The sequence below is a fragment of the Collinsella sp. LCP19S3_A7 genome, assembly GCF_052121995.1.
Lineage (GTDB): Bacteria > Actinomycetota > Coriobacteriia > Coriobacteriales > Coriobacteriaceae > Collinsella.
Map to the genome: position 1 here is coordinate 1 of NZ_JBQKDE010000014.1, position 52,012 is coordinate 52,012.

44 protein-coding genes and 2 tRNA genes are annotated in these 52,012 nt (G+C 59.9%); 7 read left to right on the top strand and 39 right to left on the bottom strand.

The window, feature by feature from the left end; translation table 11 throughout:
- Positions 1–215 precede the first annotated feature (215 nt).
- From ACTQV3_RS07050 to gltX, 5 genes are all read right to left on the bottom strand, one after another.
- Entirely contained in the window at positions 216–1,616 is a 1,401-nt protein-coding gene (locus ACTQV3_RS07050; protein WP_441068905.1) for an RsmB/NOP family class I SAM-dependent RNA methyltransferase, read from the bottom strand.
- The gene (gene fmt / locus ACTQV3_RS07055; protein ID WP_441068907.1) at positions 1,613–2,533 is read right to left on the bottom strand and encodes a methionyl-tRNA formyltransferase; all 921 of its coding nucleotides are present in this window, start codon (positions 2,531–2,533) and stop codon (positions 1,613–1,615) included. The genes ACTQV3_RS07050 and fmt overlap by 4 nt, the downstream gene beginning before the upstream one ends.
- A gap of 362 nt (positions 2,534–2,895) precedes the next feature.
- Positions 2,896–3,432 (bottom strand): peptide deformylase, encoded by a 537-nt coding sequence (def, locus tag ACTQV3_RS07060; protein WP_118449363.1) that lies wholly within the window; start codon positions 3,430–3,432, stop codon positions 2,896–2,898.
- Positions 3,433–3,450: 18 nt separating this feature from the next.
- Positions 3,451–5,922 (bottom strand): replication restart helicase PriA, encoded by a 2,472-nt coding sequence (priA, locus tag ACTQV3_RS07065; protein WP_441535934.1) that lies wholly within the window; start codon positions 5,920–5,922, stop codon positions 3,451–3,453.
- Positions 5,923–5,992: 70 nt separating this feature from the next.
- Positions 5,993–7,468 carry a glutamate--tRNA ligase gene (gltX, locus tag ACTQV3_RS07070; protein ID WP_441535933.1) on the bottom strand — a complete coding sequence of 492 codons (1,476 nt, stop codon included), beginning with the start codon at positions 7,466–7,468 and terminating at the stop codon, positions 5,993–5,995.
- 326 nt (positions 7,469–7,794) lie between these two features.
- Here gltX and metK point away from each other — a divergent pair, with 326 nt between their 5' ends.
- From metK to ACTQV3_RS07100, 6 genes are all read left to right on the top strand, one after another.
- Positions 7,795–9,075 carry a methionine adenosyltransferase gene (gene metK, locus ACTQV3_RS07075; protein WP_427728191.1) on the top strand — a complete coding sequence of 427 codons (1,281 nt, stop codon included), beginning with the start codon at positions 7,795–7,797 and terminating at the stop codon, positions 9,073–9,075.
- Positions 9,076–9,419: 344 nt separating this feature from the next.
- Positions 9,420–11,027 carry an L-serine ammonia-lyase, iron-sulfur-dependent, subunit alpha gene (gene sdaAA, locus ACTQV3_RS07080; protein ID WP_441068911.1) on the top strand — a complete coding sequence of 536 codons (1,608 nt, stop codon included), beginning with the start codon at positions 9,420–9,422 and terminating at the stop codon, positions 11,025–11,027.
- Positions 11,028–11,443: 416 nt separating this feature from the next.
- Complete coding sequence (locus ACTQV3_RS07085; protein WP_441068913.1) at positions 11,444–12,901, top strand: L,D-transpeptidase; 1,458 nt, start codon at positions 11,444–11,446, stop codon at positions 12,899–12,901.
- A gap of 129 nt (positions 12,902–13,030) precedes the next feature.
- Entirely contained in the window at positions 13,031–14,476 is a 1,446-nt protein-coding gene (locus ACTQV3_RS07090) for an efflux RND transporter periplasmic adaptor subunit (RefSeq protein ID WP_441068915.1), read from the top strand.
- On the top strand, positions 14,476–15,249 hold the full coding sequence (locus ACTQV3_RS07095; protein ID WP_441068917.1) for an ABC transporter ATP-binding protein: 774 nt from the start codon (positions 14,476–14,478) through the stop codon (positions 15,247–15,249). The genes ACTQV3_RS07090 and ACTQV3_RS07095 overlap by 1 nt, the downstream gene beginning before the upstream one ends.
- On the top strand, positions 15,246–16,460 hold the full coding sequence (locus ACTQV3_RS07100) for an ABC transporter permease (protein WP_441068919.1): 1,215 nt from the start codon (positions 15,246–15,248) through the stop codon (positions 16,458–16,460). The genes ACTQV3_RS07095 and ACTQV3_RS07100 overlap by 4 nt, the downstream gene beginning before the upstream one ends.
- A gap of 103 nt (positions 16,461–16,563) precedes the next feature.
- On the opposite strand, the gene ACTQV3_RS07105 is transcribed toward ACTQV3_RS07100, so the two are convergent.
- From ACTQV3_RS07105 to ACTQV3_RS07150, 10 genes are all read right to left on the bottom strand, one after another.
- The gene (locus ACTQV3_RS07105; protein WP_441068921.1) at positions 16,564–17,175 is read right to left on the bottom strand and encodes a TetR/AcrR family transcriptional regulator; all 612 of its coding nucleotides are present in this window, start codon (positions 17,173–17,175) and stop codon (positions 16,564–16,566) included.
- A gap of 136 nt (positions 17,176–17,311) precedes the next feature.
- A complete protein-coding gene (locus tag ACTQV3_RS07110; RefSeq protein WP_427793548.1) occupies positions 17,312–18,604 on the bottom strand; it encodes a lysylphosphatidylglycerol synthase transmembrane domain-containing protein in 1,293 nt (430 codons plus the stop codon).
- Positions 18,605–18,755: 151 nt separating this feature from the next.
- Positions 18,756–18,832: transfer RNA gene (locus ACTQV3_RS07115), tRNA-Glu, on the bottom strand.
- Positions 18,833–18,854: 22 nt separating this feature from the next.
- A tRNA-Glu gene (locus ACTQV3_RS07120) sits at positions 18,855–18,931 on the bottom strand.
- 227 nt (positions 18,932–19,158) lie between these two features.
- Positions 19,159–20,553, bottom strand: a complete 1,395-nt coding sequence (locus ACTQV3_RS07125; protein ID WP_441535932.1) for a CCA tRNA nucleotidyltransferase — start codon at positions 20,551–20,553, stop codon at positions 19,159–19,161.
- A gap of 192 nt (positions 20,554–20,745) precedes the next feature.
- Positions 20,746–21,678: a 1-phosphofructokinase family hexose kinase gene (locus tag ACTQV3_RS07130; protein WP_427717343.1), complete on the bottom strand. Its 933-nt coding sequence runs from the start codon at positions 21,676–21,678 to the stop codon at positions 20,746–20,748.
- 228 nt (positions 21,679–21,906) lie between these two features.
- The gene (locus tag ACTQV3_RS07135) at positions 21,907–22,839 is read right to left on the bottom strand and encodes a 1-phosphofructokinase family hexose kinase (protein ID WP_349125764.1); all 933 of its coding nucleotides are present in this window, start codon (positions 22,837–22,839) and stop codon (positions 21,907–21,909) included.
- A gap of 74 nt (positions 22,840–22,913) precedes the next feature.
- A complete protein-coding gene (gene ptsP, locus ACTQV3_RS07140; RefSeq protein WP_441535931.1) occupies positions 22,914–24,617 on the bottom strand; it encodes a phosphoenolpyruvate--protein phosphotransferase in 1,704 nt (567 codons plus the stop codon).
- A gap of 133 nt (positions 24,618–24,750) precedes the next feature.
- Positions 24,751–25,014, bottom strand: a complete 264-nt coding sequence (locus ACTQV3_RS07145; protein ID WP_022094575.1) for an HPr family phosphocarrier protein — start codon at positions 25,012–25,014, stop codon at positions 24,751–24,753.
- 506 nt (positions 25,015–25,520) lie between these two features.
- Positions 25,521–27,530 carry a fructose-specific PTS transporter subunit EIIC gene (locus ACTQV3_RS07150; RefSeq protein ID WP_441048795.1) on the bottom strand — a complete coding sequence of 670 codons (2,010 nt, stop codon included), beginning with the start codon at positions 27,528–27,530 and terminating at the stop codon, positions 25,521–25,523.
- 271 nt (positions 27,531–27,801) lie between these two features.
- Here ACTQV3_RS07150 and ACTQV3_RS07155 point away from each other — a divergent pair, with 271 nt between their 5' ends.
- Entirely contained in the window at positions 27,802–28,659 is an 858-nt protein-coding gene (locus ACTQV3_RS07155; RefSeq protein ID WP_154515542.1) for a MurR/RpiR family transcriptional regulator, read from the top strand.
- A gap of 220 nt (positions 28,660–28,879) precedes the next feature.
- Here the strand turns inward: ACTQV3_RS07155 and ACTQV3_RS07160 are convergent, their stop codons facing one another.
- The 24 genes from ACTQV3_RS07160 to lspA form a co-directional block, all read right to left on the bottom strand.
- A complete protein-coding gene (locus ACTQV3_RS07160; protein ID WP_441535930.1) occupies positions 28,880–30,508 on the bottom strand; it encodes a DNA repair protein RecN in 1,629 nt (542 codons plus the stop codon).
- Entirely contained in the window at positions 30,498–31,358 is an 861-nt protein-coding gene (locus ACTQV3_RS07165; protein ID WP_427794664.1) for an NAD(+)/NADH kinase, read from the bottom strand. The genes ACTQV3_RS07160 and ACTQV3_RS07165 overlap by 11 nt, the downstream gene beginning before the upstream one ends.
- Positions 31,355–32,158 carry a TlyA family RNA methyltransferase gene (locus tag ACTQV3_RS07170; protein WP_441535942.1) on the bottom strand — a complete coding sequence of 268 codons (804 nt, stop codon included), beginning with the start codon at positions 32,156–32,158 and terminating at the stop codon, positions 31,355–31,357. The genes ACTQV3_RS07165 and ACTQV3_RS07170 overlap by 4 nt, the downstream gene beginning before the upstream one ends.
- A gap of 8 nt (positions 32,159–32,166) precedes the next feature.
- A complete protein-coding gene (locus tag ACTQV3_RS07175) occupies positions 32,167–32,433 on the bottom strand; it encodes an exodeoxyribonuclease VII small subunit (RefSeq protein ID WP_427728167.1) in 267 nt (88 codons plus the stop codon).
- Between the two features lie 2 nt (positions 32,434–32,435).
- Positions 32,436–33,020 carry a transcription antitermination factor NusB gene (nusB, locus tag ACTQV3_RS07180; protein WP_441535929.1) on the bottom strand — a complete coding sequence of 195 codons (585 nt, stop codon included), beginning with the start codon at positions 33,018–33,020 and terminating at the stop codon, positions 32,436–32,438.
- A gap of 3 nt (positions 33,021–33,023) precedes the next feature.
- On the bottom strand, positions 33,024–33,386 hold the full coding sequence (locus ACTQV3_RS07185; protein ID WP_427717319.1) for an Asp23/Gls24 family envelope stress response protein: 363 nt from the start codon (positions 33,384–33,386) through the stop codon (positions 33,024–33,026).
- A 24-nt stretch (positions 33,387–33,410) separates the two neighbouring features.
- On the bottom strand, positions 33,411–33,974 hold the full coding sequence (gene efp, locus ACTQV3_RS07190) for an elongation factor P (RefSeq protein ID WP_154515524.1): 564 nt from the start codon (positions 33,972–33,974) through the stop codon (positions 33,411–33,413).
- 159 nt (positions 33,975–34,133) lie between these two features.
- Positions 34,134–35,264 (bottom strand): M24 family metallopeptidase, encoded by a 1,131-nt coding sequence (locus ACTQV3_RS07195; RefSeq protein WP_441535928.1) that lies wholly within the window; start codon positions 35,262–35,264, stop codon positions 34,134–34,136.
- A 132-nt stretch (positions 35,265–35,396) separates the two neighbouring features.
- A complete protein-coding gene (locus ACTQV3_RS07200; RefSeq protein WP_441535927.1) occupies positions 35,397–36,506 on the bottom strand; it encodes a hypothetical protein in 1,110 nt (369 codons plus the stop codon).
- Positions 36,503–37,036 (bottom strand): shikimate kinase, encoded by a 534-nt coding sequence (locus ACTQV3_RS07205; RefSeq protein ID WP_154515515.1) that lies wholly within the window; start codon positions 37,034–37,036, stop codon positions 36,503–36,505. The genes ACTQV3_RS07200 and ACTQV3_RS07205 overlap by 4 nt, the downstream gene beginning before the upstream one ends.
- Positions 37,037–37,044: 8 nt before the next feature.
- Complete coding sequence (locus ACTQV3_RS07210) at positions 37,045–37,542, bottom strand: YqeG family HAD IIIA-type phosphatase (RefSeq protein ID WP_441535926.1); 498 nt, start codon at positions 37,540–37,542, stop codon at positions 37,045–37,047.
- A 2-nt stretch (positions 37,543–37,544) separates the two neighbouring features.
- Positions 37,545–38,978: an endolytic transglycosylase MltG gene (gene mltG, locus ACTQV3_RS07215; protein WP_441535925.1), complete on the bottom strand. Its 1,434-nt coding sequence runs from the start codon at positions 38,976–38,978 to the stop codon at positions 37,545–37,547.
- A complete protein-coding gene (gene ruvX / locus ACTQV3_RS07220; RefSeq protein WP_035138185.1) occupies positions 38,971–39,399 on the bottom strand; it encodes a Holliday junction resolvase RuvX in 429 nt (142 codons plus the stop codon). The genes mltG and ruvX overlap by 8 nt, the downstream gene beginning before the upstream one ends.
- A 17-nt stretch (positions 39,400–39,416) precedes the next feature.
- The gene (gene alaS, locus ACTQV3_RS07225) at positions 39,417–42,074 is read right to left on the bottom strand and encodes an alanine--tRNA ligase (RefSeq protein ID WP_441535924.1); all 2,658 of its coding nucleotides are present in this window, start codon (positions 42,072–42,074) and stop codon (positions 39,417–39,419) included.
- 148 nt (positions 42,075–42,222) lie between these two features.
- On the bottom strand, positions 42,223–43,632 hold the full coding sequence (locus tag ACTQV3_RS07230) for an AI-2E family transporter (RefSeq protein WP_427747351.1): 1,410 nt from the start codon (positions 43,630–43,632) through the stop codon (positions 42,223–42,225).
- On the bottom strand, positions 43,629–44,420 hold the full coding sequence (locus ACTQV3_RS07235; protein WP_427717298.1) for an RNA polymerase sigma factor SigF: 792 nt from the start codon (positions 44,418–44,420) through the stop codon (positions 43,629–43,631). The genes ACTQV3_RS07230 and ACTQV3_RS07235 overlap by 4 nt, the downstream gene beginning before the upstream one ends.
- Position 44,421: 1 nt before the next feature.
- Positions 44,422–44,799 carry an ATP-binding protein gene (locus ACTQV3_RS07240; RefSeq protein ID WP_154515503.1) on the bottom strand — a complete coding sequence of 126 codons (378 nt, stop codon included), beginning with the start codon at positions 44,797–44,799 and terminating at the stop codon, positions 44,422–44,424.
- Positions 44,792–45,382 carry a hypothetical protein gene (locus tag ACTQV3_RS07245; RefSeq protein WP_441016303.1) on the bottom strand — a complete coding sequence of 197 codons (591 nt, stop codon included), beginning with the start codon at positions 45,380–45,382 and terminating at the stop codon, positions 44,792–44,794. The genes ACTQV3_RS07240 and ACTQV3_RS07245 overlap by 8 nt, the downstream gene beginning before the upstream one ends.
- A gap of 100 nt (positions 45,383–45,482) precedes the next feature.
- The gene (locus ACTQV3_RS07250) at positions 45,483–46,832 is read right to left on the bottom strand and encodes a replication-associated recombination protein A (RefSeq protein ID WP_441535923.1); all 1,350 of its coding nucleotides are present in this window, start codon (positions 46,830–46,832) and stop codon (positions 45,483–45,485) included.
- A gap of 60 nt (positions 46,833–46,892) precedes the next feature.
- Entirely contained in the window at positions 46,893–48,140 is a 1,248-nt protein-coding gene (locus ACTQV3_RS07255) for a deoxyguanosinetriphosphate triphosphohydrolase family protein (protein WP_441535922.1), read from the bottom strand.
- Between the two features lie 31 nt (positions 48,141–48,171).
- On the bottom strand, positions 48,172–48,594 hold the full coding sequence (locus tag ACTQV3_RS07260; protein WP_441535921.1) for a prepilin peptidase: 423 nt from the start codon (positions 48,592–48,594) through the stop codon (positions 48,172–48,174).
- 79 nt (positions 48,595–48,673) lie between these two features.
- The gene (locus ACTQV3_RS07265) at positions 48,674–49,969 is read right to left on the bottom strand and encodes a glycosyltransferase family 2 protein (RefSeq protein WP_154515488.1); all 1,296 of its coding nucleotides are present in this window, start codon (positions 49,967–49,969) and stop codon (positions 48,674–48,676) included.
- Between the two features lie 82 nt (positions 49,970–50,051).
- Positions 50,052–51,065: an RluA family pseudouridine synthase gene (locus ACTQV3_RS07270; protein WP_441016312.1), complete on the bottom strand. Its 1,014-nt coding sequence runs from the start codon at positions 51,063–51,065 to the stop codon at positions 50,052–50,054.
- On the bottom strand, positions 51,065–51,646 hold the full coding sequence (gene lspA / locus ACTQV3_RS07275; protein WP_441549819.1) for a signal peptidase II: 582 nt from the start codon (positions 51,644–51,646) through the stop codon (positions 51,065–51,067). Before lspA ends, ACTQV3_RS07270 begins: the two co-directional genes overlap by 1 nt.
- Positions 51,647–52,012: the final 366 nt, after the last annotated feature.

Consider the following 52,012-nt stretch of genomic DNA (forward strand, 5'->3'; position numbering starts at 1 on the left):
CGGTATACGTAGAGCCATTGTCTCACGGTGTCGCGCGGGACCGACAGCGCCTTCGCCGCCGACTCGGAGCCGTGGCCTCGCTCGAAGAGCCCGATCGCCGCCTTCCTGGCCTCGATGTCGTGCTTCACCCTCAAGTCGACACGCATAAAAAGCCTCCCATTTCTCATGTCCAAGAAATGGGAGGCAGTTCAAATTAGCTACCCTTGGAATCCGTTTTACTTGCGGACCAGTCTGGCGCAGAAGTGGCCGTCGTAGGAGTCGGCGTTTACCGGCACGCTTTGGAAGAGGCCTCGTGCGTTTTGGCGCAGGGTGACGAGGCTCTTGGCGTGGTCGTACTCGGGCAGCTGCAGAATCTGTGCCTCGGAGAGCGGTGCCACGGTAAAGCCGGCGCCCTCGGGAGAGGCTAGGAAGGCATCAACGACCTGCGTGTTCTCCTCGTCGAAGACCGAGCAGGTGGCATAGATAAGCTCACCGCCGGCAGCCACGCGCGCGGCTGCTTCCTTGAGCATCGTCAGCTGCAGGCGGGGCAACTCAGTCGTAACGTCGCCCTCGGCAAGGCGCCACGGTATCTCGGGATGACGGCGCATGGTGCCGGTGCCCGAGCACGGAGCATCGATAAACACCGTGTCGAACAGGACAGGCTCGCCAAGCATCGCGTCAAAGGACGTGAGCACCTCATTGAGCTCGCAGGCATCGCCCGACACCGTACGAACACCCGTAATACCCGCCTTATGCAGACGTGCGAGATTCTGGTCGCACTTGCGGTCGTGCAAATCGAGTGCGGTGTGCTGACGGTCGTAACCGGCACGTTTGGCCTGGCACATCATCACATAGGTCTTGGTGCCACGACCGGCGCCAATCTCTAGACAACGCCCGGGACGGGTCGCCGCGGTAGCGATCAGCTGGGCATTAAGGTCCGAGGCCACGGCAGCTGCGCGCTCAAACACACCCGACGCAACCGTGGCCTGCGCGTCGACCGGCGCATGGCAACCCGGGAACACGGGTGCCACAAGCTGCGAAATGTACGGATCGGGTTTGGTGGCAAAGGCATTCTCGTGCAAAGCCAGCGGCGCGGGCGCCAGATTGCCGGCAAAGCCGAGCGCGCCCTCGGGTGTATCGAACGACGCCATAATGCGAGCGCACAGCCAGCGCGGCATGCCCATCAGGCGAGATAGGCGAACCAGACGGCGCTCCGACTCATCGGCATCCGCCGCAGTGGCAAAGTCCTCGACGTTGTCCGCAACCTTATGCAGCACGGCGTTCGCCAGACCGGCGGCAGACTTAGCACCGCTGCGCACGAGCTCAACGCCCTGACTCACCGCAACGCGACCCGGGGTATGCAGGTAGAGCATCTCGAAGGCCGAGATACGAAGTGCCATGCGCACACGAGGCGCGACCTTGTTGGGCTTATCGAGAAACTGGTCGAGCAGCTCATCCAAAATGCCCTGGGTGGCTGCAACGCCCAGCGCCAAACGAGCGGCAAAAGCAGAATCGCGCTGATCGATGGCCTTGGCCGAAGCACGGGACGAGAGCACGTCACGCGCGTACATGCCGCGGCGATCGGCCTCCATGAGCACATCGAGCGCAAGCTTGCGCGCGGGGGAAAGCTTACTCATGACAAAACACCCCACGAAAGATCCGCACCCTGCAGACCGGCAGCCCAGGCAGAAGCAGCCATAGCACGCTTACCATCGGGCTTAACCTCGAGCAGTTCGACCGCGCCATCGGACAGGCCCAGGTAGACGCGCTTGGCCCGAACGGCGACGAGCCCCTCGCCAAGCGATACATCTGCCGGAGCGGCATCGAGCACGCGCACGGTCTTGCCGGCAATCACGCAGCGAGCGGGAGCGGTCTCGGAAGAAGCAAGCACATGACGCACGCAATCAAGTGCCCCCATCTGCGGATCCAGACGCATCTCCTGCTTGGAAATCTTGGCAGCATGCGTGACAAGGAACTCATCCTGCTCAGTCCAAACAGCCGAGCCATCGGCAAGCGAGGGAAGCGTATCGGCAAGCAACTTACCGCCCAGCTCACCAAGCTCCATCGTGAGCGCCTCGGCATGTTTACCGGCAACCGAGGTCGACACCTGCGCGCAATAAGCGCCCGTATCCACGCCATGCCCAATGCGCATAATGGAAACGCCAGCAACCTCGTCACCAGCAAGAATGGCACGCTGAATGGGAGCAGCGCCACGCCAACGAGGCAGCAGCGAAGCATGAACATTCACAATACCGAGCGGCGCCATATGCAGCACCTCATCGGGCAAAATGCAGCCATAGGCAGCCACGCAGAAAATATCGGCATCAGCAGCCTTAAGCCGATCAATAACATCCGGCGTCATACGATTTGCCTCAACAACGGGCAGACCAAGCTCAAGCGCCTTGGCCTTAACAGGAGACGGCTCCAGCTTTTTACCACGCCCGCGAACAGCATCGGGACGCGTAATTACCAGCGTAATCTCATTCCCAGCCTCAACAAGCGAAGTCAGCGACGGCACCGCGAAATCGGGCGTACCCATAAACACAATACGCATAAAGAACGTCTCCCCTCAAACAAAACCGAGACGGCTACAAATAACAGCGGAAAGCCAAGTCGCCAGCCCATCCGCAATAACATTTCAACAAGAACAAATATACCCAAAACCAAAGAAAGAGCCGCAATAAAAGCAGCTCTTCCGACAAAGCAATTATCAGCGAAGACGCCCATCCCTGGCCCGACGGCACCCGGGCGAAGAGGAGCACGAAAACGCAGTCCCCTTCCGCCGCAGGGCTTAGGTTATTGCTCCACGCGCAGTTCCGCACGAGCCGAAGAGCACTTAATGTGCTCTTCGTGCGAGCAGGACTGTTTGAGCATGGAGCAAAACCTAAGCCCTGCGGCGGAAGGGGACGGTGGGACCTACTCCGTCTCGCCCGGTCGAGCGCCGCGGGCCAAGGCGTCCTGGTACTCCTTGACGGCCTTGATGCGCTGCATCGGCTTGAGTCGCTCGAACATGGTGTTGCCGTGTAGGTGATCGATCTCGTGCTGCAGGCACACGCAGAACAGGTCGCCTGAGGCCTCATAGCGAATCAGGTTGGCGTCCAGATCGTATGCCTCGACAACGACATGGTCGGGACGCTCGATCTCGCAGCTAATGCCGGGGATGGACAAGCAGCCCTCGCTAAACGGCACCAGATGGTCGCTCTGTTCCACGATCACGGGGTTGATGAGCACGTACGGGTCATAGTCGTTCTTGTCGGTGTAGTCGCAGTCGATGGTGACGAGCTGGATGAGCTCGCCGATCTGCGGGGCAGCCAGACCGCAACCGCCGTTGTCGAACATCATCTTCTTCATCTTCTCGGCAAGCGCCTCGATCGCCGGGGTGATCTCCTCGATGACGGCGCACTCCTGGCGCAAACGAGGGTCGGGCGAAAGTACGATTCCGTTGGCTTCCATGGCCATCCTTTCGGGTTGTTACATCAAATCATAGGCGTCGACGTCAACGCTCACGCTCACGCCGCGCACGGAACCCACCTCTTTGAGGCAGGCGTCGATATCATCAGAGACATGGTACCCTACCGGCGACTTTACAAGCAGATGGAAGCGATAACGGTCTTTGGCTCTCTCGATTACACACGAAGCGGGGCCCAGCACCTGCGGCACGACACTTCCAGCCCGCAAAAAGTCGGGCGCGGCGGCATGCCAGCGGCGCTTGAGGAGCTTTGCGATGCGCCCAATGTAGTCCTGCGCATTATCACGATTCGCCGACCACACCAAAATGTTGACAAGACGCACGAACGGCGGGTACAGGGCGTCGCGGCGCAGGTCCAGGTCGTAGTCGGTAAAGATCGAACGATCGTGCTCTGCAACGGCGCGAATAACCGGGTCCTCGGGCAGATACGTCTGGATGATAACCTCGCCGGGACGATCGCCGCGACCGGCGCGGCCGGCGACCTGTTCCAGCAAATCGTAGGCGCGCTCCCCCGCCCTAAAATCGGGCAGCTTTAACGCAAAGTCGGCATTGACCACGCCCACGAGCGTGACCTCGGGAAAGTCGAGGCCCTTGGCAATCATCTGGGTGCCCAGCAGCACCGCACAATCGGCGGCATCGAACTGCTCGAGTAGTTTTTTGTGCGCATCCTTGCCGCGTGTGGAATCGGCGTCCATGCGTATGATGGCGACATCCTCGGGCATCATCTGGTGTAGGGCGTCCTCGATCTGCTGCGTGCCCAGGCCCATTTTTGCCAGGTAGCGGCTGCCGCACTTGGGACAACGACTCGTGGGCGCCGGATAGGGCTGCACGCGCCAGGACGATCCGCAGGTGTGGCACTGCAGTGTGTGCGTGCGCTCGTGGTACGTGAGCGCGGTAGAACAGTGGTTGCAGGTGGGGACGCAGCCGCACTCACGGCACATCAAAAACGGCGCAAAACCGCGGCGGTTGTGCAGCAGTACGGCCTTCTCGCGGCGCTCGACCACGCGTTCCAAGCCCTCCATCAGCGGTTTTGAGAACATGGAGCGGCTGCCGTGCGCGAACTCGCGGCGCAGATCGGCAATGCGGACCGTGGGCAGCACGGCGTGTCCCGGGCGCTCGGGCATCTCGACACGCGTCCAGGTGGCACCGTTGTACATACCGCGGCGACAGCGGTCGAGGGCCTCGGCCGAGGGCGTGGCGGAGCCCAACACGAGCGGGCACCGATAGCGGCGCGCCATCTCGGCAGCCACCTCGCGCGCATGGTAGCGCGGGCTGGAGCCCTGCTTGTAGCTGGTCTCGTGCTCCTCGTCGATGATGATGAGGCCAAGATCGCTGAGCGGGCAAAAGAGCGCCGAGCGGGCGCCCACGACCACGCGCGCGGCACCGCTGGCAACCATATCCCACTGGTCCAGACGCTCGCCGGCCGAAAGACGCGAGTGGAAGACCGCGACCGTCTCGCCAAAGCGCGAGCGGAAGCGGCCGACGGTCTGGGCCGTCAGCGAGATCTCGGGCACGAGCACGCAGGCCGAACGGCCGGCCGCCAGCACGCGCTCAATAGCCGAAAGGTAAACCTCGGTTTTACCGGAACCGGTGACGCCATCGACAAGGACCACGTCGCCATGGGCATCAAGGCGGGCGCGTTCAATCTGGGCGAGCGCCTGCTGCTGGCCGTTGGTAAGAGAGACCGGCGCCTTGCCGCTTGCCGAGGACAACGTGGTCTGCTCGCTACACCCACGCCAGGCGCGGCGCTCCTCCACCACCACGACGCCGCGTTTTTCGAGCGCTTTAATGGTTGCCGACATGCTGTTGTAGAGCAGGTTGAGGTCGCGCGTCGTGACCGGGCCGCATTGGAGCGCGTCGATGAGCTGACGCTGACGGACCGCTGTCTTGGGCGGCGTGTAGTCGAATCCCTCGGGCGTGAGCATGACCCAACGATTTTGGATGGGTTTTACGGCGGGGCGCTCAACGGTCCACACGCCGTCATCGCCCTTCACGACACGCGGGCTGCCGCCCGGAGGCAAGAACAGACGCAGGCACTCGGAAAGCGTCGCGACGTACTCGTGGCTCATCCAGCGCGCAATGCGTGCAGCCTCGGCGGTAAAGAGCGGCTTGCTGAGGATGGCCTCGATGGGCTTGATGCGCAAGGGGTCGAGGGCGTCGTTGCCTTGCAGGTCGCCCAGATCGGGCGCGATATCGACGATATAGCCCGCGGCCGCACGGTTGCCAAAGTGGACCAGGACCGTGGACCCGATCTGGGCATCGTTGGCAAGGGACTGCGGGATGCCGTAGTCGAAGGGCTCGGAGAGCGCACGGGTCGGGATGTCGAGGACCACGCTCGCGTAGGCGGAGACGGGTTCGGGTGCGGGCTCGGGCTGCGCCGGGGCGGCGGCAGGGGCCGCGGACTTCGAAGCTTCCTTAGGTTCCGGCGAACCAAACAGCGACAGTTGCTCGGCCATGGTCTCTGTACCTCCCATCCCATACGTCTTTAGAAACAAGAGCCCCGCTCGGGTGAACGGGGCTCGGATACATGCGTTTACGCAGCTGCTACAGCGCCATCGTGCGGGCGCGGTCGATACGCGCCAGGCAGTCGTCGCGGCCGACGAGCGCCATGGTCTCGCCCAGCGGGGGGCTCACCATGTTACCGCAGACGGCGACGCGCACAGCTTGGAACACCACGCGCTTCTTGAGGTCCATCTGCTCGGGCAGCGGCTCAAGCGCGGCGTCGATGTTGGCAGCCGTCCACTCATCCACGCCCTCGAGCGCGACCTTGGCGGCATCCAGAATGGCGCCCATGCCTTCCTTGGCCAGACCCTTGTTGACAGACTTCTCGTCATACTCGAGCGTCTCGGCCGTGGCAAAGATGGGAGCGGCGACGGTCACGGCGTCGGCCGGCATCTTGGTGCGCGGCTTGACGATGGCGGCAAGCGCATCGATCCAGTCCTCGCCGTACTCGATGTTACCCTCGATCATGCCGGCCTCGTGCAGCTCAGGGACCATGATCTCGTCGGCAAACTGGGCGTCGGACATGTTGTTGATGTACTCGGCATTGACCCAGTCGAGCTTTTTGGGGTCGAAGGTCGCCGGGTTCTTGGAAATGCGGTCGAGCGAGAACTTACTGGCCAGAACATCACGCGGGATGATCGTGGTCTCGCCGTCGAGCGACCAGCCGAGCAGCGCCAGGTAGTTAACGAACGCGTCGGACAGGTAGCCGGCGTCGCGGTACTCCTCCACCGAGGTGGCGCCGTGGCGTTTAGAGAGCTTCTTGCCGTCGGCACCCAAGATCATGGAGATGTGGGCGAACGTGGGAACGGGGGCGCCGAGGGCCTCGTAAACCATGACCTGGCGCGGGGTGTTGGACAGATGGTCGTCGCCGCGGATGACATGGGTGATCTTCATCATGGCGTCGTCGACGACGGTCGCGAAGTTATACGTGGGCGTGCCATCGGAGCGGAAGATGACGAAGTCGTCGAGCTCCTTGGCGTCGAAGGTCACCTCGCCGTGGACGGCGTCGTGGATGACGACATCGCCGCGGTCCTCGGGCACCTTGATGCGAAGGACGTAGGGCTCGCCGGCCTCAATGCGGCGGCGTGCCTCCTCGGGATCGAGATCGCGACAGCGGCGCTGATAGCCCTGGAAGGGGTCTTTACGCTCCTGGGCGGCCTTACGGTCGGCCTCGAGCTGCTCCTTGGTGCAGAAGCAGGGATAGGCCTTGCCCTCGTCCCAAAGCTTCTGGGCGGCCTGCTTGTACAGGTCCAGGCGCTCGGTCTGGGCATAGGGGCCAAAGTCGCCGCCAACCTCGGGGCCCTCGTCCCAGTCCAGGCCCAGCCAACGCATAGCGCGCAGAATGATCTGCGTGTTCTCGTCGGTAGAGCGGGTGGGATCGGTGTCGTCGATGCGCAGGATGAACGTGCCGCCGTTTGCGCGGGCAAAAGCCCAGTTATAGATAGCGGTGCGGGCGCCGCCGATATGCAGCTTGCCCGTCGGTGAGGGTGCAAAGCGGACGCGAACGTCTGATGCCATGGAAATCTCCTCGATTGCAGGATGGATGTCTAACCGCACCAGTATAAAGCAACAACGCCCACCTCCGCACAAAGGGCACCGACCCAGTCATCGAAGCCGGGTAGCTAATTTGGGACGGGGCTTTTTTAGCTGCCCCGGCAGGCTATCGGCTTAACCAGCAAACAATCAGCCGGGGTAGCTAAAAAAGCCCCGTCCCAAATTAGCTACCTCATGAGTAGGTGCGGAAAGGGTGTGAATGTTGGATTTACGCGCTATGATGTGCCCCTGCATACAGAGCCCGGCGGAATGGTAACGGTCGCTGGGACACGTTATTCGAAAGGACAATCATGTCAGAAGAGCTTCGTTCCATCCCGCCCCAGCAGGGGTCTTTTGTGTTTACGTCGGAGTCGGTGACCGAAGGCCATCCCGATAAGATCGCCGACCAGATCAGCGATGCCGTCCTCGACGCAATCCTCGCCAAAGAAATAGAGCTGCAGGAGCAGGGCTATATTGCGCCCAACGGCGTGCCCGCCAACGTGGAAAACGTCCGCTGCGCCTGCGAGACCCTCGTGACCACCGGCACCGTCATCGTCGCCGGAGAGATTCGCACCCAGGCATACGTCGACGTGCAGGAAATCGCCCGTGGCGTCATCCGCCGCATCGGCTACAACCGCGCCAAGTTTGGCTTTGACTGCGATACCTGCGGCGTCATGAGCCTCATCCACGAGCAGTCGCCCGATATCGCCCAGGGCGTCGACGAGTCATTTGAGACCCAGACCGGCGCCACCACCGACCCGATCGACCTGATCGGTGCCGGCGACCAGGGCATGATGTTTGGCTACGCCTCCAACGAGACCAAGACCCTCATGCCCATGCCGCACTACCTGGCAAGCCGCCTGGCGGAACGCCTGTCCGCCGTGCGCCACGACGGAACCCTGCCCTATCTGCGCCCCGACGGCAAGACCCAGGTCACCGTGCGCTACGAGGACGGAAAGCCCGTGGAGGTCACAACCATCGTCATCTCCACGCAGCACGCTGCCGAAGTTGAGGACATGGGCAAGATCAAGGCCGACCTCATCGAGCATGTCATCGCACCCGTCATGGATGCCGAGAACATGCCGTGGGATGGCGCCGATATCTATGTGAACCCCACCGGACGCTTTGTCGTGGGCGGCCCCATGGGCGACACGGGCCTGACCGGCCGCAAGATCATCGTCGACACCTACGGCGGCTACGGCCGTCACGGCGGCGGCGCCTTTAGCGGCAAGGACTGCACCAAGGTCGACCGCTCTGCCGCGTACGCCGCTCGCTGGGTCGCCAAGAACGTAGTCGCCGCCGGTCTGGCCGATCGCTGCGAGGTCGAGCTGGCCTACGCCATCGGCGTGTCCAAGCCGCTGTCGATCATGGTCGACACCTTTGGCACCGCGCATATTGCCGAGGACAAGATCGTCGAGGCCGTGGAGAAGACCTTTGACCTGCGCCCGGGCGCAATCATCCGCGACCTGGACCTGCGTCGCCCCATCTATGAAAAGACGGCAGCCTACGGTCACTTTGGCCGCGAAGACGCCGACTTTACCTGGGAGAAAACGGACCGCATCGACGAACTCAAAGCAGCCTGCGGCCTGTAAGCTAACGAGAAAAGCCACAGCCAAATAAAAACGCACCAAAAAGAGGTACCGGAACAACCGGTACCTCTTTTTAATTTAAAGGTGGTGAAGATGAGCCGAACTGGGACATGGAATAGGTCACAGGCCGATAAATTTTGCAGCAGAGCGACTCCAACCATGTATCCTAAGTTCCGAGGACTTTAGTATTTGGTCGATCGCGAGTTCCGCACGAGCCGGAGAGCACTTAATGTGCTCTCCGTGCGAGTCAGGACTGTCCCAGCAGGCGACCAAATACTAAAGCCCTCGGAACGGCGGGACAGCGTGTGCCCCGCCCCTCGGGACGACGAGATAGAAAAGGAGCAGCCATGGCAGGCAAGCCGCAAACACTAGCTACGACCTCGGCATTCGAGATCTTGGGCCCCATCATGGTCGGCCCCAGCTCATCGCACACCGCCGGCGCCCTGCGTTGCGCCCAGGTTGCCGCCAGCCTGCTGGAAGGCCGCATCACCAAAGTCACCTTTGGCCTGTGGAACTCCTTTGCCCACACCTACCGCGGCCATGGCACCGACCGCGCACTCGTCGCGGGCATCTTGGGCCTCGACACCGACGACGAAAACATCAAGCAGGCCTTTGACCTCGCGCGTGAGCGGGGCCTCAGCTATCACTTTGACATTAAGGGCGACGACACCTCCATCCACCCCAACACCGTCGACATCGACATGGTCGATGACACGGGCGCCACGGCGCAGGTCCGCGGCGAGAGCCTTGGCGGCGGCAAGATGCGCATCAGCCGCATCAACGGCGTCGGCGTCGATATCTCGGGCATGTATTCCACCCTGTTTGTGGCGCACCAGGACGTCCCCGGCGTTCTCGCCGCGCTCACGAACCAGCTCGCCTACGCACACGTAAACATTGCCTTCTGCCGCACCTACCGCACCGAGGTAGGCGGCCAAGCTTATTCCGTATTTGAGACCGACGGCACCCCCGATGACATCGTCGTTCCTATGCTACGCATGCTCGACCATGTCGATTACGCCACCTTCATTGAGCTTCCCGGCTCGGCCTCATCGCTCTCCCCCGGAGTTTCCGCCAAGGAAATCTTCGACGATGGCGAACAGCTCCTCGACGCCTGCGCCGAACTGGGCCTCAACATTGGCGCCGTCATGGCCGTACGCGAAGCCCGCCTGACCGGCGAGCAGCACGCCGTCGCCGCCATGCGCCGCGTACTCGAGGTCATGCGCGAGGAGACAACGGCGCCCATCGCCGCACCGCAGCGCTCGCTCGGCGGGCTTATCGGCGGCGAGGCAAAACTCGTCGACGCCACACGCCGCAACGATCTGAGCACAAACCTGATGGGCGCCGTCCAAACCGAAGCCGTAGCCCGCGCCATGGCTGTGCTTGAGCGCTCTGCCACCATGGGCGTCATCGTCGCCGCCCCCACGGCCGGCTCTGCGGGCGTCGTGCCCGGCTGCGTGTTGGCGCTCGCCGACCATCTACAGCTCGATGACGAACAGGTCATGGACGCACTCTACTGCTCTGCCGCGATTGGTCTCAACCTCACCACAAGTGCCTGCGTCGCCGGTGCCGAAGGCGGATGTCAGGCTGAGGTGGGCAGCGCCGCCGCCATGGCCGCTGCCGCGCTAGTCCAGATGCTGGGCGGCACGCCCGAGCAGGCACTCGACGCTAGCTCTATCGCACTGAGCAATCTGCTTGGTCTTGTATGCGATCCCGTGGGCGGCCTTGTCGAAGTGCCATGCCAAAACCGCAACGCGATCGGCGTGGCGGCCGCATTTAGCTCGGCGCAGCTCGCCCTTGCCGGCATTAAGAGCCTGGTGCCGTTTGACCAGATGGCACACGTCATGCTCTCGGTGGGCCACGCGTTGCCGGCCACGCTGCGCGAGACGGCAAAGGGTGGCATCGCGCAGGCTCCGGCCGCGCTTTCGGCCTGTGCAAAATGCGGTGTGTGCGGATAAAGACCAGTCCAAAACAAGAGGTGGGACAAATGTCCAACCTCTTGCCAATGCCACCGTTTCAATACCACAAACAACTAGGTAATCGCTATAATGCAAGCCCAGTAAAAACACGATGAGCCGCAAGGCGAAACTCGAAGGATATGCATACGATGTCGCAAAACGACCGCACCCAACTGATTCCCGATCCTAAACAGCCTTCTAGGCCTACCGACGGCGTCCAGTCGCCGCGCCCCATTACGCCAACGCGTAGCACAAAGCATGGTTCGGGAAACACCTCACAGCGACAGAACCCTCATGCGTATCAGCAGCGTCAGAGCAATATAGCGACTAAGCACGCGCCTTCACACACGCAAAACCATCACAAGGGCCCCCGTGGGTCAGAGAACCACGCCAACGGGAAAAAATCCGGGGCCAAAATGACCCTTTTCGTTGCTCTGGGCCTCATTGTTGTCGTTTACATTGTTGGCGTTGTCGCATTTTCGCAGGTAGCCTACCCCAACACCACCATTGCCGGCGTCGACGTCTCGTTCTCCAACGCTTCGTCTGCTGCCACTAAGGTCAACTCGGCATGGAAGCACTATAAGCTCACCGTGACAGGCGATGACTTTAACTGGACCTATCAGCCCGAGTCCGATGAACCCATCGTCGACGGCGAAGCTGCCGCAAAAGAAATTATCAGCCGCAACGAAGCCTTTATATGGCCGGTCCGCCTTGTAGAATCCTTAAGCGGCAAGACCAAAACAACCGCTACCTCCAACGAAGTCGATCTTGAACAAGACGTCGACCTGTCCATGCTCTCTGACACCTTTGACCAAAAGAAGTTTGAGGATGATCTGGGCGCCGCCATTGACGAGTTTAACGAGGGCCGTTCGGGTACGTTCGAGGCCAATAGCTCCTATGACGAGCAAGCCGGCAAGTTTACCGTCGAGAAGGCGCGCTCCAACGAAAAACTCAACCGCGAGCATGTCATTAAGTATGCCGAGCTCGAGCTTGCCTCGCTGGCCGAGACCGTAGATCTTTCCAAGCTCGGCAACGATGCCTATGAGCCGCTCAATGAAACGCTGACCAATGATCAGATTCAGGCCGCATGCGATGCCGCCAACAACTTCTTGGGCGTCAACGTGACCCTCAAGCTCAACGGCGAGGATGCCGGCAAGGTCGACGGCAGCTCCGTGTTGCAGTGGATCAGCTTTGCCGATCCGGCCAACCCCACACTCGATACGTCGCAGATCGGTAGCTGGGCAGCCGAGCTCGCCAACGGCTTTAATACCGTGGGCACCACCCGCTGGTGGACGCGTGCCGACGGCAAAGAATGTGCCGTCGAGGGCGGTGACTTTGGCTGGTCCGTCGATAGCGACGCGCTTGCCAAGCAGGTCGAGGACGCCATTAACAACAAGCAGACCGGCGAAATCGAGATTAAGTACTCCCAGAAGGCCGACACCTATACCGCAAAGGGAGAGCCCGACTGGAAGGCGTATATCGACGTCGACCTGTCCGAGCAGCACGCGCGCTACTATGACGAGAACGGTAATATCGTTTGGGAAGCCAACTTTATCTCGGGCAAACCGGGAGAGGATGCCACTCCCGAGGGCGTTTGGCAGATCAATAGCAATGACGGCGCAAGCAAGCTCATCGGTGCCAAAGACCCAGAGACCGGAAAACCAAAATACGAAAGCCCCGTGTCATATTGGATGCCGTTTGAAGGCAACATGGTTGGTTTCCATGATGCTACATGGCAAAACGATCAGAGCTTTGACGACCCAAATTCGTACAAATGGTGCGGCAGCCACGGTTGCATCAACTTGCGTCTGGCCGATGCCAAGGCACTCCACGACTGCATCAGCGTCGGCCTGTGCGTGGTCGTGCACTCGTAGGAAAACACGCCTTCGCACAACGGGGAACTGACGCTCCAATCTAACAGTTCCGAAAGAATCCGCCATATGCGCCCGCTTCTCGCGACGGGCGCATATACTTATCGAAGAACTTTCTATAAAGGATACGCTATGTCGAATGTCCCCACCATCACCCCGGGACCGAATGATACCGAGCGAGCGCCCGAGGGTGCCACCGAAACGCTTCCCCTCATAACAAACGTGCGCGCCACACAGCAAAACGGCAGCACAAGCGATGCAACCGAGATTTCTGACGAAGAGGCCTACGCCAAGCTCAAGGCGAAGCGTGCCGAGCGTCGGCGCAAAAAGCTCATCCGACGCGGCATTGCGGCCGGCGTCGTGGCCGCCACTGTGCTCATCGCCGTAGTCGTAACCTTCGTCATCAACGCACGGCCCGCAGGTACCAACGGGCCGGTGACCGACATGGTCACCGAGGGTACATTTACGACCACCGTCGAGGCTAAAGGCCAGCTCAAGCCTATCTCGGCTTCGGTGGTCTCCCCTTCTGTCGACGGCACGGTGGCATCGATCAACGTATCAGCCGGCCAGTCCGTTAACGAGGGCGATGTGCTCATGACCATTAAAAATGACGAGCTCGATCGCAACGTTGCCGAGGCGCAGCGCGCGGTGGCGGCGGCACAGGAAGACCTCGCCAACGCGCAGAAAGCGGTAGCTGCCGCCCAAGCCGCTCCGGCGACTGACACAGATGCGGCAGGCGCAAGTGGCGCCAGCGGCGGCGCCGACACGAGTGCCGACACGAGTGCCGACACGAGCGCCATCTCGAGCGCCCAACGTAACCTGGCCTCGGCCCAGGCGACCCTGGACCAGGCCAACGCCAAAGCCGCCGAGCGCACCGTGACCGCGCCCAGCTCGGGCAGCATCGTCGAGCTCAACGCCAAGGTCGGCGCCACGGTGACGGGCGGCATGATTATGGGCGAAGGCGATACGACCGGCGGCAAGCAGTGCATGCAGATCGCTGACCTCTCCAAGATGAAGGTCACCGTTCAGGTGGGCGAAAAGGATATCGCCAAGATCGCAGTGGGCCAGAGCGCCAACGTTACCTATCCGGCCTTTCCCGATATCGTGAGCCAGGGAACGGTCACGACAATCGCTTCGGTGGCAAACTCCGACTCCACCTACGGTGGCGGCGGTAGCGTGACCTATAACGTCGATATTTTGATCGACGCGCCCGACGCGCGCCTCAAGCCGGGCATGACCGCCGAGGTCTCGGTGGTAACCGAGCAGCTCGACGATGTGGTGATGGTGCCGACCATGGCGCTCATGACCGAGGATGGCGAGCACTATTACGTCAACGTGGCAACCGACGGTGAAGGCAAGGAGATGCGCCGCGTGAAGGTGACCATTGTGACGCAAAACGAAAACGACGCCGTGGTCGGCAAGACGCAGGTCAAGCGCGACGACCAGGGCAATGAGATCAACGCAGACGTACCGGTTACCAAGCTGCGCGACGGCGACACCCTCATCGTGGACACCGGCGCAGGCATGACGGCCGACGGCGACGACTCTGGCAGCATGTCTGCCGACGAGGGCTTGTAATGCGTCCCGTCATCAACATCCGCAACGTGCATCGCATTTTTGAGAGCGAAGCCGGCTGCGCCCATATCCTGCATAACGTGAGCCTGGCAGTGAATCCCGGCGAATTCGTGGCCATTACCGGCCCTTCTGGCTCGGGCAAGTCAACGCTCATGAACATCCTGGGCTGCCTGGACAAGCCAACGGCAGGCGATTATTACCTGCAGGGCCTCAACGTGGCGGAGCTCGACGATGACGAGCTCACCGAAGTCCGCGCCCTGAGCATCGGCTTTGTCTTTCAGAGCTTTAACCTGCTGCCGCGCCTATCGGTCATCGAAAACGTCATGCTGCCGCTGTCGTACACCAACGTGCCGCGGGCTCAGCGTGAGATGCGCGCCGTTCATGCGCTGCAAGCCGTCACGCTGCCGGTCGACCACTGGGACCACCGCATCTCCGAGCTCTCAGGCGGACAGATGCAGAGGGTTGCCATCGCGCGCGCCCTCGTCAACGACCCGCCCATCATCCTGGCGGACGAGCCGACGGGAAACCTGGACTCCGCCACCGGAGCGCTCGTGATGGAGACCTTCCACAAACTCCAGGAACGTGGCAAGACCATTGTGCTCATCACGCATGATCCCGGTATCGCCGCCGAGGCCGACCGTGCCGTAACCATTCGCGACGGCCGAATCCACGACGGCGCGTACATCGCGCACACACCGCAGACCCTGCACGGCGCCATTGATAACCTGCCCATGATTTCCGCACACGCCAATCCGACGAAAGGAGTGAAGGCATGAGCACGCGCGACCTTATCCAAGAAGCCCTTCACTCCCTCGAGGCCAACAAGGGACGCAGCCTACTCACCATCCTGGGCATTGTTATTGGCATCGCCTCCGTCATTGCCATGACCTCGCTTATCGGCGGTATCCAAAACAGCCTGGTCAACAGCCTGGGCCTCAACGCCGCGCGTATGGTGCAGATTTATTCGTCGCAAGAGCTCACCGAGTCGGACGTTGAGAAGCTTCGCAAGATGGTGCCGCAGATCGAGCAGATCGGTATCGTGGACAGTGCCTATACCGAGTACAAGGCCGGTGACAAAAGCTATAACGTCATGGCGCAGGGCGTCGATAGCGACATGCTCGACGCAGTGGGCGCCAGCAAGCTCGTCGCGGGGTGCACCTATACCCAGGCTGAGTCCCAATCTGGCGCACGCGTGGCGCTCATCAGCCGCGGCGGCGCGGACCAGCTGTACGGCAACGAACAGGACGCGCTCGGCAAGACCATCAAGGTGTCGAACGGCGAGGTGCAGATTATCGGCGTTATCGACGGCGGCAGCGACTCCATGGGCTCACTCACGCTCTACATGCCGCGCGAGACCATCTCGGGCCTCTTTGGCGACGAGAACCCGTCTTTTCCCAGCGTAACGGCGCTCGCCGCCGAGGGTACGGACATGGATGAGCTGTGCAAGATGATTGAATCCAAGGTGCGCAGCATGAAGGACATCGCGGATGACGACGAATATGACAGCGCGTCGGCGACCTCAATGAAAAGCGCCATCGACGCCCTCAACTCCTTTATGGGCGCGTTTTCGCTCATCATGGGCGCCGTTGCCAGCATTTCGCTGCTCGTGGGCGGTATCGGCATCATGAACATGATGCTCACCAATGTGACCGAACGCATCCGCGAGATCGGTATTCGTCGAGCCTTGGGTGCCAGCCGTCGCGATATCACCGCACAGTTTTTGGCCGAGTCTTCGGCGCTGTGCATCACCGGCGGTCTGCTAGGTGTCCTGATTGGCTACCTGCTTGCCTGGGGCCTAGCGATGTTCGCCGCGGGTTCCGGCGTGCTTGGCGAACTCGGTGCCAGCGGTACCATAACGCCGAGTTTTTCGATCGCCACGGTGCTGCTGGCCTTTGCGGTCTCCGTCGGCATCGGCGTCATCTTCGGCTTCTATCCCGCCCGCCGGGCAGCAAAACTCGACCCCGTAGAGTGCCTGCGCTACCAGTAATGCAATCCCCTGAGTTGCAGTGAAATAGGGAGTGTTTAAGCTGTTAATAGGCCTATTCAGTCCCTATTTCACCGCAACTCAGGGGAGGGATAAGGCACTAGTGCTATTCGAAACGAGATTCCAGACTCGATAGCCCGTTCAGCGTCAAATTGTTAGCGACCGCCGAGACGCGCTCGATGGGAACCGAGCCGTCGGACAATGCCCACGTGCGATAGATACCGATAATACCGGACAGCAAAAACGCCAGGTAGTAATCGAACATCTCGTCCTTGAGACCTTGGGGCAGCAGGTCGCGCTCGGCAATCTCGTGCTCGAGCGGCACACGCAAGCGCGTCATAAAGTCGTCGAGCGGAATGTTTTCAATCAGCTGGCGATTGAGCACCAAATTGTTGCACAGCGCCTCGTTAACGGTTTTGAAGAAGGTCGCCGCCGCTCCGAGTGCGCGCTCGTTGGTGTTACCGCCCATAGAGGAAAGCGTCTTCTCGACTGAGTCGACAATCATCTCGACCACATCCACGGCAATGGCATCGAGCAAGCCGTCCACCGTGCCAAAGTGCACGTAGAAGGTCTTACGGTCGACATTTGCCTCGCGCGCGATGGCGCTCACCGTAATATCGGCGAGGGGCTTTTCCATCAACAGTCGCTCGAATGCCGAAAGAATCGCATTGCGACTGCGAACGATGCGGCGGTCAAGGCGCGGTTTAGTGGTGGCCATAGACGTGTCCCCTTCATGTCAACTGCCCACCTATAGCTCCTGTACAAGTGGGAGATAATCAACGTAAGAGGATTATCCTACATCTAGCATCGCAATGACGAGCATCATTAAGAACGCACGACTCACCAACTGGGCTCTAGGGCCGCTTCTTTTTATTGAGCGCCGCAGGGGAAACGCGGATACCGTCGCCAGTCTGACGAACATAGGTCTTCCGTGCCGGTTTAGAGGCCACGGCAGTCTTTTGAGCATGCTGATTGGGGTCCACGGTAACCTGAGAGGCTGGATGTGCCTTAACGGACGCAGAAGGCTTCTGAGGAGTGCGCCCGAGCTTGCACATCATACGGTCCCAGCGCGCATGGATACTCTCGTTATGAGCGCTCTTAAGGCCCAAAAGAGGGGCGGCCAAAATGGTCGGCGCGATAAAGGTGATCAGACGCCAAAGCAGATAGCCGGCAGTCGCTGCCGTGCCAAAAAAGTGACCCAGGAACAGCGCGAAGCCGCCCTCGGCACCACCGGTGCCGCCAGGCAGCGGGACGGCGGAACTCAACAGCTGTACAAAAGCACTCGCCGCCATGACCGAGAAAAAGTCAACGTCGTACTGACCAAAGGCAAGCATCAAAAAATACGGAACCAGGTAGAAAAACGCCAGCTGCAACATGGTGATGACGACCGTGAGCAGCATGGACGAAAAATGGCCGGCAGAGAGTTTGAATTTCTCGGAGAACGAGTAGATCTCGCCATCGACAAAGGTACGCCAACCCTCGATCTTAGTAGCGGAAACGCCCATGCGCTCGAGCCAATTGATAATACAATGTGCGACGCGCGTGACGGTCTTGGGCATCAACGCCACGGCAAAGATGCCGAGAAGAATGCAGCAGTGGCCGCCAAAACTAAAGACGCAAAGCAGCGTCATGTCGCCATAGCGCTCGGCGAAAAACGGCATGCGGGCGAGCAGCAGAATGGCGCCCCATGCCACCAAACCAAACTGGTACACGATAAAGCGGGTGAACTGCGTGGCACCCGCTTCGCCCACATTTTGGCCAGCTTTGGTCAGGCGATAAATCTGGGCAGGCGTGGAGCCCATCATCATGGGCGTCAGGTTGCCAAAGAAGATGCCGCTCGCCTCGACCGAAATGAGGTCGCGGATGCCGACAGGCGAATTGGGATCGAGCCATACGGCAATCGCGTACGCCACGATGCCAAAAAACAAGTATAGGAACATGCAGAAGCACGCGGCAGCGAGCCACGGCGCCTGAACGCTAGCCATGGCGGCCCAGAACTGACCCATCTGACCGGTCACGACCAAATAGACGATATAGCCCACCAGCACAATGCCAATAAAGATGGCACCACGACGTGCGCTCTTGTTGTCATCGCCGCCCGAAACATCGACTTGAGGCTTTGGGGTATGCTGAGAGGACTCCGTCATGAGGCTCCTTCTGACCGTCAATGTATCTGGCCTATTGTACCCGTATGGGAGATAAGCAAAACGTAAAGCTATGGGGCAAATGGGATTAACAGACAAGCCCGCATGTAATAAAAAACCCGACCTTCGAAAAGAAGGTCGGGTATCCAAAACTTGGTAGCCCGTACCAGATTCGAACTGGTGATCTCCGCCTTGAGAGGGCGGCGTCCTAAACCGCTAGACGAACGGGCCATAAGCCTCAGCAGAAAAGAAGTGGTAGCCCGTACCAGATTCGAACTGGTGATCTCCGCCTTGAGAGGGCGGCGTCCTAAACCGCTAGACGAACGGGCCACATGACATCTGCACTGCCGTGCTGCGAGGACATATATTACGGGACAAAAAACGCGAGCGCAAGAAGAAATTCCAAATTGGCCCAAATTTTGTCGTGAGGTTATGGAACACACAGGTCAACCTGGTAGCTAATTTGGGACGGGGCTTTTTTAGCTACCCCTGCCAGAATCACGATTGTTCGTCCTATTGACAGCGGGGGTAGCTAAAAAAGCCCCGTCCCAAATTAGCTACCCCAGGTTGAGGTGGGACAGAAGGGCCTCGCGGGTGTTGGGAATGTTCTTCTCGATCACGGCGTCGAGGGCGACGTTGAGAAGCTGTCCCAGCTCAGGCCCCGGTTTGACGCCGGCGCGAATCAGGTCCCCTCCGTTGATGCCAAGCATCTTAAGCGTATAGGGCTCCCCCGCTTCCAACAGTTCGTGTGCGAGCGAACGCATCTCCTCGATCGTCTCGACGTAATAGAAGCACGACGGTGCCTTACCCAGCGTATCGGCACGCTTAAGGTCCATAAGCTCGTCAATCAAACGCGGCGTGTCGACGCCCTCACCCGAAAGCGAGCGCATCATATTGAGCAAACAGGAGCGCTCGGGGCGCAACGGCTTATCGTGATACCTGATAAGCAGACACACGTCGCGAACCAAATCGTGCGAAAGCGCCAAGCGATCCATAATAGCGCGCGCTTTCTTGGCACCAAGCTCAGGATGACCGTAAAAGTGGCCGCTGCCCGCATGATCGACCGTAAAGCAATCGGGCTTGGAGACATCGTGCAAAAACGCTGCCCACATTAAGCTCGACGAAGGCGCCACACCGTCACACAGCGCCAGCTCCCCCGCTACCGTCAAAACGCGAGCGATATGCTCGTAGACATTAAAGGCGTGGTAGACGCTGCGCTGGTCAAACCCACGAGCCGGCGCAAGCTCGGGCACGGCGGCGCAAACAAGCTCGGGATAGCGTAGCATCGCGTCTCCCCCATGTCCGGTCGATAGAATCTCCTCGAGCTCGATGCCCACGCGTTCGCGTGCCACGGCATCGAGCAGCGGCGAGCACTCGGCAAGCGCCTGTTTGGTCTTAGGCTCGATCATAAAATCCAGACGGCAGGCAAAACGCACGGCGCGCAGCATGCGAAGCGCATCCTCGTTAAAGCGACGCTTGGGATCTCCAACGGCACGAATCAGCTTACGCTCCAGGTCGCCCTGGCCATCATAACGGTCGACAAGACCGCGCTGGGGATGCCAGGCCATGGCGTTAACGGTAAAGTCACGACGTGCCAGATCGTCCTCAAGCGACGCCGCACGCTCCACACTCTGGGGATGGCGACCATCGGTGTAAAAACCGTCCAGGCGATACGTCGTGACCTCAATACGCTCATCGTCACAAAGGGCGGTAATGCCGCCAAATTTTATGCCCGACTCAACTACCGCAATGCCGGCTGCCTCGAGCGCCGCCTTGGACTCTTGCCACAGGCCGCTACAGCACATGTCAACATCGTGGCTGGGACGTCCCATCAGGGCGTCACGCACCCAACCGCCTACGAACCAGGCCTCGAGACCGGCGTCCTCAAGCGCACGTAGCACACGCAGGGAGGCATCTGTGGGCTGCGTACCGTTGAGCGAAACATTACACATACCTATGGCCTCCTACGCTTGAGAGCGTTAAACGATGGTTCTCAAGCAGTCTAGCAAGAAACAAGCGTGAGCGCACATGAAATCACATCGTCGGTTCGCGCGAACGAGACAGCAGAGCCCATGCGGCCAACAGATAAAAACACCCGCCTCGGAGATCCAAAGCGGGTGTTCGGCAACGATGTGTCTAAAAGGTTAGCAGACCTGGCGAACGTCGATGTGCTTCTTATATTCGTCCACCTTGGCAAAATCGCCCAAACCAGGGCACTCGACCACGTTGGCACCGGTTGCCATCGAGAGGCGCAGGGCGTCCTCGACGCACTCGGGGGCATCGTGCCACACGGACAGGAAGGCGGCAAGCGAGGAATCGCCGGCGCAGACCGTCGAGAGCAGCTTGACCTCAAAGGTGCGTTTGGCAAACCAAATGTGCTCACCGTTGGAGAAGTACGCGCCGTCGCCACCAAGGGTCAGCAGCACATTCTTAGCGCCCTTGGCGTGCAGCTCAGCCATAGCGCACTTAACGGACTCGTCGTCGCCACCGCTCACCTTAATGCCAAAGATGTCGAGCAGCTCGTCGTCGTTGGGCTTAATGAGCAACGGCTCCATGGCAATGAGATCGGCCAGCTGATGGCTCGAAATATCGAGCACGAACTCGGCACCCTTTGCCTTAACACGGCGAAGAACCTCGGCCAGGAAACCCTCGGAGGTGTTGGGGGGCAGCGAGCCGCTAATGACCAGGCAGGTCATGTCGTCGAGCGAGTCGATGAGCTCAAACATCTCCTGCTCGTTGGCAGCATTGATGGCAGCGCCTGCATTGACCATGTTGTACTCGGTATCGGGACCGGCGTTGAGGAAAACGTTGACGCGCGTGATGCCGTCAGTCCACACGGGCTTGACGGGCACACCCAGGGCCTCGGCGCCCTTGACGATATACTCGCCTGAGAAGCCGGCAAAAAAGCCCAGGATCGTAGTGTCGACACCGTAGTGATCGAGGGTGAACGAGACGTTGAGACCCTTGCCATTGGGCGTATAGACCGCGTTGCGCGTGCGGGTGACGGTGTTGGCGGAAAGTCCGTCGCAGGAAATGTTGTAATCAATGGCGGGATTTGCAGTGAGCGTGTAAATCATGAATGTTCCTTTCACAAAGCAACGTGATAATGAAAGTATATTCCACACCTTGTGAAAAGACCATAGCAACTCGGCGAACGGTGTAGAACGCGTGCAGGTCGTCAGAAAAGCAGCAAGGCGGGGCAAAAAAAATCAGGAGTGCTTGCCCTGAAGCTCATTTGCAATTTACAAATAAGCGCCCCGGCTTAAACCGGGGCGCCATATAGCCACGAATATGTAGCGATTCGCTTACTTGCGATCGAGCTTGCGGACAGCAACGCGCTTACTGTACTCATCGACGTGACCGAAGTCGCCGATGCCCACGGACTCGGCAACGTTGGCGCCGGTGGCCATAGCGAGCTTCATGGCCTCCTCGACGTTGTCGCGATCCCTGTACCACTTGTGCAGGAACGCAGCGAGCGTGCAGTCGCCAGCGCAGACGGAAGAGACCAGCTTGATGTTGAACTCACGCTTAGCGTACCAGATGTCCTCGCCGTTGGAGAAGTAAGCGTCGCCGCGGCTACCACGGGTGAGCAGCACGTTCTGGACGCCGGCATCGTGAGCCATCTTCATAGCAACGCGGACCTCGTCGTCGGTGTCGACCGGCACGCCAAAGATGGCCTTCATCTCGTGATGGTTCGGCTTGATGAGCAGAGGCTTCTTGTGAGCGAGCTCCTTGAGCTTGTCGGAAGACAGGTCAAGGACGACGTCGGCGCCACGAGCCTGAGCGTGCTCCATGACCTGAGCCAGGAAGTCGGGCGTAGCTTTGGGAGGCACGGAGCCGGAGACGATCAGGCACTCAAGATCGCCCGCGGTGTCCAGGATGTTGTAGAGCTCCTTCTGGTGCTCCGGCGTAATCGGGGCGCCGGGGTTAAGGATGCCGTACTCGTGCTGGCCATCGTTGACATAGGTGTTGATACGCGTGATGCCGTCGGTCCAGACCGGGCGGCACAGGCAACCCAGGTTCATGACCTCCTCGACGATGAACTTGCCCGTGAAGCCGGCGAAGAAGCCGAGCGCGACGGTGTCGACGCCCATCTTCTTAAAGGCGAAGGACACGTCGAGGCCCTTGCCGTTAGCCGTGTAGCTGGCCGAGCCGGTGCGGACGTTCTCGTCGGGCTCGAGCGGAGAGCTCGAAACCGTCATGTCGACAGCCGGGTTAGCGGTTAGCGTGTAGAACATTTACAGTACCCCCTGTATATTTGAGGGCCGCGCGGCCAGCCCATTCCAACCACGCGGTTACCTCTGATACCAAATTAGCGAGCGGCAGCCTCAAGCAGCGCCTTGACCTCTTCGGCAGTGTTGCAGGCGAGCGCCTTCTCGGCGAGATCGTCGCACTCGGCCTTGGTCCACTGGCTGATGGTCTTGCGGGCGCGCAGGATAGACGGAGCGCTCATCGAGAACTCCTCGAGGCCCCAGCTGATCAGCAGCGGCTCAAGCAGCGGATCGGCAGCGGCCTCGCCGCACATACCGACCATGATGCCAGCCTTGACGCCGCTCTCGATGATGTTCTTGAGCGAGCGAAGCACGGCGGGATAGTACACCTGGTACAGGTTAGAAATGGTGTCGTTACCACGGTCGGCACACATGGTGTAGCCGATCAGGTCGTTGGTGCCGATCGAGAAGAAGTCGGCGACCTCGGCCAGGCGGTCAGCGATCAGCGATGCGGCAGGCGTCTCGACCATAATGCCGACCTCGATGTTCTCGTTGAACTTGCGGCCCTCTTCGGTCAGCTCGGACTTGCACTCCTCGACGAGCTCCTTAACGGCCAAGACCTCCTCGACGCAAGTGACGAGCGGGATCATGATCTTGACATCACCGAAGGCGCTGGCGCGCAGCAGAGCGCGGAGCTGCACCTTGTACTGGTCGGGGTTGGCCAGGCAGTAGCGCACGGCACGGAAGCCCATGAAGGGGTTCTCTTCCTTGACCATGTGCAGGTACGGGATCTCTTTGTCGCCACCCACGTCGAGCGTGCGGATGATGACCGGAGCGCCATTGAGCGCGCTGGCAACCTTACGATAGGCATTGAACTGCTCCTCCTCGGAAGGAAGCTCGGCGGAGTCCATGAACAGGAACTCGGAGCGGAACAGGCCAATGGCCTCGGCGTCGTAATCGAGCGCGTTGGGCACGTCATCGGGGTTACCGATGTTGCAGGCAATGATCTTCTTGATGCCATCGGCAGTCACGGACGGCTTGCCACGGAAAGCCTCGAGGGCTGCCTTCTCGGCAGCGAAAGCCTCGGCCTTGGCGGTGTAGGCGGCGAGCGTCTCCTCGTCGGGATCGGCCTCGACGATACCCTTGCCACCGTCGACGACAACGGTCATGCCGTTGCGCAGCGCGGTGCAGCTGTTGGCAACCGAAAGGACAGCCGGAATCTCGAGGGCGCGGGCGATGATCGCGGAGTGCGACGTGCGGCCACCGGTCTCGGTGACGATACCGGCAACGTGAGCCTTATCGATCGTGGCGGTCATGGACGGCGTAAGGTCGTGCACGACAACGACAGTGTTTTCGGGCAGGACGGAGAGATCGACGACCTCCTTGCCCAAAAGCTCGGCCAGAATACCGGTGCGGATGTCGGCGATGTCTGCCGCGCGCAGGCGGAACATCTCATCGTCCATGGACAGGAACATGTTCTCAAACATGGTCGAGGTGTCCATGAGCGCCTGCTCGGCGCAGGTGCCGCCGTCAATGGCGGCGTTGATGGCGTCGGTCATGCCCGGGTCCTGAGCCAGGACAATGTGTCCGCTCATGATTTCGGCCTCGGCCTCGCCCACCGTCTCCTTCATGTGGTCGGCCTGAGCCTGGGTCTTCTCGCAGAAGACCGAAAGGGCGGTCTGATAGCGCTCCTTCTCTGCTGCCGAATCAGCAACCTCGTGCGGCTCAAACGTCAAGTCGGGTTCGACGGCAACCATGACGGTGCCGATACCGATGCCCTCGGAAGCGTTGACTCCCTGATACATTCCTATTCCTCTCTCCGTGTCATGTGATAAAGCGTTTTGCCATATCCATGACAAAAGAGCGCAGTTCCCTTTAAACAGGTCACTGCGCCCCCAAATATGAACTTAGTTGTTCAACATGCGACCCGTTTGAGTTCTACTCGCCAAGACCGCTCTTGATGAGCTCGATGGCAGCAGCCAGAGCCTCGGCCTCGTCAGCGCCGTCGCACTTGACCTCGACCTCGGTACCGCAGGGGATGCCGGCAGCCATGAGGGCCATCGGGGACTTGCCGTTGACCTCCTTCTCGGGGGTGACGACCGTCACGTCGCAGGCGTACTTGCCCATGGTGGAGGCGAAGAGGCCAGCCGGACGCATGTGAAGACCCTGAGGATTAACGAGGGTAGCCTTCTCAGAAACCATAATTGACTCCTTTTTTGTGTTTAACCCCTATCAGCAATGCGACAGGAGCCATATTCACGACGTTGATTATATTAACTCACATCAAACGGTTTTTCATTATGTTTCGCACGAATTGTTGGACAGATGTCGTTCCTGCACGCTCGCCTGCCGGACGGGGCGGTTAAGTTTGCTGCTCTACAGTCCTGCGCAAGACGGAAAGCACATTAAGTGCTTTCCTTTGCGTGCGGAACTCGCGACAAACTTAACCGCCCCGTCCGGCAGGCGAGCTGCGGAAACTCGGTCGGTCCAGAGCAATATCGTGCGCACGAAATTTTGGCTGATAATTTGTTCGCCTGGTTGATCTGGTTGATGGGGCTATCTATGCCCTCTTGTGAACTGAGGAATATGCCGAACTGTCGGCAGGAAGGAAACGTCCCTCAGTACCGGGTAACTTGAAAAAAGGCGGGGACCCCTGATGGAGTCTCCGCCTTATATACAGGGGGCGATGTTATTCGCAAGCTGCGGGATTAGACCAGACGGGCGTTGATCGTCTTAGCGATCTCGGCAGCGTCGGTAGAACCCTTAACGGTGGCACGGAAGCCCTCGTCCATGAGCGCCTCGGCGACCTTGGACAGGATCTTGAGGTGCGTGGTGCCGGCCTGGGCACCGGGGATGAGCAGCGCAATAGCCACGTTGACGGGAGCGCCGTCCATGGTGTCCCAACCGGTCACGCCAGAGTCGTCCTTGACGACGATGACGGCGGCCTCGGTAATGGCATCAGACTTGGCATGCGGAATAGCGAAGCCCTCCATCATGCCCGTGGTGCCCTCGGCCTCGCGGGCCAGGAAGGCGTTCATTACGGCGTCGGCGTCGTCAGCGATACCGGCCTTGACAGCCTGGTTGGAGACAAAGCTCAGGGCCTCGTCACGAGAAGCAAAATCCTCGGCGACAAAAACGTTCTCGACCTTCACGAAGTCGGAAGCCTCAGCCTTGGGGGCCTCGACGGCAGCGGCCTTGGGAGCCTCGACCGGCTTAGCGGCAGCGGCGGGAGCGGCCTTCTGATTCTTCTCGAAGTCATACTTCTTGAAAGCAACGAACAGGATGCCACCGACCACGGCGCCGATGAGGATCGCGAGGACCCACAGCGGACCGTTCTCGACAACGGGCAGGACCAGGAAACCACCGTGAGGCGCCGGATCGTGGACGTTGAACATAATGGTCAGAATCGAGGCGATGGAGGAACCGAGCATCATGATGGGCATGACGGGCCAGATGTTCTTGGTCATGAACGGAATGGCGCCCTCGGTGATGTGGGTGCAACCAAGGATGAGGTTGACGATACCGGCGTCATGATCCTCCTGGCTGAAGTACTTCTTGCCGACGATGACGGCAAAGGTGGTGATCAGCGGCGGAACGATGCAGGCGGCGGAGACGGCAGCCATGAAGTTGGTGCCGAAGTTATAGGTGTCGGTGCCGACACCGGCAGCCAGGGCCTCGGTGAGCATAGCGGTACCGGTGACGTAAGCAGCCTTGTTGACCGGGCCGCCCATATCAAAGGCGCACATGCAGCCAATGGCAAGACCCAGGACAACAGCGCCAGAGGCAGACAGACCCTTAAGGAAGTCCATCATGGCGGTGTTAATGGCAGCCATGGGGCCGGAGATGCCGAGCATGACCAGACCGACGATGGCGGTCGAGAACAGCGGGTACAGGAAGATAGCCTTGAGGCCGTCCAGGTTCTTGGGCAGCTTGGCAAAAACCTTCTCGAGCAGCAGGATGACATAGCCAGAGAGGAAGCCGCCGACGATGCCGCCCAGGAAGCCGAAGCCCACGCCGGCACCGCCGGCATCGATCATGCCGGTCTCGGCATTAACGGGCAGGCCCTGGATGGCGATCATACCGGCGACAAAGCCGGGAACGAGCGCCGGGCGCTTGCCGATGGACTCGGCGATATAGGCGGAAAGCACGGGAACCATGAGGTTCATGGCGATGCCGCCGATGATCTTGAGCATAGCGGCAAAGCTGTTGTAGTCGGCAGCCGTCGAATCGAAGGACGTAATGCCCCACAGGAACGAAACGGCGGTCAGAACACCACCGGCAACGACGAAGACCAGCATGTGGCTGACGCCGTTCATGAGGTGCTTATAGATGATGTGACCGATGGACTCCTTCTCCTCGACCTCATCCTCGACATCGGCAGCAGCCGCAACCGTGTCATCGCCCTTGGCGGCGAGAGCACGGTCGATCAGCTTGCCGGCAGCCTCGACGGACAGGGCCTTGGAAACACCGACGGAAACCATGGGCTTACCGGCGAAACGCTCCGCCTGGACATCCTTATCGGCTGCGACGACGACAGCCTTGGCACCGGCGATCTCACCCTTCGTGAGTTCGTTCTCGACACCGACCTGGCCATGAGTCTCGACCTTAATGGTCAGACCGCGCTCGGCAGCTGCCTTCTCCAGCGCCTCCTTCGCCATGAAGGTGTGCGCGATGCCGGTCGGGCAACCGGTGGCGGCGATGATGTCAAACTTAGCCATGTGTCCCTCCTTCTTGAATACTGCGCCCGCGGGCGCTCCCCTACACGCGCTACGGTGCGCGTTTTTCCACTCCTGAAAGATACCAAGCCACCGCTTATATGAGAAGCAATCCAGCCTATTTCTCCGGTGAAAGGTTCTTTCACAACCGTAAACGGTCGATGAAAGTTTACCATCAACTTTTGAAACAGCAAGGTGTATCTTGTAATTGATTTCCCCGTATACTAGAGCGGCACACAACAAGACAGGTTTTAACGCCAACCAGGAGTCATCCATGTCCGATAGCAGCAAGAGCGCACTCTCCCTTATTAGCACGCACAAGGGATACAGCGAGTCCGAGCAGCGCATTGTCGACTATATCCTAGAGCACCAGTCCGAGGCACCGCTCCTAACAGCCGCGCAACTCTCGCGCGCCGCCGCAACCTCCGAGGCCACCGTCTCGCGCTTCTGCCGCAAGCTGGGCTTTGGAAGCTTTCGCAGCTTTCAGTTTTCGCTGGCGCGCGACCTGGAGAGCCAGCGCAACGAGGGCCTCACAGACGAGGTCTCGCTCGATAATATGGAGCAGAGCCTCAAAAACATCCTCGCCGCAAAGGTCAGTGAACTCAATGCGACCATCGATGGCATTGATCACGATACACTGGCAGCCGTCGTGCACGCGTTTAAGAACGCAGGGGCTATCGAGTTTGCAGCCGTAGGTAATACCAACGCCGTTGCGCTCGACGCGACGTTTAAGTTTTCGCAACTGGGCCTTCGCTGTATGTCAAGCACCATCAGCGAGACCTCGATTGGTTTTGCGCTCACGTTGCGCCCCGGCGACGTTATCGTGCTGATCTCGAACTCTGGCAAGTCGCGTCGACTGAATCGCATGGCAAAAGCGGCTCGAGGCTGTGGTGCCACCGTAGTCGTCATCAGCAGCGACAGCAAGTCTCCGCTTGCTCGCCTAGCCGACTACACCTTTAATACCGTGAACCACGAGGCGCTGCTCACCACGGGCGACTTTGCGTTCTCCAAGATCAGCGCCACGATGATCATCGAGGTTATCTACAACTTCCTGCTGCCCGAAATCGAGGACGCCCGAGAGCACATCAGCTACTACGAGGAGCTTATCCAGCCGGATAAGGTCGTGGAATAGAAATTTTGGCGAGCCGACAAACGCCACTCGCCACGAAACCGGCCCATCTACTACGTTTTATCAGTATGGCCCAACCACATACCGAAAATAGAAAAACCGCAGGCGTTCTACCTGCGGTTTTCTTTTTGCAATTCAAGGCGTGGTTGCCGATAGCCTATTAAACGTAGTAGATGGTCCGGTTTCGTGGCGGCCGGGTCGAACATACATGTAACGGCTCGGCCTAAGCACGCGCTTCCTCGAGCATCTGCTTAGCGTGCGCCAAGCTTGCCTCCGATTGATCGCCGCTCAGCATACGGGCGATCTCTGCGGTACGGGCGTCCCCGGCCACCTCATCCAGATGGGTTTGGGGAACGTCGCCCGGCTCTTTGCTCACCACGTAATGTTTGTCGGCCATGACGGCGACCTGCGCCAGGTGCGTTACGACAATCACCTGATGCGTTGCGGCAAGATCTGCCAGAACGCTCGCAAGGGCGCGTGCAGTAGAGCCGCCAACACCGGCATCGACCTCGTCGAACACCAACGTATCCACGCCGTCCGCGTTACCCAAAACAACCTTGCTCGCCAACATGACACGGCTCAGCTCGCCACCAGAAGCAATGCGGCGCAGGGGGCGCGGCGTCAATCCGGCACCGCTACGATACAAAAGCTCGTAGCTCGAAGGGCCCGCCGGCGTCCACTCGGCGCGCGGAAGATCGCGCGAGTCCCAAACGAGCTCGGCGCCGCCCATCTCCAGGCGCGCCATCTGACGGCCAACCTCGTGGCAAAAGCGCGGGGCTGCCGTATTGCGTGCACGCTTAAGTGCCTTGGCGGCGGCGAACAGTTCGCGCTCCGCCGCGCCAAGCGCTTCGCGCGCCTTCTTAATCCGCTCATCACCATCGTCTACCAGCGACAACAGCTCTCGCGAGCTATCGCGCATGGCAAACACGTCGTCCATGGTGGGACCCCACTGACGCAAAAGTCCCTTAAGATCGGAATACCGCTCGCGCATACGAGCCAGCTCGCGCGGATCGAAGGCGACCCCATCTCGATAGGCGCGCAGCTCGTTGGCACAATCCTCGAGCGAGATGCAAGCATCCGAAAGCGCATCGGCGATAACACCCAGCTTGCGATCGACAGTAGCCATACGCGAAAGCTCAGCCACGGCGCTGTTCACGGCATCGAGTGCTCCCCCTTCGGCAGCAAGCGACGCATGGGCATCGTTGGCCGTTGCCACCAACACCTCGGCATGCTCGGAGCGCGGCAGCAGCTCCTCGAGCTCCTCATACTCACCCGGCTTGGGGTCGACCTCGGCGATGCGCTCCAGAGCGAAGCGCGCTTCCTCGACACGACTCCCCTGCGCGCGTGAGGCCTCTTCGACGCGACGGATCTCTTTGGCAGCCGCGCGCGATGCCTTAAGGCAAGCACGATAGCGATCGAGCGCCTCGAGCGCCGGGCGCCCCGCCCATGCATCGACCATGGCAACATGATGCGCCGGGTCGAGCAGGCGCTGGTGCTCGTGCTGGCCGCAAAGATCCATCATCACGCCGACGCGCTCCGAAAGCTCACGCACGCTGGCGATGCGGCCGTCAATTTTTACGCGGCTACGGCCCTCGGCAGAAAGACTGCGCTGCACGGTGAAGCCCTCCGTGTCGTGCGGACCGTCAAACAGGCGCGCCTCGACGTTGGCAAGCGTCTCGCCCTCGCGCACCGTCGACGAATCCGCGCGCTCGCCCAGAATGAGTTTAAGCGCCGAGAGCAAAGCGGTCTTACCGGCGCCGGTTTCTCCGGTCAGAACCGTTAAGCCCGCGCTCGGAACCAACGTCGCCTCGCGAATGAGGGCAATGTTGGAAACCTGCAGCTCATCGATCATGACGCACTCCGTAGAACACGCGGCTCACCGAGTTATAGAAGCTCTCGGGGCCGTAATCCAGCAGCAGAACATCGCCGGGACCGCGACGCACGGCCACGCTCTCGACCGTGCCATCGCAGGAAATAAACTGTCCATCGATGGCGATCGCAGGCACGCTCGGGCGGTCATCGGACATAAAAATCTCGACGACATCGCTTGGCGAGGTCAAAAAGGCGCGAGCCTGAATGGTATGTGGGGCGATGGGCACGCAAACCATGCCCGTGTAATCGGGACTGACGATGGGGCCGCCGGCGGAAAGCGCGTAGCCGGTGGAACCGGTCGCTGTCGAAACGACGACGCCGTCACCGCGCAGGCGGTCGATATGATGGCCGGACACCGTGATGTCAAACTCAACCATATCGGACAGGGGCCCGCGCGTAAGCGCCATATCGTTAAGGGCAAACGTGCGCACGACATCCTTCGTGCCATCTTCGCGCACCGAAACGATATCCGCGGCGAGGGTGGCGCGGCGACTCACATGGAGCTCACCGGAAAGGGCATCGCTCACGACCTGCAAAATATCGCGATCCTCGGGGCTCGCAGCCGTCAAAAAACCCAAATGACCATAGGAAAGGCCCAGAATGGGGATCTCGCGGTAGTTGAGAATGCGGGCGGCACGCAACAGCGTGCCGTCGCCACCGAGCGTAATGACCAGGTCGGCATCGTCAACATCGGGCGCACGCTGGATCTTGGAACGCTGATCGGCAGCCCATGCGACCTCGTAGCCCTGGCGCGAAAGCCAAAGCTCGAGCATCAGGCCGCTCTCGACCGCCTCTTGCTTGTAGTAATTGGGAACCAGAAAGACCTTCATAGCGTTGCAGCTTTCTCGCTCAAAGCCGTTACCTGTGATTGCAGCTCATCGTCGGCACGCTCGCCAGAGGCAAACCTCGTGCCGTACAGGAAAAATTCGACGTTGCCCTTGGCGCCATGGATGGGCGACACGCACACGTCGAGCGGAAACAGGCCCTTGGCGGCAAAGAGCTCAATCGCCGCCACAAGCGTATCGCGGCGGACGGAGGGGTCGGTCACGATACCGCCCTCGCCCACCAACGCAGCCGGCGCCTCAAACTGCGGCTTTACGAGCGTGCAGAACGAACCCGAAGGCTTCAGGCACGCCAACACGGCGTCGATGATATTCGCGATACTCGTAAACGACACATCGCAGACAGCCAAGTCGATAGCGCCGCCGTAGCCAAGCTCGGGCAGCTGTGTCACGTTGGTGCGCTCATGGAGCCTCACGCGCTCGTCTTGGCGCAGTGACCAATCAAACTGGGCGCGACCCACATCGACCGAAACGACCGTTGCGGCGCCACGCTTGAGCAGGCAATCGGTAAAGCCGCCCGTGGAGCAGCCCACATCGAGGCAAGCAAGTCCCATGGGATCGATCCCAAACGCATCGAGCGCGCCCTCGAGCTTGAGCCCGCCGCGCCCCACGTAGGGAATACGGCCCCTCACGTGCAGGGGCAGACCGGGCGTCACCTTAAGGCCCGGCGAGGTCAAACGCTCGCCGCCACTCGAGACCAAGCCGGCCATAAGAGTGCGAAGGGCATCCGCGCGGTCGGCGCAGATGCCCTGTGAAATCAGTTCGTCATCGAGACGCACGCGTTTCATGAATGCCATCAACCATTCGTATCCGGAGACGCGGCCTGGTTATCCTGGGATTCGTTTGCCGCATCCTCATCGTATTCCTGCTCGAGCTTATCGGCCTCACGAGGCGTCAACTCAAACTTGTCGACCATATCGACCGCACGGGAGCCAAGTTCGATCGCCTCGTCAAACAAATCGAGCGAACGCTCCAAGGACGTATCCTTGGAGCGAACGGTAGCGATGATCTGGTCCAAGCGGTCCGAGATCTCGTCGAAGTTGCGGACGGAACCCTCTGGCATGGCTACTCCTCGACGGTACCGTTCTCGGCCTCGGCGACCTCGGCATCCTCGTCGAGAACGTCGGCCGCAGCCTGAGCGGCGGCAACCTTGGCGGCAGCCTCGGCGGCCTGGGCCTCCTCGCGGGCGCGGTCCTCGGCCAGCAGCTCCTGATACAGGTCCTCGCCCGGCAGCTCCTCGCTACGCGCGATCTTGCCCAGCACGCCGTTGACAAACGACGCGGACTGGTCGGTGCCATAGGCCTTGGCAAGCTCTACAGCCTCGTTGATCACGATGGCGTCCGAGACCTCCTCGTCGGTGAGGAAGCGCATCTCATAGACGGCGATACGCAGCAGATTGCGATCGGCGCCGGGCATGCGCATAAGATCCCAGTTCTTGGCGATGGAGCGCAGGGCGCAGTCGATGCGGTCGATATACTCGTAGGCACCGCGACACAGCTCCAGAGCGTAGGGGTCGAGGGGACCCTTCGAGATCAGGAAATCGCCCTCGAGGACGCGCTCGAGCGGGCTGTCCGTGGCCTCGGCCTGGAACAGCAGCTGCAGCGCCTGACTGCGGGCAAGCGTACGCCCGCGATAAACCTTAAGGCTCAAAGGTTACTCCTTGGGGAAAACGAGGCCGTCGATGCAAACGTCAACGCGCTCGACCTCGACGCCTACCTGGGCATCGATAGCTGCGACCACGGCGGAGCGAACGGCCTCGGCGAGTTTCTTGAACGGATAGCCAAAGAACACCACGACGCGCACGGTGAGTGCGAGCTTGTCGCCGATGACCTCGGCCTCTACCGCCGGATCGGAAGCCGGGGACTTGGACGAAAACATCATGGAGACAAGGTTGGTGGCAAGGTCCTTGACGCCCACGGAGGCGATGCCCTCGACATCCGTGACGGCGCGCGAGACGATGGCGGTCAGAACATCGGGCGAAATACCGATGCCGTCAATCTTGATTTCCTGGGGCATGAGTCCTCCTAGAAGAGTTGGTTGCTAGACGCGGGAGACGAACTTGCCGTCGCGGGTGTCAACCTTGATGACCTCGCCCTCGTTGAGGTACATCGGGACCTGGATGACAGCACCGGTGTCGATGGTGGCCGGCTTGGTGGAACCCTGAACGGTGTCGCCCTTAAAGCCCGGGTCGGTCTGGACGATGGTGGTCTCGATGAACATCGGCGGGGTCACGCCCATGAGCTCGTCGTCGGCGAAGAGCAGCTGGCAGGTGTCGTTCTCGCGCAGCCACTTGGAGTTCTCGCCCACCATGTCCTCGGGAACGGGAACCTGCTCGTAGGACTCGTTGTCCATGAAGATGTAGTCGGCGCCGTCGTTGTAGAGGTACTGGAACTCACGGGTGGTGAGCATGACGCTCTCGAACTTGGTACCGGCGTTGCAGGTGTTCTCGACGACACGACCGCTCTTGATATCGCGGGTCTTGTAGCGCACAAAAGCACCGCCCTTGCCCGGCTTGACGTGCTGGAACTCGACGATGGTGTAGACCTTGTCCTTAATGCGGAGACCGAGGCCGTTCTTGAAGTCGGCGGTAGAAATGGTAGGCATAGCGACCTTTCTTGTTATGGGTAGAACGCACAAGCGTCCAAATTACATACGAGCGAAATTATACACTTGCAGGCGGCGCCTGCGGCGAGCGCATAAAAAGAGAACGCGGGGCGCCCGAATCATTTCGGACGCCCCGCTTCCAAAATCGAACTGAATGGCTTAGCAGTCGATGACGTGCAAGTCGTGCGGGGTCTTGGTGAAGGGCTCATAGCCGTTCTCGGTGACAACACCGTAATCCTCCAAGCGCACGCCGCCCACGCCGGGCAGGTAGACGCCGGGCTCCATGGTGACAACCGAGCCGACCTCGATGATGTTCTTGCTGCGGTTGAAGTTGGGCAGCTCGTGGATGTCGATACCGACACCATGGCCCAGGCCATGGTTGTAGTAATCACCATAACCGGCATCGCCGATGATCTTCTTGGAAAGCCTGAAGATATCGTTACCCTCGACGCCCGGATGGATAGCGGCGACGCACTCCTCGTGGGTGCGGCGCACGAGCTCGTACAGGTCGAGCTGTTCCTGCGTGGGCTCGCCCATCACGACGGTACGCGTCATATCGGAGCGATAGTCGCAGTAGCCCGCGCCATAATCCATGAGGACGAAATCGCCCTTCTCGATGACACGGTCGCTCGGGACGGCATGCGGGTTGGCGGTATTGGGACCGCTCGCGACGATGGAGCCAAAGGCCAAGCTGTCGGCACCGTTGGCGAACATAAAGTTCTCGAGCTCGTTGCGGACCTGTTTCTCGGTCATACCGGGCTTAATAAAGCCGAGCATGTGCTGGAAGGCGGCATCGGTGATCGACTGCGCGTGTCGCATGAGCTCGATCTCCTCGGCATCCTTGATGGCGCGCATCTTACGAATGTCGTCATGCATCAGCGGCAGCATGCAGGCGACGGAGCGATCCTCAAGACCACGCTGAATACCCTGGTAAAAGTTAATCTGCATGTCATCCTCGACGGCGCAGACGCGACACTTGTTGGCCGCGATCTTGCCGGCAACCCAACCGGGGATGGTGCCCTCGTCCATGTCGTAGACCCAGGGGCTGCCGGCGGGCGTGTTCTCCTCAAAGCTGTTGAGATAGCGCGAGTCGGTATGGAACAGGCATTGATCGGCCGTAATAAATGCGGCGTGCGGAAACTCGAAGGTGTAATCGAAGACGCCCTTCACACCCGTAAGCCAACGGAGGTTGGCCTCATCGCGCACGACGATAGCATCGTAGCCGCGCTCGACCATCAGGGCACGGACACGCTCGATACGACCGGCAGGACCGGCAGCAAACTCAGACATTCAGATTCCTTTCTTATTGTCCTCAAAAAGAGCAGGACGGGCTTCAAACGAATAGCCGAACCACAAGCGATTCGCAACCGATTGAAAACCCGTCCCTCAAAATGATACGAAAGACGATGGATGTCAATAAAGTTAAAAAAGTTCCTTGCGAGAAGCCAAATACGCCTGCGCATGGCGTTCGAGAATCTCGTCCTCGACATTTGTCAGGCGAATGGCGCCGAGCGCCGCGGGCAGCGGCAGCATGCTGCGGTTTGAGCGGGCAAACTGCTGCTTGCGGAACTCCTCGATAAACGCGGTGGGCTCCAAGTCGAAGGCAAGCTCTTCGATGCCAAAGTCCTCCAAGCAATCGTCGACCTCAAACACATTATCGATATCGAAGTCGCAGGCATCATGTGCTAGGCGCGCCTCAAAGCGCATACCCTCGGAAAGGAGCTGGTATGCGGGAACGTTAGCCGCGGCCTCGCCCAGGCAGGCGCGAAGGGTGCGCTCCCCTGTCTTACCAAAATCGAGTGCATGGCGAGCACTGGGGTTCGTGGCCATGAGCACATCTTTGCGCGCGGTCTGGGACCATTGCACAGCATTGACGAGCGCGACCTCCTCGCCGGAAAGAATCTCGGGAACAGTCTCGGTAAACTGATTCCAGCGGGACTTGCTGCTCGAAAGCATGGTGCCAACAAGCACCACATAGCCGAGCTTGAGATCCTCGGGGTCCGCCTCGCGAACAAGGTCGAGGTCACACACGACCAAGCCCGATTCGGGACGGAACGCGATAGCGGGAAGCGCATTCGACGACGAGGCGACGAGCGGCTTCATGGTTGTCGCGACCGTGAGCATGGCGTCGAACGTTGTCGGCAGCAAGGCGCACTCGGTACGACCGCACCACTGGTTGGCGCACCAGCAAACAACCGAGCAGGTTGCGGCATCACCAACGGCGACAACAAGATCGTCGCAGGTAATGCCGTTGGCAGATAGGGCGCCAAAGATGGCATCGGCATCGGCCAGCGTGGCACCAGCAGACGAAACCTCGAGTGGGAGCTGCGACACGACAAAACCGGCATCAACCAGCGCATGCTCGACGACCTCGCCAAAACGCTCTGACGTGGCGTCGTTCCAAACCACCAACGCGCGCTTAGGCTTGCCCACAGCCGAGGCAAACATGCGCGACAGCTCCTCGAACGCGCCCAATCCGACGCGAACATCGACACTGCGGTTTTGGAAATTGATCAGTTGACGGCGAATCATAGCAGCCCACGCTCCAAAAGCATCTCGGCACAAAGGTAGGAAACGTCCTCGAAGGACTTGTTGCGAATATCAAGGGTAATATCGGCGGCCTGGCGATATAGCGGACGGCGATGCTCAAACAGGCGCGCGGCATGCTCGGGCGAACGGAAATCGGGACGCGTGTCGGACCGACGAATCTGGCGAATCGAATCCTCAAAGTCACCTTCGAGATACACACAGATACCCATCTGGTGCATAAGCTCAATATTCACCGGAGTCTCGACGATACCTCCGCCGCAGGAAACCAGCAGGCTGCGCTCGCTTTGGAGCGAACGGAGCGCCGAGGTCTCGAGCTCGCGAAAACGCTCCTCGCCCTCGGTCTCAAAAATCTCGGTCACCGATTTACCGCAACGACGCACGACAAGGCGGTCGGTATCGATAAAGCGACGTTTGAACATAGTGCCCACGTTGCGCGCAAGCGTCGATTTGCCCGCGCCCAAAAAGCCGATAAAGAAGATATGGTCGCAGCCGTGTTTGGTGTGCTGGGACATAGCGAGACCTATTCCTCGCAGGGAAGGTCGCGCAGGGCCCGGCGCTCAAAGATACGGAAGATCTGCGTATACCACAGGTCCTGAGTGGCCTGCGGCTTTACCAGGATGGTATCGATGCCGGCGAAATTGCCGCTCCACACGTCCGTGTAGAGCTGATCACCGATCAGCACCGCCTCGTCGGCCGTGGCGCCGAGGCGCTTAAGACCCGCCTTGAGGGCAAACGGAGCCGGCTTCATGGCGTGGCTAATGGCCTCGAGTCCCAGCTCGCGTGCCGAGCTCATGACCTGGTCGCGATGCCAGTTGTTAGACACCATGCACAGCTTAAAGCCTTTGGCGCGGGCGGCGTCGAGCCAAGCGGAAACCGCGGCGGGAACCTGCTCGGTGTCGCGCGGCACGAGGGTGTTATCGCGATCGAGCAGAATGGCGCGTTTGCCGTCGGCCCACAGGGTATCAAGGTCGATGCGGTCGACGGATGCAACATATCGTTTGGGGCTGAAAATCCTCATGTTTAATTCCAAGACTGTTGGTGCTCTTCGTAGGTTTGCGAGAAGTACTCCTCGTCCTGCGTAATGTAGAAATACAGGTCATCGGAGTCGGTCGGCTCAAGCGTGGCCTTGAGTGCCTCGAGCGACGGGGAGCAGATGGGCGTGGGTGGCAGACCCTCGTGCTTATAGGTGTTGTACGGACTATCGCTCTGCAGGTCGTCGGCGGAAACCTCGCCACCGGTGACATACATCATGGTCGCATCGCTGTTGAGATAACGCAGACCGTCGAGCTTGCCGGCAAGGCGGTTGTAGAAGACCGAGGCGACATGTGCGCGCTGCTCGGCGTTGAGACCCTCGCGCTCAACGATGGAAGCGAGATTGATGATGTCGTAATCGGACATCTCCACGCCGTAACGCTCTTTGATCTTGGCCTCGCAACCGGCAAAATCGAGAGACTTGTACTCGGTGTTGAACTGATCGAGCATGGCACGGATAACGTCATCGGCGCTCGGGTCCTTGCCCAGCGAATAGGTCTTGGGGAACAGAAAACCCTCGAGCGAATCGTTGGCGGCGCCCTTAAGGAAGCTATAGTCGTCCACGTAGTTGGAGGCCTTGGCCTGGTTGAGGAAGTCTTCCTTAGAGATGCTGTCGTAGGCCTGGGCCACACGGTCGGCGACTTGATCGACCGTTAGACCCTCGGGAATAGTAAGCGCATTGGAGCCCGCATTGGGGCCTTCCATGAGCTGCTGAACAACCTTGGTCGCATCCATGAATGTGGTGAACGAATAGGTACCAGGCTTGAGCGACATATCGGCATTGAGCTTTTTGACCGCCGCATAGTAATCCTTGGGATTTTCGACGATATGGTTCTCGGAGAGGATCGAGGCGATGGTGTCGCCCGAAGCACCGTCGGGAATGGTCACCGTAACCTGCTGACCAGCCGTAACCTTCGTATCCTCACCGGCAAAGAAGCCCTTGACGGCCGGCACGACAAAGAAAGCGATCGCAGCAAGCGCGAGCACCGCCACCACAACGCCGATGATCATGGGAACCGGAGAACTCTTCTTTTGAGCACCGCGACGAGCACGCGTGTCGTAGCTCGAGCGGGTCGCCGGAGCAACGCCATGCAAACCGCGAGCATGATGCGAATGCGATTGGGTAGCCTGCGTTCGCCGGACAGGTGCCTGCTGCTTAAAGCGGGTACCGCCTGCAGGCTGGGCCGTACGAGCAGTGGGCTGCTGAGCCGCGCGAGAAGCCGGATGCTGAACCGAACGAGCAGAAGGCTGCTGACCCGTCCGTTGAGCAGGTTGGGCCGAACGAGCGAAGGACTGCACCGGGCGCGCGCCAGGCTGAGCTGCGCGCTGCGTCGGCTGTGCCGGACGCTGGCCAGGCTGGGCAGGGCGCGACTCGGGCTGACGTGTACGATTCGGCTGGCGCGGATCGGAAGCGCTAGGCATGCGAAACCTCCTCGTTTTTACGATCGAGCCACGTCTGCAAAAACAGGCTGGCGGCAATCATGTCAATCTTGCCCCTCATCTGCTTTTCGTTGAGGCCCTGCTCGCGCAAGATACGCTTTGCCTCTTGCGAGGACAGACGCTCGTCCTCAAACTCGAGCGGAAGATCGAGCTCGTCGGCAATCTTTTGTGCCACGGCGGCAACGCGCTCGGCTTGGGGGCCAGGCTCGCCGGCCATGGTCAAGGGACGTCCGCTTACCAGGATGTCGGGCTCATAGTCCTCGACCAGGTAACGGAACGTCTTGGCCATACCGGTGACCTCGGCGGCCGGGAGCACCTTGACGGGCATTGCCATCTTGCCATCACGGCTCGAGACGGCAATGCCAATCCTGGTCTCCCCTATGTCCAGCGCGAGCGCGACCACAGCGACTACTTCGGTTCTTAGGCGCCGAGCGCGGTCTTAGCGGCCGCGAGGGCATCGGCGATACCGGCGGCGTTCTTGCCACCGGCCTGGGCCATGTTGGGACGGCCGCCACCGCGACCATCGACCAGGCCCGCGATCTGCTTGATCACGTTGCCGGCGTGGAAACCGGCCTTGACGGCGTCATCGGAGCCGGCGGCGAGCAGCGCCGGGGTGCCCTTCTCGGTCACGCTGGCGACGACGCAGGCGACAGGGCCAGCGACCTTCTGGTGCACAGTATCCCAGACGTTGCGCAGGTCGGCAGCCTCAAGGCCCTGAAGCTCAGCGACGACGAGCTTGTAGCCATCGAGCTCGACGGCGCCCTCGATAGCATTGGAGATAGCGTCGGAGGAGCCACCGGTCAGGGCCTTCTTGAGCTTATTGGACGTCTCGCGCAGCTCGGCCTGCAGGCTCTCAACGCGGGCGGGAACCTCGTCAACGCGGCACTTGAGCGCAGCGGCAGCGGCGTCGACGAGTGCCAGGCGGTCGGCCATGTAATCGAGGGCGCCCTTAGAGGTCACGGCCTCGATACGGCGGACGTTGGAGCCCGTGGAGGACTCGGAAATGATCTTGAACAGGCCGATCTCGGCAGTGTTGGCGGCATGCGTGCCACCGCAAAGCTCACGGGAGAACGGCTGGTCCTCGGCGCCCACGGAGACAACGCGGACAACGTCGCCGTACTTCTCGCCAAAGAGGGCGACAGCGCCGGCGGCCTTGGCCTCATCGATGCCCATAACGCGGGTAACGACCGGCTTGGAAGCGAAGATCTGCTGGTTGACCAGGTCCTCGACAGCCTTGAGCTGCTCGGAGGACAGGGCCTCAAAGTGCGTGAAGTCAAAGCGCAGGTGCTCGGGCGTCACCAGCGAGCCGGCCTGGGAGACATGCTCGCCCAGGACCTGCTTAAGGGCGGCGTCGAGCAGGTGCGTGGCGGTGTGGTTGCGGCGCAGGAAGCCACGGCGCTCGGCGTCGAGCGCGGCGGTCACGGTAGCGCCGACGGTCAGCGTGCCCTCGGCAACGTGGGCGACGTGGGCATACAGGCCGTTGTGGTTCTTGGTGTCGGCAACCGTCAGCGTAACGCCCTCGGCGGATAGCTTACCGGCGTCGCCCTGCTGGCCGCCCATCTCGGCATAGAACGGGGTGCGGTCGAGCACGACCTCGACGTCCTCGCCGGCGGCAGCGGACTCGACGGACTCGCCGTTGCGCACGATGGCGACAACCTTGGCACCCTCGATCACATCGTTGTCATAGCCGTCGAACTCAGTCGCAGCGACCTTGTCGGAAAGCTCGACCCACACGTCGTTGAAGCTGCCCCAGGCGTCGCCCTTGGCATTGGCGCGGGCGCGGGCCTTCTGGTCCTCCATGCAGGCGGTAAAGCCGTCCATGTCGACGTCGTGGCCAGCGGTGCCGGCGATCTCGACGGTCAGGTCGATGGGGAAACCAAAGGTGTCGTGCAGCTTAAAGGCAACATCGCCCGGAAGGACAGCGCCCTCGGCGAGCGCTGCCAGGGCCTCGTCCAGGTAAACGCGGCCGTTGTCGAGCGTCGTGGAGAAGCGCTCCTCCTCGGAGGCGACGATACCCTTGACGAGCGCGACGTTCTTGAGCAGCTCGGGGTAAGCCTCACCCATCTGAGCGTTGACCTCGTCGATGAACTTGGTCAGGAAGGCGCCCTCGATACCCAGCAGGCGACCGTGGAACACGGCGCGGCGGAGCAGGCGGCGAAGGACGTACTCGCGGCCCTCGTTACCGGGGAGGATGCCGTCAGAGATCATGAAGTCGACGGCACGGGAGTGATCGGCGATGATACGCAGCGAGCGGCTGGCACCGGAGTAATCGTCGGCGTCATAGGTCTTGCCGCTGATCTCCTCGCCCAGCTTGATAAGATGCTGCATCAGATCGCCGTCGTAGTTGGCGGTCTTGTGCTGCATGATAGCGGCCATGCGCTCCAGGCCCATGCCCGTATCGAGGTTGCGGTGCGGCAGCTCCGGCATGGAGCCGTCCTCCTGGCGGTCGTACTGGGTAAAGACGAGGTTCCAGAACTCCAGGAAGCGGTCGCAGTCGCAGCCGGGCTTGCAGTCGGGGCTGCCGCAGCCGACCTCCTCGCCCATATCAAAGTAGATCTCGGAGCACGGACCGCAGGGGCCGGTGGGGCCGGCGGCCCAGAAGTTGTCGTCCTCGCCCAGGCGGGAGATGTGATCCTCGGCAACGCCCAGAGAGCGCCACACGTCATGGGTCTCGTCGTCCTCGGTAAAGACGGTGAAGTACAGGCGGTCGAGCGGCAGCTTGAACTCCTTGGTGATGAGCTCAAAGGCCCAAGCGCAGGCCTGCTGCTTGGAGACGCCGCCAAAGGAGAAGTCGCCGAGCATCTCAAAGAAGGACAGGTGACGGCCATCCTCGCCGATGCAGTCGATGTCGTTGGTGCGGACGCACTTCTGGCAAGAGATAGCGCCGATCTCCTTCATGGTCTTCTTGCCCTGGTAATACTCCTTAAACTGGTTCATGCCGGCGTTGGCAAGCAGCAGCGAAGGATCGTCGGGGACGAGGGACGAAGAAGGATAGAGCTTAAGACCGCGCTCCTCAAAGAAGTTGAGGAACTTAGAGCGAATCTCAGCCGTAGTCATTGACGGGTAGTCAGCACTCATAGAGGGAATCTCCTCGGTTTCACATCGAAACAGTTCAAACGTAACGATATTACCATCCCACCGCGCAAGTGCAAAAAAGAGGGCCGCCAAACAGCGACCCTCCAGCGAATTTGCACGTTATTGCCTATGAACTTGAACTTGAAATGACTTACTGCTCATCATCGTCCATGGAGCCGTCGATGCCGGTATTGGTGTCGTCATCCGAGTTGGAATCGTCGTCCTTGGCGAAGGGATTCTTGAAAAAGCCCGTAGCATCGGGCTGAAGGCCCGAGAGCTTGATCCAGGGGTTATCGAGCTCGGGCCTGGGCATGGCCTGGGCCTCGGGCGCAGTCTCGTTACCGATGAGCTCGGACTCATAGATGAACGTATCGTCTCCAAGCGCGTCATAAGCGGCGACCGGGTTACCCTCAGTATCGCGATAGGGCGTGCCCTTAAACACGGCGCCGTCGTATGCCACGAGCTGGCGGCCGGTCTCGTTCTCAAAGTAGTAGACGAAAATGCCCTTGAGGGCCGCGCACAGCGGGATGGCGATGACCATGCCGATGGCGCCCATAAGCGCCGAACCGATAACGAGTGCCGTCAGGCTCATGATGGGATGCACCTGGACCGAGCTTTGCATGACCTTAGGCGAAATGACGTTGTCGGTGACATTTTGCGCCACCATGGTCACGACCAAGGTCCACAAAGCCAGCATCGGGCTGAACATAAAGCCGAGCACCGTGGCGATCGCCGCGCTCACCCAGGGACCGACAACCGGGACCAAGTGCATAATGCCCGTAAAGATGGCCATGAGCGCCGCGTAGGGATGGCCAATGAGCGTAAAGCCGATAAAGGCGAGGATGCCACCGCAGATGGACGTCACGACCATGCCACGCATATAACCGCCGACCGAGCGCGAAAGAATCGCAACCATAAAGCGGTACGAGGTCTCCTTTTCCTGCCCGATGATGGTGCAGACCTCGTGGTGCATACGGGGATAGTCGCAGGCCAACCAATAGGCAAGCACCAGACCGAGGAAGATGACGAACAGCTGCGAGGCCGTATTGGTAATGAACGGGAATACACCGCGACCAAGCTCAGCGGCAATCTGAGACACATACTTGGACGCCACGGTAACCAGCGAAGAAAGATTATCGTCCAGATACTCTTTGAGCGGCGTGTTGTTGAGCGTCTTGGCATGCGAGACCATCTCGTTGAGATCACCGCCCGCAACACGAAGCTGCTCAGGCAGGCGGCTCAAGACTTCCATGATCTGGCCAAAGAGAATCGGCGACAAGATGCAAACGACACCGACGAGCACAGCAACGACCACGATCAGCGCGATAAGCGAACCAATGCCACGGTTGACGCCGTGATGCTCGAGCCAGTTAGTGATCGGCGACATCACAAAAGCGATGATGGAACCGACAGCTAGAAACTCGATAACCGGCGCCAAGATACCCATAAGGTTAAAGATGACGGCGGCGATGACAATGCAGCCGACGACGGCCCAAATGCGAAGCGTCAGAATACGGGTATCGCGCAGCGCGCGATCGGTTTGTTGGGGGTGTTCACTCATGAACGAACCATCACTCCGTCGGGGTCGATCTTGTCCTGAACCTTCTTAAGGGTACGGCGCAGCAGGCGCGAGACCTGCACCTGCGAGATGCCCAGCTTCTTGGCGATCTCGATCTGGGTCATGCCCTTTACGAAACGCAGCTCGATAACCTCGCGCTCGCGCGGCGAGAAATCGCGGATGGCCTCCTCAATCACCAGGCGGTCATCGGTGAAGTCGAGCTCGTTGTCGTCGTCGGCGTAGCGGTCGAGAATTGAAGGCGCGTCGTCAGAATCGGACGCACCGGGGGCCTCGATGGGCACCGAGGTATAGGCCGAGGACGATTCCATGGCCTCCAGCACCTCGTCAACGGTCACGTCTAGGTACTCAGCGATTTCCTCAACCTTAGGCGAGCGCTGCAGCTCGTTAGTGAGCTTGTCGGTGGCCTGGTTAACCTTGGCAGAGAGCTCCTGTAGGCGACGCGGAACGCGCACACTCCAACCCTTGTCGCGGAAGTGACGCTTGATCTCACCCAAGATGGTGGGCGTGGCAAACGTGGTGAACTCAAGTCCGCGCTCGGGGTCAAAGCGGTCGATAGCCTTGAGCAAACCCAGATAGCCGACCTGCATGAGGTCGTCGAGCGGCTCGCCGCGATTCTTAAATTTGTTGGCAAGAAACCTTACCAGGTTCATATGGGACATGACGAGCTGCTCGCGGGCGTCCGGATCACCGGTCTCTTTGTAGCGACGAAACAGCTCGCGGGTTTTCTCCTTGTCCCAAGCGGTCTTACCGCTACGGGAACGTTCGGTCATATTAGATATCCGCCTTGAGATCGAGGGAAAGCGTCAGAGGCGCCGCAGTCTTTTCGTAGGAATCGCACACGCTTGCCAGAATGAGCTCGGCATATACGGCGGCCTGGTCATCCTCATCGACAGTCGCCTGGTCGCCAAAGGTGAAGGTCATGCCCACGTGAGACTCGTCGACATCGAATTTGATCGAGATAACGTCAGAATCAACGGCCGTGCAGCCAAAGATGAAGGCCTCCTCGGCAGCCATACGAATGTCCTCGATGCGATCGACGGACATGGAACACAGAGCGCCGACATTAGCCGCCGTCATGCGTACCAGGCGTGCCAGACGCGGATCCCCGGCAACCGTCAGCGTGATAGAGCAAGTTGCTTCACTACTCATCGCAGGACTCCTCGGAGGTCTCGGCGGGCGTGTAGGTGTAATACCGGGCTGCTTTAGCAGCAGGCTTCTGTGCATCATCGTCACCAGCAGCGGCATCGTCCCCGGCTTCGCCAATCAGGACACGCTCGGTCGGCTGCTCGGCTTCGGCGGCAGCGGAAAGATTATGCTCGGCGTCGACCGCGGGAGCCTTCACCTTGTTAAAGAGTTTCTGAACGGCACCGGCCGCAGAGTCGGTCACGCTCGACACGGCATTGCTGGCCTCGGCCATGCTGCCCGTAACCTCGGAAATGTCGCGAACCACGGCTTCGACCTCTACGAGATTGGAGGTAAGGGCGTCGACGGCGGTCTTACTCGACTTGAGGAGCGGCTCAACCTGCGCCAGCGCGGGGGTGAGCTCATCGACGGCGCCATCGAGCTTTGCTACCACGGGCTGAGCCTCGGCAATGGTGTTGTTAAGGTCGCTCACCGTCTTGTCGAGCGAATCAACGACAGTGCGGGTCTTTCGCAGCGTGAGCGCGAGCTCGATGACAGCCCACACGCCGGCAACGGCGAGCAGCAGCAGGGCGATTTGGATGGGACTCATACAAGCCTCCCGAAGGAATCGAAATACAGACGCTGTTCATGGTACCCCAAAGGGGACCGAACATGCCAAGAGCAGCAACGTGAGACAAAATTACCAGCGGCTACTTCGGTGCATTCCCGCTACGGTCGCGCTCGCTTTGCTCTACACGCCACTCTTCCCAGCCGCGGCCGGCAGGCTGCCAAAACGCACCGCGCTCCAGCCCCTCGGGCAAATAGCGTTGATCGACCCAGCCTTCGGGATAATCATGCGGATACTTATACACACCGTATTCGTCGCTGCCCGGGCGATGACGATCGCGTAGATAGCTCGGCACCTCGCGCAGCCCACTTGAATGAATATCGGCCAACGCCGCATCAATCGAGGCCTCACACGCGTTGGATTTTGGCGCCAAGCACACATAGAGTGCAGCCTGAGCCAGATTAATGCGGCACTCGGGATAACCGATGACCTCGGCAGACTTAAACGCGGCATGCGCCACCAATAGCGCCTGCGGGTCGGCGTTGCCAACATCCTCAGAAGCCTGAATCATAATACGGCGAGCGATAAACTTAGGGTCCTCCCCCGCATCGATCATGCGCGCGAGCCAATAGATCGTGGCATCGGGGTCGCTGCCGCGCATAGACTTAATAAACGCGCTGATGATGTCGTAGTGCATGTCGCCGTTTTTGTCATACGAAAAACCACGGCGCGGATTGGCAATCTTTACGTCATCCACGGTAATGGGATAACGCTCCCCCGCCGCCGGCGCTGGCGTTCCCTCGGTATCGGGACGCGTGACGGCAATCTCGCTCGCAAGCTCGAGCGTCGTGAGTGCCGAGCGAGCGTCACCCGCAGCCAGCGCGCAGATGGTCTTAACCGTATCCTCATCGGCCGAGAACTTGCCGTTCAAACCCTGCGGCGCCTCGAGCGCACGCTCGATAAGCGTGGCGATATCCTCGTCCTTTAAATGTTCAAGTTCCACCACGCGACCGCGCGAGAGCAACGCCGAGTTGACCTCGAAGTACGGATTCTCCGTCGTAGCGCCAATCATAATGACGGTACGGTTCTCAACCGCATGCAGCAGGGCATCCTGCTGCGACTTGGAGAAGCGGTGAATCTCGTCGATGAAAAGAATGGTGCGACGGTCGTACGTATTCAGGCGCGTCTTGGCCTCGTCAATCACGCGGCGCAGGTCCTTCACAGTGCCCGTCACGGCGCTGACCTCGACAAACTCGCTCTTGGTATGGTTGGCGATAATGTGGGCCAGTGTCGTCTTGCCCGTACCGGCCGGCCCATACAGAATCACACTCGACAGCACGTCATGCTCAATCGCGGCACGCAACCACGAGCCCTTACCGACGGCCTTTTGCTGGCCCACGTACTCGTCGAGCGAATTGGGCCGCATGCGCACCGCAAGCGGCGCATTCTGAAAGGAACGCTCACGCGTCGAAGCAGAAAAAAGGTCGTCCATAGTCATCCCGTGCATCAATCAAAAACGTTTTCCATGAACAGTATACCGAATATATACGAACTACCGTTCGTTAATATAGGTACGGTGCGGAAACATCAATCCCGGGAACAGCTTGCTCGTGAGCTCGCAAAAATAACCGTCCGTCATGCTCGCAATGTAATCCACGACCGTCTGGTCCTTATCGTCCTGCCATGCATAGGTGCGATCGTAGTAGGAAAGCTGCTGCTCAATGCGAGAAATGTGGTGCTTAAAGATATACGAGGACTCGTCGCCTTCGTTTATATCCCGCAGGCAACGGTCATAGAGCTTTTCGAAGGCCTCGCGCAGCTCCGCTTCGGAGTCGCCTTCTATGCCGCCCTTGCTATAGATCTTCTCGTAGTTCTCGCGCTTGGCCCGGCGGATCTCCTCAAACAGGTCCTCGCTCATCTCGATGCGCGGCTTGCCATAGCTGTGCTCGACGATATCGATAGAGGCATGCGTAAGGATCCAGCTGTTGTATGCACCGCCCAGGTCATCGTCAAAGGCGTCGGGTGACAGCAGGCCCGCCGCAATGGCGTCTTGGCGATCGCGCCCAACGTAGGCAAGGATATCCGAGATGCGAACCACGCAGCCCTCGAGCGTCATGGGGCGCAGGTGCTCAATTGCGCTATAACCCGTGGCAATGCATTCCTCAACCGTCTGGTCGAACTGGTTAAAGGAACCCATGTCCGAAAGCTCAAAAACACGCTGTTCGTACTCGCCGTTGTGGCACAGTACGCCATCGAGCGTCTGGAGCGACACGTTGCGGCCGTACAGCGCGTCGAGCACGCGGACCGACTGCACATTATGGAAAAAATAACGCCCCGTGCGCTCATGATAGATGTCGTTGAGGAAACGCTCACCGGCATGGCCAAAAGGCGTGTGGCCCAAGTCGTGGCCTAAGCCAATCGCCTCGATCAGATCGCAGTTGAGGCCCAGAGCACGCCCGATATCGCGAGCGATGCGCGAGACAAGCTGCACGTGCAGGCCGCGGCGCGACAGATCGTCGTTGCTGCGAAAACTGAAGACCTGCGTTTTGCCTGCATAACGTGTGTATGCTGGCAGATGCAGAATCTTTTCGATATCGCGCATAAAGGCCGGACGCATAAGCGTGCCCTCGTCTGCGGCCCGATCGACACGGCGGATGGCCTGGTCGTCACCGCATCGATAGGGATTAACGACACCCGAGGCGCGGTCGGCGGCAATGCGCTCGACCAGCTCGGGCGACAACGCCGCGGGAATGCGATCCAGGCGCGCCTTGATGGCGGCTGTCTGTTGATTGATTGCCATGGCATGCTCCTTAAAAAGGGCGCGCAAACGGTTATAGCGTACTACCCACGAACTCGATTATGGCAAATATTGGCACCAAAAACGGCAGCAAAGGCAGCGAGCGCGATTTTACGATGAGACAGGCGGCGGCAAGGGTCAGGAGCGCAACCGCAAACGCGACGACGCCGCCCAGGGGATCGAAGGTGCAAAGGGCAAAGAGCGCCTTGGCATCCCCCATGCCAACGCCGGGGGCATGGCGAAGGCGACGCCAGAGTGACTCAGTAAGCACAAGGGCAAGGTAGACGATGACCGCAAGACCGGCGTGGTCAAGCGCCATGTTAACGCCCTTGTCGAGCCAGACGCCTGCAAACGCCGCCACCGCACACGCGCCGGCAAGCTCATTGGGAAACCGCCGCTCGCGGGCATCAATCGCCGCGCCGGCAAAGATGCAAATCCAAAACGGGATATAGAACATCGAAACCCCTCAACTGAGCGCTCAAACGTAAAACCACCGCAAAGGTTCTATATCCCCTTTGTGGTGGTTTTGATGGTGGTTATTTGGCGCCCTGCATGACCTCGTCGAGGGTAACGCTTACGGCGTGCTGCGTCGGCACCCAGTCGACCTTCAAGAACAGCGCTGCCACCGTAATGGGGATATAGCTGAACATAAAGATCGGGAAGGTAAACAGGTTGGTTACCAGACGCCACTTTTGCGCGCAGTGAATATGCTTGTATTCAAAGATAGTCGTGAGCAGCGCCAGGATAAAGAAAGTCTGATACATCATAGCGAAGGTCATAATGAGCGAAGCGGCACACGCCTGCATCTCGACTTCGGTAGCCAAGAAACCGTGCGAAAGGCCGCCCACGATGAGGAACGTCGCATTAGCGAGCATCGAGATCAGAGAGAGCAGCATGCCCGGTGCGATCGTCATAAACATGTCGTAGGCGGCAAAGCGATGATAGCGGAAGGTCGATTTGACCAGGTGCTTACCGTACGTAAAGAACACCTGGTAGAAGCCCTTGGTCCAACGCATACGCTGTTTCCAGGATGCCTTAAACGTCACGGGCTGTTCGTCAAAGAACTCCGCCGGCGCATAGCCAATGCGAATGCCGTGAATGGCACAGAACGTGGTGAACTGAATATCCTCGGTCAGCGTGTGGAACTGCCAGCCGTGCATACCCTCGATAACGCTGGCGGAGATGAGGTAGCCCGAACCCGAAACGGCGCAAGACGTCTTACAGATGTTGCGCGCGTTGTTGAGAAACCGCGCCTCGCGCAGGTACCACGTGGCATTAGCTGCCGAGATCCACGAGCTGCCAAAGTTCTTGGAATTGCGATAGCTCGTAACAACATGGAAGCCCTGGTCAAAAGCATCGTTCATCTTGGACACGTAATCGCGGGCGATAACGTTATCGGCATCGAAGATAAAGTAGCCTTCAAACGTATCGGGATACTCGTTAAGGATGCGGTCGAAGCCATAGTCCATGACCCAGCTCTTGCCTTTACGGGCCAAGTCATTGCGCTCATAGACGACGGCGCCCGCCTCGCGCGCGAGCTGCGCCGTGTTGTCGGTGCAGGCATCGGCGACCACGAAGACCTCGATAAGCTCGGACGGATAATCTTGGTCCTTAATGGAGCGCACGAGGTTGGCGATCACGGCCTCCTCGTTATGCGCCGCGATAAAGAAGGCATAACGATGGAGCTTCTTGGCCTTGGGAGGCGCGACCTCACCACGAAGAGCGCCGATGACAAAGAAGACCACCTGGTACAGAAAACAGACCGTAAGCAGCGTGACGACAATCTGGTTGAAGATCACGATAGGTGTGTTGGTTTGTAAAAAGGCGAGCATGCAGGCTCCCAGGAACGCGTGACGTAAACAACCGTATATCTTACCGCAGGCTTACGGAGTTCAAGAAACCACCTAATACTGGCTAGGCCTCGAGCAGACCGAGCTGAGGGACGATTTCGTTGCCAGCGGCAGTGCGACCGAGCGAACGCGGGGCCAGATCATCCAGAACCGCCGCAAGATCCCATGGCAGCTCGTCACGGCACTCGATGTGCTCCCCCGTCACGGGATGATCGAACGCCACACGCCAGGAATGCAGGAACTGCCTGGTCAAACCCTGATCGGCACGAGCATCGCACTTACCATAGAGTGGATCGCCCACGCAGGCGTGGTTGATATGGCGCATGTGAACGCGAATCTGATGCGTGCGGCCGGTAAACAGGTGACACTCGACAAGCGTGTAGCCGTCGTCGAAGCGCGTGGAATCAAAGCGCTCAAGGACCTTAAAGGTCGTGATGGCCTGGCGCGCAAAGGGGTCATCGGAAACCGCCATCTTCACGCGGTCACGCGTCGATCGGGCAATACCGGTGTTGATAGTGCCCTCGTCCATGGCGATGTGCCCATGAACGAGCGTAATGTAGCGACGGTCGAGCGTGCGCGTACGAATGAGATTTTGGAGCGCGCGCTGGGTGTCGTCGTCTTTAGCCGCGAGCATAAGGCCCGAGGTATCGCGATCCAGACGATGCACGATGCCGGGGCGGTCCTCACCCTGCACGGTACCCAGATGGTCGATGCCGCAGTGATAGACCAGGGCATTCGCAAGGGTGCCGCTCTCATGACCATGCGCAGGATGGCACACCAGGCCGCGCTGCTTGGAGAGCACCATGAGATAGTCATCCTCATAGCGAATGTCGAGCGGGATGGCCTCGGGGATCACGTCGGTCGGGTCATGCGGCTCGGGCAGGTCGACCGAGATGCGGTCACCGGAGCGTACGGCATATTTTTTAGATAGGCAGGTCTCGCCGTTGACGGCAACGGCGCCTCCCTCGATCAGATGCGCGCAGGCAGAGCGTGTGGGACAGCCATCGTTGGCGCCCAGATAGGCGTCGAGACGTTGACCGGCGCAATCGTCGGCAACGAGAATATGGATGTCGGCCATTAGCGCTCATTCCTTTCACGAATCTTGCGGGCACGCTCCCCACGCTGCTTAGCTTTACGTTTGGCGCGGGCCTCGTCACGGGCGTTGAGCTCGGCGGTCGCATCGACCTCGCGAGCGGCGGGACTCAAGAACATGTATCCGATGAGCGCCAGAACGACACCGGCGGTAATGCCGATATCGGCCACGTTAAAGACGGGGAAATCAATGAAGGTAGTGGCAATAAAATCAGTCACAAAGCCCATGGCCAGGCGATCGATCGCGTTGCCGATGGCGCCGCCCGCAACCATGGCCATACCCACGACCTCTAGGCGAGCGAGCTGAGGAGCACGGAGCAAGTACACGGCAATGGCGACAATGGCCGCAAGCGCCAGCACGGCAAACGCTATGCCATGGCCCTCGCCCATGCTAAAGGCAGCTCCGATATTGCGGACAAACACAAAATCGATCACGCCGGGGATAGCGGTCATATGCAGGGCATCGCCCACGGCACGAACCGCAAGCTTGGTCAGCTGGTCAACAAGCAACACAAAGAGCGCCACCCCACCAGCAACACCTAACCGCCAACGCAAAGGCGGCGTCATATCCGCACCACGACCCAAAGAAATCCCCTACCCTCAAAATAATCGAATTCCATTTAACGCAAATAACCATCTTATATTGCCATACGCAGAACGCACGACATATCCACCAATGCGACAAAGGGGCTGTCCCCTTGTCCCTTCACCGGGTAGTCTTTTTGGGACGGGGCTTTTTTAGCTACCCAGTCCAGCGCTTTCGAAGATTAAGTCCTTATTTGAGGTAGGGCAGCTAAAAAAGCCCCGTCCCAAAAAGACTACCGACAGACACTATGACCCAATCCGAGGGCACTAAAAAGATAGGAGCCCCCGCTCGTGACCGCGGGTCGGGGCTGCGACAATGATGTTGAAGTGCCATAGGCGCAGCCGCGC

What these genes read in the sequence shown, in the direction of transcription:
- ACTQV3_RS07050 (WP_441068905.1), bottom strand. Translation starts at nt 1,616, where the DNA reads ATGAGTAAGCTTTCCCCCGCGCGCAAGCTTGCGCTCGATGTGCTCATG.
- fmt (WP_441068907.1), bottom strand. Translation starts at nt 2,533, where the DNA reads ATGCGTATTGTGTTTATGGGTACGCCCGATTTCGCGGTGCCGTCGCTG.
- def (WP_118449363.1), bottom strand. Translation starts at nt 3,432, where the DNA reads ATGGAAGCCAACGGAATCGTACTTTCGCCCGACCCTCGTTTGCGCCAG.
- priA (WP_441535934.1), bottom strand. Translation starts at nt 5,922, where the DNA reads ATGGGAGGTACAGAGACCATGGCCGAGCAACTGTCGCTGTTTGGTTCG.
- gltX (WP_441535933.1), bottom strand. Translation starts at nt 7,468, where the DNA reads ATGGCATCAGACGTTCGCGTCCGCTTTGCACCCTCACCGACGGGCAAG.
- metK (WP_427728191.1), top strand. Translation starts at nt 7,795, where the DNA reads ATGTCAGAAGAGCTTCGTTCCATCCCGCCCCAGCAGGGGTCTTTTGTG.
- sdaAA (WP_441068911.1), top strand. Translation starts at nt 9,420, where the DNA reads ATGGCAGGCAAGCCGCAAACACTAGCTACGACCTCGGCATTCGAGATC.
- ACTQV3_RS07085 (WP_441068913.1), top strand. Translation starts at nt 11,444, where the DNA reads ATGACCCTTTTCGTTGCTCTGGGCCTCATTGTTGTCGTTTACATTGTT.
- ACTQV3_RS07090 (WP_441068915.1), top strand. Translation starts at nt 13,031, where the DNA reads ATGTCGAATGTCCCCACCATCACCCCGGGACCGAATGATACCGAGCGA.
- ACTQV3_RS07095 (WP_441068917.1), top strand. Translation starts at nt 14,476, where the DNA reads ATGCGTCCCGTCATCAACATCCGCAACGTGCATCGCATTTTTGAGAGC.
- ACTQV3_RS07100 (WP_441068919.1), top strand. Translation starts at nt 15,246, where the DNA reads ATGAGCACGCGCGACCTTATCCAAGAAGCCCTTCACTCCCTCGAGGCC.
- ACTQV3_RS07105 (WP_441068921.1), bottom strand. Translation starts at nt 17,175, where the DNA reads ATGGCCACCACTAAACCGCGCCTTGACCGCCGCATCGTTCGCAGTCGC.
- ACTQV3_RS07110 (WP_427793548.1), bottom strand. Translation starts at nt 18,604, where the DNA reads ATGACGGAGTCCTCTCAGCATACCCCAAAGCCTCAAGTCGATGTTTCG.
- ACTQV3_RS07125 (WP_441535932.1), bottom strand. Translation starts at nt 20,553, where the DNA reads ATGTGTAATGTTTCGCTCAACGGTACGCAGCCCACAGATGCCTCCCTG.
- ACTQV3_RS07130 (WP_427717343.1), bottom strand. Translation starts at nt 21,678, where the DNA reads ATGATTTACACGCTCACTGCAAATCCCGCCATTGATTACAACATTTCC.
- ACTQV3_RS07135 (WP_349125764.1), bottom strand. Translation starts at nt 22,839, where the DNA reads ATGTTCTACACGCTAACCGCTAACCCGGCTGTCGACATGACGGTTTCG.
- ptsP (WP_441535931.1), bottom strand. Translation starts at nt 24,617, where the DNA reads ATGTATCAGGGAGTCAACGCTTCCGAGGGCATCGGTATCGGCACCGTC.
- ACTQV3_RS07145 (WP_022094575.1), bottom strand. Translation starts at nt 25,014, where the DNA reads ATGGTTTCTGAGAAGGCTACCCTCGTTAATCCTCAGGGTCTTCACATG.
- ACTQV3_RS07150 (WP_441048795.1), bottom strand. Translation starts at nt 27,530, where the DNA reads ATGGCTAAGTTTGACATCATCGCCGCCACCGGTTGCCCGACCGGCATC.
- ACTQV3_RS07155 (WP_154515542.1), top strand. Translation starts at nt 27,802, where the DNA reads ATGTCCGATAGCAGCAAGAGCGCACTCTCCCTTATTAGCACGCACAAG.
- ACTQV3_RS07160 (WP_441535930.1), bottom strand. Translation starts at nt 30,508, where the DNA reads ATGATCGATGAGCTGCAGGTTTCCAACATTGCCCTCATTCGCGAGGCG.
- ACTQV3_RS07165 (WP_427794664.1), bottom strand. Translation starts at nt 31,358, where the DNA reads ATGAAGGTCTTTCTGGTTCCCAATTACTACAAGCAAGAGGCGGTCGAG.
- ACTQV3_RS07170 (WP_441535942.1), bottom strand. Translation starts at nt 32,158, where the DNA reads ATGAAACGCGTGCGTCTCGATGACGAACTGATTTCACAGGGCATCTGC.
- ACTQV3_RS07175 (WP_427728167.1), bottom strand. Translation starts at nt 32,433, where the DNA reads ATGCCAGAGGGTTCCGTCCGCAACTTCGACGAGATCTCGGACCGCTTG.
- ACTQV3_RS07185 (WP_427717319.1), bottom strand. Translation starts at nt 33,386, where the DNA reads ATGCCCCAGGAAATCAAGATTGACGGCATCGGTATTTCGCCCGATGTT.
- efp (WP_154515524.1), bottom strand. Translation starts at nt 33,974, where the DNA reads ATGCCTACCATTTCTACCGCCGACTTCAAGAACGGCCTCGGTCTCCGC.
- ACTQV3_RS07195 (WP_441535928.1), bottom strand. Translation starts at nt 35,264, where the DNA reads ATGTCTGAGTTTGCTGCCGGTCCTGCCGGTCGTATCGAGCGTGTCCGT.
- ACTQV3_RS07200 (WP_441535927.1), bottom strand. Translation starts at nt 36,506, where the DNA reads ATGATTCGCCGTCAACTGATCAATTTCCAAAACCGCAGTGTCGATGTT.
- ACTQV3_RS07205 (WP_154515515.1), bottom strand. Translation starts at nt 37,036, where the DNA reads ATGTCCCAGCACACCAAACACGGCTGCGACCATATCTTCTTTATCGGC.
- ACTQV3_RS07210 (WP_441535926.1), bottom strand. Translation starts at nt 37,542, where the DNA reads ATGAGGATTTTCAGCCCCAAACGATATGTTGCATCCGTCGACCGCATC.
- mltG (WP_441535925.1), bottom strand. Translation starts at nt 38,978, where the DNA reads ATGCCTAGCGCTTCCGATCCGCGCCAGCCGAATCGTACACGTCAGCCC.
- alaS (WP_441535924.1), bottom strand. Translation starts at nt 42,074, where the DNA reads ATGAGTGCTGACTACCCGTCAATGACTACGGCTGAGATTCGCTCTAAG.
- ACTQV3_RS07230 (WP_427747351.1), bottom strand. Translation starts at nt 43,632, where the DNA reads ATGAGTGAACACCCCCAACAAACCGATCGCGCGCTGCGCGATACCCGT.
- ACTQV3_RS07235 (WP_427717298.1), bottom strand. Translation starts at nt 44,420, where the DNA reads ATGACCGAACGTTCCCGTAGCGGTAAGACCGCTTGGGACAAGGAGAAA.
- ACTQV3_RS07240 (WP_154515503.1), bottom strand. Translation starts at nt 44,799, where the DNA reads ATGAGTAGTGAAGCAACTTGCTCTATCACGCTGACGGTTGCCGGGGAT.
- ACTQV3_RS07245 (WP_441016303.1), bottom strand. Translation starts at nt 45,382, where the DNA reads ATGAGTCCCATCCAAATCGCCCTGCTGCTGCTCGCCGTTGCCGGCGTG.
- ACTQV3_RS07250 (WP_441535923.1), bottom strand. Translation starts at nt 46,832, where the DNA reads ATGGACGACCTTTTTTCTGCTTCGACGCGTGAGCGTTCCTTTCAGAAT.
- ACTQV3_RS07255 (WP_441535922.1), bottom strand. Translation starts at nt 48,140, where the DNA reads ATGGCAATCAATCAACAGACAGCCGCCATCAAGGCGCGCCTGGATCGC.
- ACTQV3_RS07260 (WP_441535921.1), bottom strand. Translation starts at nt 48,594, where the DNA reads ATGTTCTATATCCCGTTTTGGATTTGCATCTTTGCCGGCGCGGCGATT.
- ACTQV3_RS07265 (WP_154515488.1), bottom strand. Translation starts at nt 49,969, where the DNA reads ATGCTCGCCTTTTTACAAACCAACACACCTATCGTGATCTTCAACCAG.
- ACTQV3_RS07270 (WP_441016312.1), bottom strand. Translation starts at nt 51,065, where the DNA reads ATGGCCGACATCCATATTCTCGTTGCCGACGATTGCGCCGGTCAACGT.
- lspA (WP_441549819.1), bottom strand. Translation starts at nt 51,646, where the DNA reads ATGACGCCGCCTTTGCGTTGGCGGTTAGGTGTTGCTGGTGGGGTGGCG.